47 protein-coding genes, 1 pseudogene, 1 CRISPR repeat array and 1 other annotated feature (1 of these 50 running past the window's edge) are annotated in these 55216 nt (G+C 30.9%); of the genes and pseudogenes, 37 read left to right on the forward strand and 11 right to left on the reverse strand.

Going from position 1 to position 55216, the window contains the following annotated elements:
- The 4 genes from HNR33_RS06425 to HNR33_RS06440 form a co-directional block, all read right to left on the reverse strand.
- On the reverse strand, positions 1 to 1323 hold the 5' portion of the coding sequence (locus HNR33_RS06425) for a PucR family transcriptional regulator (protein ID WP_429081385.1). It extends 297 nt beyond the left edge of the window; only the first 1323 of its 1620 coding nucleotides appear in the window; it begins with the start codon at positions 1321 to 1323; the stop codon falls past the left edge of the window.
- 97 nt (positions 1324 to 1420) lie between these two features.
- Positions 1421 to 2800, reverse strand: coding sequence for an amidohydrolase (locus HNR33_RS06430; protein ID WP_429081388.1), 1380 nt, complete (start codon positions 2798 to 2800; stop codon positions 1421 to 1423).
- 11 nt (positions 2801 to 2811) lie between these two features.
- On the reverse strand, positions 2812 to 3507 hold the full coding sequence (locus HNR33_RS06435; protein ID WP_429081391.1) for a hypothetical protein: 696 nt from the start codon (positions 3505 to 3507) through the stop codon (positions 2812 to 2814).
- A gap of 26 nt (positions 3508 to 3533) precedes the next feature.
- A complete protein-coding gene (locus tag HNR33_RS06440; protein ID WP_429081394.1) occupies positions 3534 to 4229 on the reverse strand; it encodes a DUF5058 family protein in 696 nt (231 codons plus the stop codon).
- A 223-nt stretch (positions 4230 to 4452) separates the two neighbouring features.
- Between HNR33_RS06440 and HNR33_RS06445 the strand changes: the two genes are divergently transcribed.
- The 3 genes from HNR33_RS06445 (at position 4453) to HNR33_RS06455 (ending at position 8230) form a co-directional block, all read left to right on the forward strand.
- The gene (locus HNR33_RS06445; RefSeq protein ID WP_429081396.1) at positions 4453 to 5733 is read left to right on the forward strand and encodes a sensor histidine kinase; all 1281 of its coding nucleotides are present in this window, start codon (positions 4453 to 4455) and stop codon (positions 5731 to 5733) included.
- A gap of 1 nt (position 5734) precedes the next feature.
- Positions 5735 to 6574, forward strand: coding sequence for a response regulator (locus tag HNR33_RS06450; RefSeq protein WP_429081398.1), 840 nt, complete (start codon positions 5735 to 5737; stop codon positions 6572 to 6574).
- Between the two features lie 240 nt (positions 6575 to 6814).
- Complete coding sequence (locus HNR33_RS06455; protein ID WP_429081400.1) at positions 6815 to 8230, forward strand: alanine/glycine:cation symporter family protein; 1416 nt, start codon at positions 6815 to 6817, stop codon at positions 8228 to 8230.
- 60 nt (positions 8231 to 8290) lie between these two features.
- Here HNR33_RS06455 and HNR33_RS06460 read toward each other — a convergent pair whose 3' ends face one another.
- Complete coding sequence (locus HNR33_RS06460; RefSeq protein ID WP_429081401.1) at positions 8291 to 9358, reverse strand: XdhC family protein; 1068 nt, start codon at positions 9356 to 9358, stop codon at positions 8291 to 8293.
- Positions 9359 to 9576: 218 nt separating this feature from the next.
- Between HNR33_RS06460 and HNR33_RS06465 the strand changes: the two genes are divergently transcribed.
- Entirely contained in the window at positions 9577 to 10476 is a 900-nt protein-coding gene (locus tag HNR33_RS06465; protein WP_429081404.1) for a DUF4846 domain-containing protein, read from the forward strand.
- Positions 10477 to 10497: 21 nt separating this feature from the next.
- A complete protein-coding gene (locus HNR33_RS06470) occupies positions 10498 to 10947 on the forward strand; it encodes a GNAT family N-acetyltransferase (protein ID WP_429081406.1) in 450 nt (149 codons plus the stop codon).
- Between the two features lie 162 nt (positions 10948 to 11109).
- Here the strand turns inward: HNR33_RS06470 and HNR33_RS06475 are convergent, their stop codons facing one another.
- Together HNR33_RS06475 and HNR33_RS06480 are read right to left on the reverse strand one after the other, a co-directional pair.
- Positions 11110 to 12111 carry a M42 family metallopeptidase gene (locus tag HNR33_RS06475; protein WP_429081409.1) on the reverse strand — a complete coding sequence of 334 codons (1002 nt, stop codon included), beginning with the start codon at positions 12109 to 12111 and terminating at the stop codon, positions 11110 to 11112.
- A 193-nt stretch (positions 12112 to 12304) separates the two neighbouring features.
- Positions 12305 to 12436 carry a hypothetical protein gene (locus tag HNR33_RS06480; RefSeq protein WP_429081412.1) on the reverse strand — a complete coding sequence of 44 codons (132 nt, stop codon included), beginning with the start codon at positions 12434 to 12436 and terminating at the stop codon, positions 12305 to 12307.
- 154 nt (positions 12437 to 12590) lie between these two features.
- On the opposite strand from HNR33_RS06480, the gene HNR33_RS06485 reads away from it, so the two are divergent.
- Positions 12591 to 13256, forward strand: a complete 666-nt coding sequence (locus HNR33_RS06485; RefSeq protein WP_429081414.1) for a GntR family transcriptional regulator — start codon at positions 12591 to 12593, stop codon at positions 13254 to 13256.
- 83 nt (positions 13257 to 13339) lie between these two features.
- Here the strand turns inward: HNR33_RS06485 and HNR33_RS06490 are convergent, their stop codons facing one another.
- Entirely contained in the window at positions 13340 to 14422 is a 1083-nt protein-coding gene (locus tag HNR33_RS06490) for a DNA polymerase IV (protein ID WP_429081499.1), read from the reverse strand.
- Between the two features lie 235 nt (positions 14423 to 14657).
- On the opposite strand from HNR33_RS06490, the gene yhfZ reads away from it, so the two are divergent.
- The 10 genes from yhfZ to HNR33_RS06540 all read left to right on the forward strand — a co-directional run bounded on the left by yhfZ (position 14658) and on the right by HNR33_RS06540 (position 25078).
- Positions 14658 to 15596, forward strand: coding sequence for a GntR family transcriptional regulator YhfZ (yhfZ, locus tag HNR33_RS06495; RefSeq protein ID WP_429081416.1), 939 nt, complete (start codon positions 14658 to 14660; stop codon positions 15594 to 15596).
- A gap of 76 nt (positions 15597 to 15672) precedes the next feature.
- Positions 15673 to 16050, forward strand: coding sequence for a PRD domain-containing protein (locus tag HNR33_RS06500; protein WP_429081418.1), 378 nt, complete (start codon positions 15673 to 15675; stop codon positions 16048 to 16050).
- Position 16051: 1 nt separating this feature from the next.
- The gene (locus HNR33_RS06505) at positions 16052 to 16420 is read left to right on the forward strand and encodes a DUF2620 domain-containing protein (protein ID WP_429081419.1); all 369 of its coding nucleotides are present in this window, start codon (positions 16052 to 16054) and stop codon (positions 16418 to 16420) included.
- 14 nt (positions 16421 to 16434) lie between these two features.
- Positions 16435 to 17718 carry a YhfT family protein gene (locus tag HNR33_RS06510; protein WP_429081421.1) on the forward strand — a complete coding sequence of 428 codons (1284 nt, stop codon included), beginning with the start codon at positions 16435 to 16437 and terminating at the stop codon, positions 17716 to 17718.
- Between the two features lie 75 nt (positions 17719 to 17793).
- Positions 17794 to 18915 carry a hypothetical protein gene (locus HNR33_RS06515; protein WP_429081424.1) on the forward strand — a complete coding sequence of 374 codons (1122 nt, stop codon included), beginning with the start codon at positions 17794 to 17796 and terminating at the stop codon, positions 18913 to 18915.
- Between the two features lie 41 nt (positions 18916 to 18956).
- On the forward strand, positions 18957 to 19865 hold the full coding sequence (locus tag HNR33_RS06520; protein ID WP_429081425.1) for a phosphotriesterase family protein: 909 nt from the start codon (positions 18957 to 18959) through the stop codon (positions 19863 to 19865).
- Positions 19866 to 19875: 10 nt separating this feature from the next.
- Positions 19876 to 20982, forward strand: coding sequence for an aminotransferase class V-fold PLP-dependent enzyme (locus tag HNR33_RS06525; RefSeq protein WP_429081428.1), 1107 nt, complete (start codon positions 19876 to 19878; stop codon positions 20980 to 20982).
- On the forward strand, positions 20983 to 22158 hold the full coding sequence (locus HNR33_RS06530; RefSeq protein WP_429081430.1) for a YhfX family PLP-dependent enzyme: 1176 nt from the start codon (positions 20983 to 20985) through the stop codon (positions 22156 to 22158). It abuts the gene before it with no gap.
- A 14-nt stretch (positions 22159 to 22172) separates the two neighbouring features.
- Entirely contained in the window at positions 22173 to 23396 is a 1224-nt protein-coding gene (locus HNR33_RS06535; protein WP_429081432.1) for a phosphopentomutase, read from the forward strand.
- Between the two features lie 584 nt (positions 23397 to 23980).
- The gene (locus HNR33_RS06540; protein ID WP_429081434.1) at positions 23981 to 25078 is read left to right on the forward strand and encodes a GerAB/ArcD/ProY family transporter; all 1098 of its coding nucleotides are present in this window, start codon (positions 23981 to 23983) and stop codon (positions 25076 to 25078) included.
- Here the strand turns inward: HNR33_RS06540 and HNR33_RS06545 are convergent.
- Together HNR33_RS06545 and HNR33_RS06550 are read right to left on the reverse strand one after the other, a co-directional pair.
- Complete coding sequence (locus HNR33_RS06545) at positions 25043 to 25252, reverse strand: hypothetical protein (RefSeq protein WP_429081436.1); 210 nt, start codon at positions 25250 to 25252, stop codon at positions 25043 to 25045. The two genes, HNR33_RS06540 and HNR33_RS06545, sit on opposite strands and share 36 nt — an antisense overlap.
- A 147-nt stretch (positions 25253 to 25399) precedes the next feature.
- Positions 25400 to 25528 (reverse strand): annotated as a pseudogene (locus HNR33_RS06550) (hypothetical protein); the annotation flags it as partial.
- A 348-nt stretch (positions 25529 to 25876) separates the two neighbouring features.
- Between HNR33_RS06550 and HNR33_RS06555 the strand changes: the two are divergent.
- The 10 genes from HNR33_RS06555 to HNR33_RS06600 all read left to right on the forward strand — a co-directional run bounded on the left by HNR33_RS06555 (position 25877) and on the right by HNR33_RS06600 (position 40074).
- The gene (locus HNR33_RS06555; protein WP_429081437.1) at positions 25877 to 27847 is read left to right on the forward strand and encodes a transporter substrate-binding domain-containing protein; all 1971 of its coding nucleotides are present in this window, start codon (positions 25877 to 25879) and stop codon (positions 27845 to 27847) included.
- 16 nt (positions 27848 to 27863) lie between these two features.
- A complete protein-coding gene (locus HNR33_RS06560) occupies positions 27864 to 29213 on the forward strand; it encodes a sigma-54-dependent transcriptional regulator (protein WP_429081439.1) in 1350 nt (449 codons plus the stop codon).
- 201 nt (positions 29214 to 29414) lie between these two features.
- Positions 29415 to 30446: a TRAP transporter substrate-binding protein gene (locus HNR33_RS06565; RefSeq protein WP_429081442.1), complete on the forward strand. Its 1032-nt coding sequence runs from the start codon at positions 29415 to 29417 to the stop codon at positions 30444 to 30446.
- An 84-nt stretch (positions 30447 to 30530) separates the two neighbouring features.
- The gene (locus tag HNR33_RS06570) at positions 30531 to 31013 is read left to right on the forward strand and encodes a TRAP transporter small permease (RefSeq protein WP_429081445.1); all 483 of its coding nucleotides are present in this window, start codon (positions 30531 to 30533) and stop codon (positions 31011 to 31013) included.
- Positions 31013 to 32287 (forward strand): TRAP transporter large permease, encoded by a 1275-nt coding sequence (locus HNR33_RS06575; protein ID WP_429081447.1) that lies wholly within the window; start codon positions 31013 to 31015, stop codon positions 32285 to 32287. The genes HNR33_RS06570 and HNR33_RS06575 overlap by 1 nt, the downstream gene beginning before the upstream one ends.
- A 125-nt stretch (positions 32288 to 32412) precedes the next feature.
- On the forward strand, positions 32413 to 32565 hold the full coding sequence (locus HNR33_RS06580) for a hypothetical protein (RefSeq protein ID WP_429081450.1): 153 nt from the start codon (positions 32413 to 32415) through the stop codon (positions 32563 to 32565).
- A gap of 695 nt (positions 32566 to 33260) precedes the next feature.
- Positions 33261 to 34001, forward strand: a complete 741-nt coding sequence (locus HNR33_RS06585) for an HAD family hydrolase (RefSeq protein WP_429081452.1) — start codon at positions 33261 to 33263, stop codon at positions 33999 to 34001.
- A gap of 82 nt (positions 34002 to 34083) precedes the next feature.
- Positions 34084 to 34298 (forward strand) — a binding site (T-box leader).
- A gap of 80 nt (positions 34299 to 34378) precedes the next feature.
- Positions 34379 to 37483, forward strand: a complete 3105-nt coding sequence (ileS, locus tag HNR33_RS06590; RefSeq protein WP_429081455.1) for an isoleucine--tRNA ligase — start codon at positions 34379 to 34381, stop codon at positions 37481 to 37483.
- A gap of 444 nt (positions 37484 to 37927) precedes the next feature.
- Positions 37928 to 39271, forward strand: coding sequence for an amidohydrolase family protein (locus HNR33_RS06595; protein WP_429081458.1), 1344 nt, complete (start codon positions 37928 to 37930; stop codon positions 39269 to 39271).
- Positions 39272 to 39288: 17 nt separating this feature from the next.
- Entirely contained in the window at positions 39289 to 40074 is a 786-nt protein-coding gene (locus HNR33_RS06600; RefSeq protein WP_429081461.1) for a sulfite exporter TauE/SafE family protein, read from the forward strand.
- A gap of 38 nt (positions 40075 to 40112) precedes the next feature.
- Here HNR33_RS06600 and HNR33_RS06605 read toward each other — a convergent pair whose 3' ends face one another.
- Positions 40113 to 40808, reverse strand: a complete 696-nt coding sequence (locus HNR33_RS06605) for a Crp/Fnr family transcriptional regulator (RefSeq protein ID WP_429081462.1) — start codon at positions 40806 to 40808, stop codon at positions 40113 to 40115.
- A gap of 363 nt (positions 40809 to 41171) precedes the next feature.
- On the opposite strand from HNR33_RS06605, the gene HNR33_RS06610 reads away from it, so the two are divergent.
- The 11 genes from HNR33_RS06610 to cas2 all read left to right on the forward strand — a co-directional run bounded on the left by HNR33_RS06610 (position 41172) and on the right by cas2 (position 51958).
- Positions 41172 to 41993 carry a DUF3100 domain-containing protein gene (locus HNR33_RS06610; RefSeq protein WP_429081465.1) on the forward strand — a complete coding sequence of 274 codons (822 nt, stop codon included), beginning with the start codon at positions 41172 to 41174 and terminating at the stop codon, positions 41991 to 41993.
- Entirely contained in the window at positions 41994 to 42455 is a 462-nt protein-coding gene (locus HNR33_RS06615) for a DUF340 domain-containing protein (protein WP_429081467.1), read from the forward strand.
- Between the two features lie 398 nt (positions 42456 to 42853).
- The gene (locus HNR33_RS06620; RefSeq protein ID WP_429081470.1) at positions 42854 to 43801 is read left to right on the forward strand and encodes a helix-turn-helix transcriptional regulator; all 948 of its coding nucleotides are present in this window, start codon (positions 42854 to 42856) and stop codon (positions 43799 to 43801) included.
- A 77-nt stretch (positions 43802 to 43878) separates the two neighbouring features.
- Positions 43879 to 44607, forward strand: coding sequence for a CRISPR-associated endoribonuclease Cas6 (gene cas6, locus HNR33_RS06625; RefSeq protein WP_429081473.1), 729 nt, complete (start codon positions 43879 to 43881; stop codon positions 44605 to 44607).
- Between the two features lie 10 nt (positions 44608 to 44617).
- Entirely contained in the window at positions 44618 to 46297 is a 1680-nt protein-coding gene (cas8a1, locus tag HNR33_RS06630; RefSeq protein WP_429081475.1) for a type I-B CRISPR-associated protein Cas8b1/Cst1, read from the forward strand.
- Positions 46287 to 47171, forward strand: coding sequence for a type I-B CRISPR-associated protein Cas7/Cst2/DevR (gene cas7i / locus HNR33_RS06635; RefSeq protein ID WP_429081478.1), 885 nt, complete (start codon positions 46287 to 46289; stop codon positions 47169 to 47171). The genes cas8a1 and cas7i overlap by 11 nt, the downstream gene beginning before the upstream one ends.
- Positions 47158 to 47937, forward strand: a complete 780-nt coding sequence (cas5b, locus tag HNR33_RS06640; protein WP_429081481.1) for a type I-B CRISPR-associated protein Cas5b — start codon at positions 47158 to 47160, stop codon at positions 47935 to 47937. The genes cas7i and cas5b overlap by 14 nt, the downstream gene beginning before the upstream one ends.
- On the forward strand, positions 47930 to 50167 hold the full coding sequence (gene cas3, locus HNR33_RS06645; protein WP_429081483.1) for a CRISPR-associated helicase Cas3': 2238 nt from the start codon (positions 47930 to 47932) through the stop codon (positions 50165 to 50167). The genes cas5b and cas3 overlap by 8 nt, the downstream gene beginning before the upstream one ends.
- A 14-nt stretch (positions 50168 to 50181) precedes the next feature.
- Positions 50182 to 50673 carry a CRISPR-associated protein Cas4 gene (gene cas4, locus HNR33_RS06650; RefSeq protein WP_429081486.1) on the forward strand — a complete coding sequence of 164 codons (492 nt, stop codon included), beginning with the start codon at positions 50182 to 50184 and terminating at the stop codon, positions 50671 to 50673.
- A gap of 9 nt (positions 50674 to 50682) precedes the next feature.
- Positions 50683 to 51675: a type I-B CRISPR-associated endonuclease Cas1b gene (cas1b, locus tag HNR33_RS06655; protein ID WP_429081488.1), complete on the forward strand. Its 993-nt coding sequence runs from the start codon at positions 50683 to 50685 to the stop codon at positions 51673 to 51675.
- Positions 51676 to 51679: 4 nt separating this feature from the next.
- Entirely contained in the window at positions 51680 to 51958 is a 279-nt protein-coding gene (gene cas2, locus HNR33_RS06660) for a CRISPR-associated endonuclease Cas2 (RefSeq protein ID WP_429081489.1), read from the forward strand.
- 185 nt (positions 51959 to 52143) lie between these two features.
- A CRISPR array of direct repeats spans positions 52144 to 55216; the repeat unit is 30 nt; unit sequence CTTTTAATAGAACTACAGTAGAATGTAAAG.

The raw sequence follows: 55216 nt of genomic DNA on the forward strand, positions 1-55216 counted from the left end.
AAAATTTTTCTCCTTAAACAAAAGTCTTCCGATGTTTATAGCTTGCGTACATCGCTGATAGTTCCTCTCGATTTCATATATAGACTCAGCTATGTCTGAGAAACCAAATATCAGTTTAATACCTTTAATCTTTTTTTGTAATCGCTTAATTAGATTATCTGCATATTCTTTGATTAGCTCTAATGTCTGTTTTTCTTGAACTCTGTCATCGTTAACAAATACTATTAAGCAATCATTTTCATCCAAAAGAGACATTCTTGCTTCAATTTGATTAGTATTCTTGACCGCAGATCTTAATATTTCCTTATAACTTCCTAGCTTGATAGTTGGATTTATTTGCTTTAATAATAGGAAATAATAGTTGCAATTAACATCTATGCTTAGTTCGTATGCTCTTTTAGTCATGACATCTACACTAGGCATATTTCTGTTTATGGAATCTAAAACAAATTTCTCAAAACCTATGTCACCAATATTTTGAGCTACAAGCATTTGTTCGTAAAGAGATTGAAGCAGCAAAAAACCAATCCTAATCGAAAATTGGTCAAAGTAGTCAATTAGCCCTGTTGCTTCAACTACTACGAAATAAGCATTAACTCTACCTTCGACTGTAATAGGTATAGTAATCCAGCTATAAGGTCTTTCGTACTTATCATCATAGAATCTATATCTGATCATCTTCAAATTATCACAAAGTATTTCTTGTGTATTATGGAAAGATGGGTTCCAGAAGTCTTCTAATTCCAAACCATCTGATAACCTTATAAATTCTGGTGAACTATAATAGGCTTTTTCGCTAGAAAGATCATATAGCATAGCAGGGAAATTCATTTCATTTTCTATTTGAGTAAGTATTTTATTTATTTTTCTTACTCTATATGATAAATCAGAAAAGCTTCTTGGATTAATGCTGCCTATTTTAAATCTATTAATGTTTTTGTTCATCACAATGACATTTAGCTGATTTATAACATCCATCCATGAGGGTTTTGACGAAATATTTATTAGAGGAATATTTAGTTCATCGCATGCCTTTATAATATGATCTGGTACTGTTTTTAGATACCTATCTATCTTTATAACCATACCAGATATTTTCTTAAATAAATCTGATTGTATATATGTTTCAAATAATTCAGGGTTTTGATGAAATACATATCCAGAGGAAACAACTAGCTCTTTACCCTCTGTCCACTTAAACCCATCTGGTGCATCAAGAATTGCTACACCCTGTATTTGGTTGTCTAATCCACTATGACCTGCTATTATTTTGCAGTCTTTGAAGAACTCTGAATCCAATATTTCTCTAATACTTAGACCCATAAATTCACCTACTTTGATTTATTATACTTAGTATATTATAACATTTAATAATGTATTAGAAAAAGCATTAAGCCAATTAGACTTAATGCTTACTGTTTTATCTTAATGGACTAACATATTTTCTTTTTTCTGTTTTTTTGCTGAATTCTTTTTTCGCATCTTCTACTAAGCTAGGATTGTTTAGTAAGTCATACATTATACCTGAAAATATTTCTGATGCGTAAGTCATACCCTTCAAGCCTATTGTTGAACCTGATAATGCTGTTGCTTGCCACGAGTGATTTGGCACCCCAAGCGGCCAACAAGCAGTAAGAAATAGATTCATTGGCATTATCCATGATACATCTCCACTATCTGATGATCCTGATACTTCGATACTGTTTACTTTTTCTTTTTCTAGTACTTCTTGGTGCATATATAACTCTTTGTTATCATCTACTGTCATGAACTTATTTATTTCACATTCAACCATCTTTGGCTCTAAGCTTTCCTGGATAGTTTTAGCGAATAGCAATTCCCCTTCAGTATATTTAGGGGTCGCTATTTCGACCATATTTTTGTGAGTTAAGTCAAATAACACTTTATTTGGGAGTAACTCGTAGCATCCACTTATTACTTCATAATCGACAGTTGTTTCGGTCATCATTGCTGCTCCATTTGCAATCTTGAACAATCTTTCAGTTATTTCTTCTACATCCTTTCTATGAGGTGCTCTAACATAATACCAAGATTCTGCTTCTTTTGGAACAATATTTGGAGCACCACCTGCATTTGTTATAGTGTAATGAACACGTGCTCTGTCAATTATGTGTTCTCTTAGATAATTCGCACCCACATTCATTAGCTCTACTGCATCTAAAGCGGATCTTCCTGATTCTGGAGATGCAGCTGCATGAGACGATATTCCATTGAATCTAAATTTTATGGAGTTGTTTGCTAAAAAAGCTTTTTCTATAGCTGTATTAGCACTCATTGGATGCCAGCTAAGAGCTAGATCACATCCTTCAAAGGCTCCCTTCTTTACCATTTTCACCTTACCTGCTAGAGTTTCTTCTTCAGGGCAACCATAAAATCTTATTGTTCCATTTTTTTTAGTTTTTTCTAAATATTTTTTTATTACAAGGGCAGCTCCAAGTGCTGCACCCCCTAGTAAATTGTGTCCACATCCATGTCCTGGGCCATTTGCCACTATAGGGTTGAATTTAGTATCTAAAGACTGAGATAAACCTGGTAGAGCATCATATTCTCCTAATACAGCTATAACTGGTGAACCATTACCATATTCTCCCATAAATGCATGTGGCATATTATCTATTTCTTTTATTTTAAAGTCGTAAGATTTAAGCATTTCTCTAAATAATTTGGATGATTTTTCCTCACTTTCTGATATTTCTGGATTGCTCCAGACTTTGAGTGATAGCTCTTTTACAGCTTCATTTATATCTTTAAGATGATTTAGTACATCAATTTTATTCACAATATGACCTCCTATTTCAGTAGTTTCTTTTTATATAAAACTGTAGATATAGCTATAGTGCCAAAAACTGCCCCTAAAGTAACTATATATGTTGGTCTTCCTGGCAAGAAACTAAATATTCCTGCATTTAGTGCAAATGTTAATATCAAAGCTATGCTTAATGCAATTGGAGCTATTTTAAATTTCATTAAAGCAAATTGTACAAATATAGCTCCAAACAATGAAGGCAATAGATAGTTGAATGCAGCTATCACATTTTCTGGTAATGCTGATAGAATTGCAGATCCTGCAAATACCCCTAATGCTAATATGACAATATTAACTATAACTGATGTTGCCATTCCTAAGGTTGATATTATAGCGCCTTCTCTAGTTCCTGGTTCAACCCCCGCAACTTTCTGTGAAACTGCTGCACTTGGTACTCTTAAATTAGATATGTTGCCAGTAATAAATGCCATGTATGTCCCGGCTACTCCCACTATTGGGAAATATGATATAGGCTCTAAGAACCAATTGATTCCTACTGCAGATGCCATAGCTATAAAAGCTGTGATAATTGCATTTATCGGCGGAACAATTTTAAATATGACTGCAAGAACCAACGCTGGTCCAAAAGATAGCAGTACTCCTAGCCAGTTTGTTATTTTTCCCCATTTGATTATATAAGGCAAATAAATGCCATCAAATACTTCGTTAGTTTTTTCCATTTTGATATCCTCCTTACTCATAAATTCTATAGTATGACTGCTACAATCATTCCTCCGAATAAAGCTATTGCCATTCCCCACTCTTTGAGCCATTTAATATTTTTTTTATCCGCTAATGGGGATAATATGGCCATTATAAGACCACCAGCTAATGCTGCTATTGTGTTTTTATTTATAGCTAGTAGATGTCCTGATACTAATGAACCAAAAGAACCTAACATAGCAGATATTGATATAATAGTTATAAACCCTTTATCTCCCTTAGAGAACTTAGTCTGTACTTTGTCCATTTTATCAGCTGTTAACGTTGCAAAGACTATCCAGCCTATTGAACCTAGAATCATCGTCCATACAGCATTTGCAAAGGCTACCTGTGTCATTGGATCAATGCCCATCTTAACTCCGACTGCTTCTGTTCCAAAACCTACTGCCATCAACTCAAACATCACTGATCCAATAAAAGATAGCCTCATCCATGCCATCGGACCGCCTACTGTAACTAATAGAGATAACAGACCTGTAAGAATTATAAGAGATGGTCCTAAAGATGTTATAAAACTACTTTTCATTGCACTTTTCATCTGTTTTTCTGTTAGTCCAATTTCTTTACCTGTACTATAAGATTTTTTAGCAAAGATAATTGCTTGAAACAACACTAGTAGTATCGCTAAGGCTGCTGCTATCCACATTGGTGTACTGTTGGCAATTTGTATATAATCCACATTAATTCCTCCTTTGATGATGTTTTGAAAAAATATTAACATAATCACATCTTCAAAAACAATGTAAAAACTTTTCTTATTTAATCGAAAAGAGGAAAACATTTTCACGAAATCATTAAAGTATTTTTTAAAAGCAAAAAGTTTGGATAGATACCTTTGTATATGCATCATTTTATGCTAAACTATAAAATAAACTGTTAAAATACAATGTCTCTGACTAGAGGTGAATAACTTGAAACAATTAAAGAGGATGCTAGCCGCTTCAGCTATAATTGCATTGGCTTCGCAAGTAAATATTGGATTGTTGGTTACTGATTTTAGAGTATCGGCAGGCATAATTTTTTTTGTTATATTTCTTTATCTAAATAGAGAGCTTGAACCAGTTTCAACAGCAGTGATGTCAGGAATAGCAGTATATCTTCTTAGAATAATAGTGTATTTTTTTGGAAAAGGAAATGTTTATGGCGTTGTATGGTCATATCAATTAGAGATATTATTTTATACTTTTTATGGAATAATATATTCACTATTAATTAAAAAAACCAACAGAGATAATATCAATCAACTACTTTTTATTATGGTTATCAGTGATTTAGGTGCGAATCTTGTGGAGGTATATGTCAGAACTAGGATAGGAGTATATCATTTCCACTTAGGGATTATTATTACCTTATTTGTTGCAGCTTTAGTACGCTCTAGCATAGTATGGTTTTTACTAAATGGGCTTAAATATTATAGGATGCTCCTCATGAAAGAAGAACATGAGAAAAGATATAAAAGGCTTTTATGGTTAACTGCTCAGCTTAAGACTGAAATGTATTGGATGGAAAAAAACATGGATAACATAGAAAGAGTTATGACTAATTCTTATGGACTATTTGAGAAAATAAATATGAATGAAGACAAGAGTAACTGGGCAGATAGGGCTGTAACTATAGCTAGAGATGTTCATGAGATAAAAAAAGACTACGAACTTGCTATTCGAGGGATGATAGAGATCACAGAAAACAAGCTTCAAGATGAAGGAATGAACTTTAAAGACATTATTACTATATTAGATGAAACTATGAAGAGAGAGATAGAGCATAAAGGTAAAAATATTGAACTAATATTTGAAATAGGAGAAAGCTTTTATACTTCTAAGCACTATTATCTTATGTCTATATTTCGAAATTTGATAATGAATGCAATAGATGCAATACCTGACTCAGATGAAGAAGCTAAAATTTGTTTTACTCATAAAATCGAAAAAGAACAGCATGTCTTTATAGTTTCTGATACTGGCTGTGGAATAGATAAAGAAAATTTACGATATATATTCTCACCTGGTTTTTCAACTAAAATAAATTATACTACAGGCCAGATTAATAGAGGTTTAGGATTAAGTGTAGTTCGAGATATAATTGAAAAACGATTTAATGGAAGAATTACTGCAACATCATTAGAAGATAAGGGAGCAACATTTTGGATTTATATACCAAAAAATTCTCTGGAGGTGTCTTGATATGAATATATTCATTGTTGAAGATGATAGCAATATTACTAGATTGCTAGAAAAGATAATAAAAGATAGAGAATTGGGCACTTTACTAGGTCATGCAAATGATGGTATAAATGGTTTGATGGAAATACAGAGCCTAAAACCTGATATTGTGTTGGTGGATTTACTAATGCCAGGTAAGGATGGTATAAGTCTAGTGAGGGAGGCAAAGAATACATATCCAAATATCCAATTTATCATGATATCACAAGTATCTTCTAAGGATATGATCGGCAAAGCATATCAAAGTGGAATAGAATATTTTATTTCAAAGCCTATTAATGCTATAGAGGTGGAGAGTGTTATTCATAAGGTACAAGATAAGATAAACATGAATCGGAAATTAGACCAAATTCAAAGTTTGTTTATCAAGGATAATAATAAACAGGTAGAAGAGAAAAGTAGTGCCAGAGTTGAAGGTGTCAGGAGTGTAATGCAGAGAATTGGAATTGCTGGTGAGGCTGGAAGTCAAGATATCATTGATATAACAAAGTATCTGATCGATACTAAACAGAGCATGTCTGACTTTACTGTAAAGGAGCTTTGTAGTAAGTTCACTAATAAAGTCAAGTCTATGGAGCAAAGGATTAGAAGAACAGCCACTGTTGGAATGATTAATCTTGCAAATTTAGGCATAGAGGATTACATGAATGAAATATTCACTGAATATTCTAATGGACTATATAATTTTGAGCAAATAAAAACAGAGATGGACTATATTAGAGGGAAAAGCAAAAAGAGGGGGAAGGTAAATCTTAAAAAATTTATAGATGGAATTGTTTTTTATAGTAATAGAAAGCAGTAAAGAAGAGATTGAGAAAGATAATATTATCTTTCTCAATCTCTTTTTTACATACTATAGAAAAATTTTATAATTATTGAGTAGTGTTTTGAAACTTTCTGAGGTTTTTTGAAGGTCATCAAATACAATCAAAATAATAAAATTTTCATGAAAATTGGTGAAGATACAAGGAAAACGTTATCCAAATTAATTATGGACTTTATAAAACCTATGTAAGACTACTAAATAATAGGAGGTATTATTATGGATACTGCGAAAATATTGGAGTTAGTTGAAACGGTCAATAGTTTTCTTTGGGGACCAGCTATGCTTTTTTTTCTACTTGGGACAGGGATATTATTTACCTTTAAGCTTAGGTTTTTGCAAGTAAGAAAGCTTAAAACTGCTTATAAGCAAATTTTTGATAAGCCTAAAAATGAATCCGATGAAGTAGGAATGTCGCCTTTTCAATCTTTAGCTACCGCTATAGCGGCTCAAGTTGGAACAGGTAATTTAGCTGGGGTTGCTACTGCTATAGCAGCTGGTGGACCTGGAGCTATATTCTGGATGTGGATTAGTGGTTTTTTTGGAATGGGAACTATATTTGCAGAAGCAGTATTGGCTCAAAAGTTTAATAAGAGTGAAGATGGAGAGTTAACAGGAGGTCCTGCGTACTATATTAAGAATGGTTTAAAGAGTCCGATATTAGCAGGTTTTTTTGCAATATCAATAGTACTGGCTCTTGGTTTTATGGGAAATATTGTTCAGTCAAATTCAATAGCTATGGCTGTAAACAATGCATTCCATATTCCAAAATTAGCAGTAGGAATTGTAGTTGCAGTTTTAGCAGGCTTAATTTTGATTGGTGGAGTAAGTCGTATAGGATCATTTACTGAAAAAGTAGTTCCTTTTATGGCTGCACTATATATTTTAGGAGCTCTTGCGATAGTGTTACTTAATATAGAACAGTTACTACCAGCATTAAAAATGATTGTTTATGGTGCATTTAATCCTAGAGCTGCAACTGGAGGATTTATAGGTGCAACAGTTAAAGAGACATTAAGATATGGTATAGCTAGAGGATTGTTTTCAAACGAGGCAGGGATGGGTTCTACACCTCATGCCCATGCTGTAGCGAAAGTAGATCATCCAGTACAACAAGGACTTGTATCTATTTTAGGAGTAATAGTTGATACAGGAGTTGTATGTACACTTACAGCCCTAGTAATATTAACTACAGGGGCATTTGAAACAGGACTAACAGGGGCAGAATTGACTCAGCAAGGATTTTTCTTAGGATTTAGCAAATTAGGTAACTTTGGTAACTATTTTGTGGCTGTATCTTTATTCTTTTTTGCTTTTTCTACTATAATCGGATGGTATTTCTTCGGCGAATTAAACATCAAATTTCTTTTTGGCAAGAAGGGGATTAAATATTATAGAGTAATTGTATTATTAGGAGTAGTTGTAGGGACTCTTCTTGATGTAGAACTTGTATGGGGGTTAGCAGATACCTTTAATGCACTTATGGTAATCCCTAACTTAATCGCTTTAGTAGGATTATCAGGGTTAGTTGTCAAAATTGTCAATGATTTTGAAGATAAATATGAGAATAAAGGAAATGGAAAAAAAGGTAACAGCGGAAGAAATAATAAAAACTATGAATACAAGGCAAGCTAGTAAAAATAGGCAGTGGGCATGACTAACAAAATGCCCACTGTCTTGTTATTTTTTAAATCATTAAAAACATTCTATTAGTACATCCATAACTCCACCACAAACCATGCCTTCATCTTCTGCCACATTGCCCCTCATATCAACATGTTCAATCAAAAATCCTTTATTTAGCATTATATCCCTTGCTTTTGTCAGTACTCCTGCTTCGCTACATCCTCCACCTATGCTTCCATGAGTTCTTCCATCAAGGTATGCCACCATCTTTGCACCAGATTTTCTAGGAACAGAGCCTTTAGAAGAGATTATGGTAATTAGAGCTTTAGGTACTTCTGACTCTTTGCACATATGGTCTATTACATCTCTATCGAAGTCTGGCCAATTAAAGTCTTTAGTGTATTTATTATTAATGGCATTTCTTCTACAGCGAATAACTTCTGCTATTATAGAGACTGCTATCTCTTCAGGAGTAATAGCACCGATGTCTATACCTATAGGTGTATTAATTTTATCTAATTTATCCTTAGAAAAGCCTTCGCTAATGAGTTCTTCCTTTAAACCTTTTACTCTACGCTTAGAACCTATCATACCAACATATTTAAGAGAATAATTTAATATCTCTCGCAAGACAATGCCGTCATGCCTGTGACCTCTTGTTACAATAACCGCAAAATCAGATCTCCTAAATTTAATAGAGTCAAAAGATTTTAAAAAATTTTCACAAATAACTTCATCTGCTTCAGGGAACCGATTTGTATTAGCAAAAAAAGGTCTATCATCTACAACTGTAACAGAAAAGCCAACTTTTGTTGCAAGCTCGACTAAAGGCTTAGCAATATGACCTCCACCAAAAATAACTAGACGTGGTTTAGGGAAAAAAGGTTCAATTAAAATAGTTTCATTTTCCTTAGATTTTATGAACTGTAGCTTACCTGTTTCTAGAGAATTGCTTGCTTTTTCAAGTACATCATTATCTAGATTTGAAGATTCTATTTCGAAGTCATCTTCAGATAAAAGAAGTTTATCTGTAATGTGGCTATTTTCTTTACTAGAAGAATTTAAAAAAGTTAAAAGAACTGATTTTTTTCCATCTTTAATAGATTCTAATAAGTTTTCATAGATATTTTCAAACAATTTATTCACCATCCATTTTAACATTTGTATAAAAGTATTATATCAGCTTAAAAAAATAAAAATAGCATTTAAGCTAAAAAATATTAATATGCAATTAGTTATCAATGTAAAATTACTTTATAAATGGTAGAATTAAATAAAAATATGAATTACAAGAATTTCGTATAGTCTTAAGTATATAATAGTAATATGAGTATACTTATCAAGGAGAAAATATTATGAAAAAGCTAATACTTTGCTTACTAAGTTTAGTAATTTTAACAGCATGCTCATCTAGTGATAAGAAATTAATACGTGGCCAAGAGAATAGAATAGTTGAAGATAGTATGGAAGTTCAAAGCCAATTAATGAAAGATATTATCAACAAAGAAGGAATGAGTATTGGAGAAAGAATAAATACTCCAATAGGATATAGTAGAGTGGAAGTAAATAAGGATTCATTTGCTTATTATTTAAGAAAGCTAGAGCTTAAGCCACATGATTCAAAAGTATTATACTATAATGGAGAAATTAAAGAAAATTACGGGACATATGTAGCAGTAGTCAATCAAGATATAGGAACAAAAAACTTACAGCAATGTGCGGATGCTGTTATGAGATTAAGAGGCGAATACCTTTTTCAGAGAGGAAATTATGAAGAAATTCATTTTAATTTAACGAATGGTTTTAGAGTTGACTATAGTAAATGGATAGAGGGGTATAGGGTAGATGTAAATGGAAATGAGACATATTGGGTAAAAAAGAAGCAGCCTTCAAACTTGTATAAAGATTTTAGAAACTACATGGAATTTATATTTACTTATGCAGGAACATTATCTCTTTCTAAAGAACTAGATTCTGTAAACCTACGAGAAATGCAAATAGGAGATGTTTTAATTCAAGGTGGCAGCCCTGGACATGCTGTAATCATTGTAGACATGGCAGTGAATGAGGAAACTGAAGATAAAATCTATATGCTGGCGCAAAGCTACATGCCTGCTCAGGATATACATATTCTTTCAAATCCAAATAATAAAAATCTAAGTCCATGGTATGTTTTAAATGAAATGGATGGAATAATTACGCCTGAATGGTCTTTTACAGAAAATGATTTAAAAAGATTTCCTGCCTTACAATAAATATTGAGGAGATGCTTAATAATGATCAAATACACTACTATAGATATGAATGATATCGGTTTGATAAAAGAATTATGGGAAAAACTAAATTTGCTTCACAGCAGACGCTCTAAATATTTTGAACAAAAATTCAAGTCTTTTTCATTTGAGAACAGAATAAAATTCTTATTTAAAAAATCAGAAGAAGGAAAAGTTAGAATTGATATAGTAAAAGATGATGATAAATATATAGGATACTGTATTAGTAGTATAGATGAGAATCTTATTGGTGGAGTAGAGTCAATTTTTCTTGAAGAAGAGTATAGAGGAAGTGGAATAGGAGAACAATTGATGGAAAGATCCATGAATTGGATGGATGATAATCAAATAAGCAAGTGCATATTAGGGGTTGCATATGGTAATGAAAATGTACTTAGTTTTTATCAGAAATTTGGATTTTATCCAAGAACAACTATTTTAGAGAAGAAATAAAACCAGGGAATATAGTTAGCTGACAATAATGAGAATAATAAAGTGCTTAAGGAATTTGAAACTATTTTATAAAAATATATAAACTGTCTGGAGCATTTAAGAAGGTTATTTTAATCTAGTAAAAGCCTGTCCAACAAGAATATAGTGGGCAGGCATAATAATTTAATATTCAAAGTCAAAAGTTCTATCAACATATTTAGCTAAAAGATTTATAGAAGTTTCAATGTCCTTCATATTAGCAATAGCATTAGGACTGTGAGGATATCTTAAAACTGTTGATACTCCTGCAGCTTTTACTCCATAATATGACCTATTTATACTACTTGCATCAGTGCCGCCCTTATCTATAACGTCAAGTTGATATTTTAAATTATGTTCTTCACAGCATTTAATTATTTCACTTACTAGGTATTCATCACAAATTACAGACGGGTCAGATATTTTTATTGCAGTGCCTTCACCAACTGCATTGCTACCTTCTAAATCACATGGATAATCATGCGCTGGAGTTATATCAACGGCAATACCTATATCCGGCTTAATTCTTTCTGCAGTTACGATAGAACCTCTACAGCCTAACTCCTCTTGTACAGTAAATACAAAATAGCAGTCATTATAAGGAGTCTCTATTTCTTTTAATGTCTCAATAAGTATGTAACATCCTATTCTATCATCTAGAGCTTTGGCTGTTATATTATCATTCTTCAACTCAATATATTCTCCTATATAACTGGCAACATCACCAACTTTTACATGTTTTAAGGTTTCTTCCTTTGACTTTGTACCAATATCTACATAGAGTTTAGTAAAATCATTTTTTACATTTTCTATCATAATTGTGCTTGAAACAATACCTATAGTTCCGTTTCTAAACTTAACTCTATTCATGTAGGTAATAGGTATCCATAAAAATCCTAAAGATTTTAGTTTTATCATACCATTTTCTTCGATTTTAGTTACCTGCATTCCGATTTCGTCCATATGAGCCGCGAGCATTATTTTCTTTTTATTACCTCCTATTCCTTTTTTATAAGCTATTAGATTTCCTAAAGCATCCACAAATATATTATCCACATGGTTTTTAACACAATTCTTTATTATTTCTCTTACTTCTTTTTCATAACCACTGACACCGAATGCTTGTGATAATTCTCTTAAAAGCATAGATTTTGCCTCCTTTTTATTTATATTTTCTATAGATTATAAAATTAACTGATTATTTTAATCAATTGTTTGATTATCAGTGTCCTTTAAACTCTTCTTTGACACCCAATGTACCTGATTCATTAAAGGATGGCGAAGTGTTATTGCGCCTTCTACAGGACATTCTATGACACAACATCCACAATACCAACATTCACCTGGATACATCACTAGCAGATATAGCTGCCATACAGCCTGATACACCACCACCAAGAACTAAAATATCCGCATCAATATTTTCTTCTTTTTTCCATTCTATCGGATAGGGCCATTTGCAATTTTGCATGTTATTCCCCCTAATAAATTTATTTTTAAAATTATAAGCAAATTCTAACATAACATTTTGCAAAATACAATATGCAAAATGCAATATACTATTCACAAATATATAACTTTCGTTTATAATTGATTTAGAAAAATAAATTTGAAGGGGAATAGTAATGAAAAATGTTATAAAAATGACATTAGCAGATCAGATATACACAATATTGAGAGAAGATATTATTAATCAGACAATTAAATGTGGAGAAAAACTGACACTAAATGCTTTGCAGGAAAGATTCGCTATAAGTTCTACTCCAATCAGAGAAGCTATGAAAAGACTCAGTCAAGAAGGATTGATTGAACATGTGACAAATGTAGGGGCAAAGGTTATTGAAATAAATGCAAAAGAAATCCAAGAAATATATGATCTTTGCTCAATATTAGATTCTGGTGCTTTGAAGCTGGCGTTAAGCAGTAATCAAAAGAAAAGTTTTATTTTTGACCTTATTTTATCTATTGAGTTACAGGAAGATTCACTAAAAGCAGGGGATATGGCGAAATTTAAGCTTCATTCAGATGATTTCCATGATATTTTTTATAGATATGCAGATAATTCAAGGCTATATAGTGCCACTCAGAAATTGAGGAGCCAGCTTAGCATTTTAACTACAATATATCAAAGCTTTACAGTTGCATGGTCAGTTGTTTTATCTGAACATAAAAGCATTGTTGAGGCTATTCAAAATGAATGCTATGATGAAGCTGTTTGTCTTTTATCACAGCACTTTGAGCATGCTAAGACATACTTGCTAGATAATATTAAGAATAATAACACTGATTAACATTTGTTATGCGCTAACACTTAAAAATGCTGTAAAGAAACAAGATTTTTGCTTTACAGCATATAAGTATATAAATAGTGCACTTAATCAAACATTGATAGTTGCTCTATTCCTAATGGATACAAATTAGATACAGTTAATCCAATAAGTCTAATACTTTTGTCAAAATGAATTTCACTTAAAAGATCAATGGCAGTCTCATATATTTGATTTGAATAAAGGATATAGTCATTTAAAGTTCTACTTTTTGTGTGAACTTTAAAATCTTTATCCTTTATTTTTATAGTGACAGTTTTAGCCTGCATGTTTTTATGCTTTAAAGAAGTTTCCAGATCAAATGAAAAATCATGTAAATACTTCTTTATCAAATCTATGTCTTTAGTATTACTTGAGAGGGTACGTTCAGCTCCTATGGACTTTCTCTCACGAGTTACGTTTACTTTTCTTGAATCGGTACCACGGATTCTATTATATATTTCACTACCTATTTTCCCTAAAAAATCTATTAAAAAATCTTCGGAAAGCCTCATCAAATCTTCAATAGTATAAATACCTATGTTATTTAGCTTTTTTGCAGACTGCTTACCAATTCCATATACAGACGTGATGGAAAGTGGAAGCAGTATGTCAGGAATCATATCTTTAGTTATTATTTTAATTCCGTTAGGCTTATTCCAATCAGAAGCAAGTTTTGCTAAAAATTTATTATATGAAATACCAACAGATATGGTTAATCCAGTGTTTGTCTTAACATTTTGCTTAATAAGCTTAGCTATATTTAATGGGTGAATTCCTGTATAAGAAATATCTAGATATGCTTCGTCTATTGATAGAGGTTCTATTATATCAGTTATCTCGTACAATATATCAAATACTTCTCTAGACACTTCTTGATATCTTTTCATTCTTACAGGTAAAAAGTATGCATTAGGGCACCTTTTTTTAGCAATAAAAATTGGCATAGCAGAGCGAACACCATATTTTCTAGCAGCATAATTAGCTGTAGTTACAACACCATGATTGCTCGATCCTCCAACGATAACAGGATGACCCTTTAACTTGGGGTTGTCATGCTCTTCAACTGAAGCATAGAATGCATCCATATCTACATGAATAATATTTAAATCTTCTATTTGAGTAAAATTATTATAAGAGATAATTGAAATTCACCCCTTTTTAACAAAGAAATTAATTGATTTTATTTATTATTTATCTCCTTTATAATACCATAAACTACACTAGTCTATTAGCGTTTTTTATACAAATTATAAAGTGGACTATGTTGTAATAATGAAATTATAGTCAGAATAATAAGATGAGATGCTTGAATAATAAAAATATAAGTGCTATAATCAAAGTACAATATACAATAGTTTGTATATTGGGAAAGGAAGAATAAATATGAATGATTTTAAAAAGAAACTTATGTCTAAAAATGGAAAAATAACTATGCTCTTAGCTAAAGATATGTTAACTCTTTCTGAAGGTGATAGAATAAAAACATTCGGACAATATGCAGAAGCATTTAATATTGGGAGAGGAACAGTCCAATCAGCTATAAAGCTTCTACAGGATGAAGAAGCAATAAAGCTAGAATCTAGAGGACATCTTGGTACTTTTATTATATGGATGGATTATAAGAAGCTTTGGAGTATATCTGATCTAGGGGTAATTATGGGCGTAATGCCGCTTCCATATTCTAGGAGGTACGAAGGACTTGCAACGGGGTTATTTAAGGTTTTTGAAAAGGCTGATATACCGTTTAGCTTAGCTTTCATGAGAGGAGCAAGCAAAAGAACACAAGCACTCAATTTAGATAAGTATGATTTTGCTATTGTTTCAAAATTAGCAGCATCATTAGAAATAAGAAAGTCTTCAGATATTGAGATTATTCATGAATTTAGTGAAGGAAGTTATGTTAAAAAACATGTTGTTATTTTTAGAGAGAAAAATGAAGATGAGATTAGGGACGGAATGAGAGTTGCGATAGATCCTATGTCTATAGACCAAGTTATCTTAACTTCTTGCGAATGCGAAGGCAAAAATGTTGATTATATAGAAACATCTTATTCACAAATCATACAGAAGATGAAAAACAATGAAATCGATGCAGCAGTATGGAGTGGGGACGAAATAGAAGAGAAATCACTTGACTTCAAGGTTTGTCCGTTAAACAAGCCTAAATCTATAGAGTTGGGTAGAGATGATACAATTGCAACGATTGTAGTGAGTAAGAATAATAAAGAATTTGCTCACATATTAAAAAGGTTTATAAAAATGGAGGAAGTAGAGCACATACAAAAATTAGTAATTGATGAAAAAATTATTCCAGCGTATTAAAAATTTTGCGTGGAATATACAAAATACTGTACTTTGTTTTAACTTAATAAATCACACTATTCTAGGAGGTATTTTTATGGATCAAAATTTATATCTAAGATTAGATATACTCAAAGAAGCTGGCGAAATCAGTGAAGAAATAAAGGAAGCTGTTTTAGAGTTTATTAATTCTCTCGAAAGTAAATATCGTATAGATATAACTGAAGAAAATGGTTCTATGCTGGTTACACATTTATCAATGGCTTTATCAAGAATTATGAGAGGAGAACAAGTTAATCCTATAGATGATCTAATATTTTCTGAAGTTAAGCAGAGTCAGATATATAGCGAGTTACCTGAGTTTTATAAGAAAATTGAAAACAAGCTTGAAATAGAAATACCTGAATCAGAAAAAGGGTTCATTGCATTACATGCATGTACTTTAATTAATAAAGAGAGAAAGGAGGAGATGTAGGATGATTAAAATTGCAATTGGAGGACAAGTAGAAAAACAAAACATTGCAAATTTAGTAAAAGAACTTGGGGGTGATAGAGTAGAAGTACAAGTGAAAACAGACCTTCAGGCTGCAAGCGACGTGAAAGTGGGTAAAGCAGACTATTATTTAGGTGCATGCCATACAGGAGGTGGAGGAGCACTAAGCATGGCAATGGCCTTACTTACAAGAGATAAGTGTGCAACTGTTTCAATGCCTGGAAAGCCACCAAAAGAAGAAGAGATTATCAAAGCAGTCCAAGAAGGAAAGATAGCTTTTGGTTTTACTGGAGATCATTTTGAAAATGCTGTACCGGTAATTGTAAGGGAAATCCTTAAAAAACATGATTAAAAGGGAGGAGAAACATGAAAATTTTACTTATTGCAATGATTGGTGCTTTAGCATCTATTATGGCAAATAAAGGGATTGCAGTATTTAATGATGGACTAAGACCCATAATACCAGAGCATATTGAAGGTAGAATGAGTAGAAAAGAACTAGCAGCTACTGCATTTGCTATGAGTTTTGGTCTTGTAATTGGTTTTGGAATTCCATTTTCACTGACAGCAAGTATTTTATTAATTCATTGTATTTTGTTAGGTACAGATATTATAGGAACTTCTTCGCCAGATGGAACAAAAGGTTTGGCAATATCGGGAATTGTAGGTGCACTTTATGGTGTAGGACTTATGTTAGGGTTAGAAAGCATTGTAAATGTATTTAAGCTTCTTCCTGTTGATTTCCTTGGAAATCTAGGTCAAGTTGGTGCTCCAGTAGTTGTGGCATTTGCTGCTTTCCCAGCACTTGCGACAGGATACCAATTTGGAGCAAAAAAAGGTTTGTTAAACCTGGTAGTATCGCTATTAGCAAGACAATTGGCTGTTTTGGTTAGCCCAATAACACTAGGCACTGCTTCGGTTGTTATCAACCCAGAAGGAGCTGCGCTCATAGTAGGTATGGCTATTTTATTAATATTTGCAATGAGAGAAAAGTCTGAAGAGGAAACGATAGATTTAACATCAGTATTTAGCGATAGAGTAAAGAAAATCAAGAAAAACATATTGTTTATTATGGCAATGGGTGCTTTGGTTTCAGGAGCTACAGCTTATAGTTTAATAGCTGGAGATCCAATATCTCTTAATTTATTGAGTGAAGGTAAATATATTGATGCTGGATTTGCAGCTTTAGCAAGAGGAATAGGGTTTATTCCTTTAATAGCGTCAACTGCTATTGCTACAGGTGTTTATGGTCCTGTAGGTATGACGTTTGTATTCGTAATAGGTTTATTTGTAAGAAATCCAATTATAGCTGCTGTATTAGGTGCTCTAGTGATTGGTTTAGAGGTATTATTCTTAGATAGTATAGCAAGATTTTTAGATAAGTTTCCTGGCATTAGAAGTTCAGGAGACAATATTAGAAATGCAATGTCTAGATTACTAGAAATAGCTTTATTGGTTGGTGGTATGAATGCTGCTAATGCCATTGCTCCGGGAATAGGTTTCTTCGCAGTGGTAGGATTATATATATTAAATGAAATTGCGGGCAGACCAGTCGTTCGTATGGCGGTAGGACCAATCGCGGCTATTTTAGTAGGTATATTTGTAAACATACTAGCAGTATTTGGATTATTTATTCCTCCTGCAGTGTAGTCATAAAAAACTATTTCACAAAGCCAAGGGATTCCTTGGCTTTGTGAAAAAACAAAGTAAAGAAGGTGAGGTAAAATGAACTTGAATGAAAACTTGCTTTTTCAAATGCAAAAGGTTAGTAAAATGACTTTTAAGGCTAAAGAAATGGAAGGAAAAAGTGTAGTATATTCAAGGAAAGAAGTAGTAGATGAGGCTGTTATTACTTTGAGAAAAGAACCTGAAGCAAATATAGTATTATTTGGAGTTAAGAATACTAATCAGATAAATGTAGAGATAGTAAAAAAGTTGCAGAGCATAGAGGGTTTTCTTTTTCATACAATAGACAAAATGTCAGAAAGAGGAAGGGCAGTTGACATAGATATTATCAATCCATTAACAGGCAGAGTAATGACAGGTTCATCTAGTGGAGGATGTGTAAATATTTTAAGAGGAGCAAATGACCTTGCTGTTGGAACTGATGGAGGCGGCTCTGTTATTGCTCCAGCAATAAGTACAGGATTATATTCTATAATGGCAAAAGGAATGGGCGTTAAGGGCAATAGTCAAAGAAAATCTACAGACCATATTGTTTTTACACCAGGGATTGGAGTAATTAGTCATGATTATAATTTATGCATAAAAGCAGTAGAAATGCTTACTAATCATGCAATCAGTACAGATGAAATAGATGTTAGGAACAATCATATAAGAGTTGCTATACCCAAAAGAGGAGCTGCTATATTACCTGATGGTCAAGATATGAGAGACATTATCAATAAAGTAGTCAATAAAGCTATAGATATTGTAGAATTTGTTGAGGTAGATTTTGGGGAGCTAGATGACAGAAGTAGCATGATTGATGCATACCAAAAAATTATTAATAATGACATTGATATTATAATGACTGCAGAAGGGCCAGTAGATGTATTTGGAATAGGCGACTCAGTTCTAGGTCAATGGGGTAAGACTGGATCAAGCATTCAAAATAAATCAGGCAAATATCTTTTGAAAATAGCCAATATGGTAGATGCTACAGCTGTAAGTATTCCAACACAAGAATTAGGAATAGGTATTTTACTAGTTGGTAAGTCAGGCATAGAAACAGGTAAGAAAGTTATTGCATTGGGAAACATCATAAAAGATGTTTTTCAAATACCAGAATTATTTAATAGATATTTCATTGATAGCTATAAAAATGATGGGTTAGGATTTATATAGTACTTAAGCTACAATGTATAAAAGCTTAAAGGAGGTTTAAAATGCAAATTCAGACAATAAACGGTGTTATTCCTGTGGAACACCTTGGAAAAACATTTATTCATGAGCATTTAAGAATTGATTTATCAAGCCATAAAAAAGACAATGACACGAATTTTGATGATATAGATTCTGTGATTGATGAAATGAAGATGCTGAAAAATAGAGGGATAGATGCCATAGTTGAGGTTACGAATAGAGGAATGGGCAGAGACATCGAAGCAATGAGTAGAATCGGTAAAGAATCAGGAATAAAAATAATTTTAAGTACTGGATTTTATAAAGAGCCGTTTTTACCACAATATGTTTATGAGAAGGAAGAGAAAGATCTTGTTAAGCTTTTACTTGAGGATATTTTAGTAGGTATTGATGGAACTCAAGCTAAGGCTCATGTAATTGGAGAGATTGGTACGAGTAAGGATACTATAACACCTATGGAACATAAAATTTTCAGAGTTGCTGCATTGACTCACTTAGAAACAGGGAAACCAATTTCAACTCATACGACACTTGGAACTATGGCTTTAGAACAACTTGAACTACTAAAAGAATATTCTATAGATTTATCTAAAATTGTAATTGGACACCTAGATTTAAAATGTGATTTAGATTATCATTTGAGGGTTGCAGATACAGGCTGTTTTATGGCCTTTGATACAATTGGTAAAGCAAATTATCAACCTGATGAAAAACGTATAGAGAATATCGTGAAGCTTGTAAACAGAGGGCATGTTGACCAAATTGTTCTGTCTCAAGACATTACTAGAAAGTCACATTTAAAGATAAATAAGGGAATAGGATATAGCTATATGATAGATAAATTTTTACCTAAACTCATAGAAGCGGGAGTTAGTGAATTAGACATTAATAAGATGCTTATTGACAACCCTAGAAGATTACTTGGAATATAGGAGGTTTAGTATGAAAGCATATCCTTTAAAAACTATAGATTTAGAAAAAGCAAAAAAACTTCAATTCAAACTTGTAGATATTATACATCAACATTTTGATGGGTATGAGTTTTTGCAGGGTGGAGATTATGGAGTTGTACCAGGATTGGGACGTCCAAGATATACAGAAAAGGTAGAAAAGGCTTTAGCACAATTTTTTGAAGCTGAAGATGTAGTATTAGTTCGTGGGGCAGGAACAGGGGCTATAAGAAACGTAATGAATACTATGCTTAAAAGTGGAGACAAGATACTTGTCCATAAAGCACCTATATATCCTACTACTAATGTAATTGTAGAATCAATGGGATTAGACCCTGTTTATATAGATTTTAACTATATCAAAGAAACAGATAGCACAATAGTTTCTAAGTGTAGTTTTGCTTTAATTCAGCATTCAAGACAAAAACTAGATGATAGTTATGATCTAGAAGAGGTGATAACAGAGCTTAAAAAGATGAATAGTAACTTAAAAATTTTAGTTGATGATAATTACGTTGTCATGAAATCAGAGAAAATAGGAGTTCAACTAGGAGCAGATGTCAGTGCTTTTTCATTGTTTAAATTATTGGGACCTGAAGGCATTGGATGTGTTGCAGGCAGCAAAACGATAATTGACGACATAAGAAAAATTAATTATTCAGGTGGAAGTCAAGTGCAAGGCTATGAAGCTATGGACGCATTAAGATCTTTAGTTTATGCTCCTGTATCCTTAGCAATACAAGCTGAGGTGGGGAATGAAGTTGTTAGTAGGATAAATAATGGAGAAATAAATGGAGTTAAATCTGCTTTTATAGCAAATGCTCAATCTAGGGTTATCTTAGTTGAGTTTGAAGAAGCAATTGCAAAAAAAGTCTTAAAATACAGTACTGAACTTGGGGCAGCGCCTTACCCTATAGGTGCAGAGTCTAGATATGAAATAGCTGCAATGTTTTACAGAGTATCTGGAACATTTTTAAAGTCAGATCCTAAACTGATAGATTATATGATTAGAATTAATCCAATGCGATCAGGTGCTGACACAGTGATTCGTGTTTTAAAGGATGCAGTTGATAAGGTCATGAGAGAAGGGAGCAAATAAATGTTTCTAGATATGACATTGAAAAGAAATCCCCAATTAATCGAAGTTGCTGCTAATCTTCATAGCGAGGGGAAAATATATCCAAATACTTATGTATTAGATGTTGATGCAATAAAAAGTAATGTTGAAAAACTTGTCAAAGAAGCTGACAAGCATAATATTAAGCTTTATATGATGACTAAGCAGATAGGAAGAAACCCTGATATTGCTAAAATAATTCAAGAGTGCGGAATAGATAAGGCAGTAGCTGTAGATGCATGGGAAGCAATTACTCTTGGCAGAGCAGGAATTAAACTAGGAAATGTTGGTCATCTAGTACAGATACCTACATCAATGATAAATGAAATACTCTCATATAAGCCAGAGGTTATTACAGTTTTTACTGTAGAAAAGGCTGCTCAGATTTCTTACAGAGCTCAAAAAATGAGGATGACACAGGACATTCTTCTTAAAGTTGTTGGCAAGAATGATATGATATACGAAGGGCAGACTGGTGGCTTCAAAGAGAGCGAGCTAATAGAGGCTGCGAAAGAGATAAATAAATTGTCTGGAGTACGTATCGTAGGTGTAACAGCTTTTCCTTGTTTTTTATATGACCAAGATAAAGGTACAATAATAAAAACAGAAAATGCTAATACATTAGTCAGATCTGCAGAAAGACTTGTTGATGAATTAGGTCTTTCAATCAATCAAATCAATGCTCCTAGTGCTACTACTATTGCATCTCTTCCGTTGCTTGAGGATATAGGAGCTACACATGGAGAGCCAGGCCATGGACTTACAGGCACTACTCCTCTACATGCTTTTAAAAATCTTGATGAGAAACCTGCAATGGTATATGTTAGTGAGGTGTCTCATTATTTCGATGGAAAGGCGTACACATATGGTGGAGGGTTTTATAGAAGATCTAAGATGCGAAAGGCTTTAATAGGAAAAAGCTTTACAGATATGAAAGATAATATCGTTGAAGCAGAGGAACCGTCATTAGAAGCTATAGATTATTATGGAGCACTAAATATAAATGACAAAAAAGTAGATGTTGGGGATACAGTAATATATGCATTTAGGACTCAAATATTTGTTACTAGAAGTGAAGTTGCTTTAGTAAAGGGGATACAGACAGGAAATCCTGAAATTTTAGGCATCTATGATAGCTTAGGAAAAAAACTCAGATAAAGGTAGTGTTATAAATGAAAAAGAGAGCTATAGTTTTAGTTGTTGACAGTTTAGGAATAGGATATATGGAAGACGTAATAGAAAACAGACCTCAAGATAAAGGTGCGAATACTTTTTATCACATTTTAGATACTGCTGATTATATTGAAATTCCCTATCTCGAAAAATTAGGCATAAATAAGCTCCTAAATCATCCTAGACTTAAAGAATTACCTGCACTTGCAAGCTATGGAGCTTTAAATCTTCAACATTATGGAGCTGATAGTTATGCAGGTCATCAGGAAATAATGGGGACTAAGCCTATGAAGCCACTTATGGTTCCATTTAAGAATTATATTGAAAAAGTAAAAAATGCCTTGGAACAGAAAGGATTTAGAGTAGAAATACCTTGCACTAATATGCCATATTTATTAATAAACGGTCTTGTAGTTGTAGCAGATAACATAGAAACCGATTATGGGCAGATTTACAATATTACTGCTCCACTAGACAGAATATCCTTTGAAGAAGTATTGGAGATTGGGCGTATAGTTAGGGAAAATGTTAAGGTGAATCGGGTAATCGCTTTAGGAGGACAAGATGTAACTCCACAGCAAATACTAGATAGTATTGAAGTTCGAAGTGATGGCTTAATAGGTGTTAATTCTCCAAAATCAGGAGTATACAGAAAAGGATATCAAGCAAGACATATGGGATATGGAGTAAACTCCGATACACAAATAAGTAATATATTAGCTCGATCAGGAAAAGATGTAACTCTTATTGGAAAAATGCAGGATGTAATTGATTGTGATAAGGCAAAAAAAATATTTGCTGTAGATACAGAATTAGTAATGAAGGAAATTGTTAAAAGTATGGATGCTATGACTAACGACTTAATATCAGCTACAGTACAAGAAACAGATTTAGCGGGTCATGCCCAAGACATTAAAAAATATGCTGATAAGATTATGATTGTTGATAGATACCTAAAAATTATACTGGATAAAATGAATGAAGAGGATATATTATTAATAACTGCAGACCATGGAAACGATCCAACTATTGGGCATAGTCAGCATACAAGAGAAAAGACATTTCTACTCGTGTATGGTAAGCATCTAAATAACACTAGTTTAGGAGAGAGAGAAACTCTATCTGATGTAGCAGCTACTATTGCAGAATACTTTGGAGTCGAAAAACCTGAGAATGGTAATAGCTTTTACGATTTGTTAATGAAGATAGATAATAATATATAGTAATCGAAATCAGTTTGAAAGGCAGAAATTATTCTGCCTTTTTATTTTAATAATATGTACTATTGAGACTCAAATTTTTCTAATATTATTTATTATAAATCGCAAAGGACTTCTGGTATCCAGAAGTCCAATATATAAATGGAGGAGTGTGGGTTAGGGGGTGTTTTCTCTCCTTGTATTAAATATAACAGAGAAATGTGTATAAAATGTGAACAAATTGTAAACTTATATTATCTTATATGATTATTCTAGAAAGTTATCTAAAATTGAAATATTCAAAAATTGATTCAGTTATTAATAACATAAGTGGTAATATAATTAAAAAGGCGCTGCTATTTGTTTGTGACATGACAGTTAACATTCCAGATAAAGCTACTAATAAAAGACTAAAATTGTGTTTTTCCATCTGTGCTTACCTCCATTACCTTTCTAATTTGATAATAATGGCTGTAAGTAAACGCAGTATTAAGGCATTGTTAAGAATATGTTATTTAGAAAGGAATACAGGAAAAAGTAATATTCATAGAAAAAATACAAATACTAAGGAAATACAAATACTAAAAATCTATCTGGAGGACATCAGAATGGGTAAAGAAGTTATTTCTGACAGACAAGGCATAGCTCTTATAAGTCTATTTATATTAGGATCAACTTCAATATTTGCACCAGGCTTAGATGCAAAGAAAGATATATGGTTAGCCTTCATTATTGCAATGGCTATGGTGTTACCAATGATACTAATCTTTGCAAGACTTCATTTTCTTTTTCCAGGTAAGGATTTATTTGATATATTTCAAATATGCTATGGAAAAATTATAGGAAAAATAATTATAATATTGTACATATGGTTTTTATTTTTCTTTGCAAGTGATATATTAGTGAACTATGGGCAATTCGTATGGGTGGCTAGTTTAAGTGACACACCTATTAGTGTAATTATTATATCCTTTGCGATATTATGCTTTTTTGGGCTAAAGGGCAGGATAGAGGTTTTAGGCAGATATAGTGAGTTATTCATTTTTATACCTATTATTGCCCTATTCATTGTATCGGTACTTCTAATTTCTAAATCAGATATAAATAATATACTTCCTGTATTAGCTGAAGGAATGAAGCCTGTTTTTAAGGGAGCATTTAGCATATTTACATTTCCATTAGCACAGATTGTAATCTTTACAATGTTTTTTACCGATTTTAATCATATAAAATCACCTTACAAAGTTTATATTTCCGGATTATTAATAGGAGCAATATATCTATTCATAAATTCCTTAAATAATGTTCTAGTTTTAGGAGTAGATAATGTAGTTACATCATATTACCCAACATATATTGCTGTCTCGGCAGTAGACATAGGGGATTTATTGCAAAGAATAGAGGTGGTTTCAGCAATCATATTTGTTGTAGGTGGATTTATAAAAGTATGTTCTCTATCAATATGTACATGCAAGGAAGTTGCTAAACTTTTTAATCTTAAAGATTATAGTATCATTGGAACACCTGTTTATTTGATGATAATGAACCTTTCTATCTTTCAGTATGAAAATATAATGCATTATTTTGAATTCAATAGACAAATATGGCCATATTATCATTTTCCATTTTATGTAATTATTCCAATTACTACATGGATAATTGCAGAAATTTCACATAAAACACTTTCGTCCACTACTATTGTATAAGTTTTCAGGATATGGATTAGCATTTTCCATCACAGTTTTATAAAATGAATCAAGGAACATTTCTAGATATTCATTTAAATCTTCATCATTTGTTGCTTTTTTTAGAGCTTTTAGAACGACCTCTTTAGGGTATTTTTTTAATAGTTCTTCTTTTTTTCTTTTATCGATTTTCATGAAATCACCCCTTTGAAATATTCAGAATATTGTTACTATTATTTTATACCTTGTAAAACAAAAAGTAGATTAAGAAGAAGTTAAAAAGTGTTAAATAATGTTAATAAAATAGTAAGTATAGATAAATTGATTTATCTCACCAATAATTTACAAAATACTTGGTATATTAGGCTCTTGGTTTTTCTTATAAACTGATAATTTTCCAGATGAATCTAGCTGTGCTACAAAGACATCTTTAACATCAGTAATACTAAATGCTAATAGCTGCTTGGTTAGCCAATCAACATTTTTTTTGCATGTATCAGATTTTCATGAATTATTTTTCCATCAATAATTAGAAGATGACTTAAGCTTTGTGGACAGGCAGGAATTGAAAGGTACTTTGGCTGGACAGGCCTTGCTTGAAAATTTGGTATTGCTGACATCTATTATCTTATTTTTCATGACTATTCTCCTTTCAGGAGTCTTTAACATTTAGTATTAGCTAAATTATCAAAAATATAAAAGAGGTTAGTTATAAATTAACTACAATCTTACAAAATAAATCAAAAATCGACAGGGAAAATAATTGTTTTGTTGAATAAATAGAGTATATATAAAATGTACGTGACAGGGGAGATACTATTGAGAACTAAATTTATAGTATGTGTAGTTTTAATTACGCTATTATTCATATCACCTAGCTACGCAGTTCTTGATGAGGAAGAGAGCATGCTTATCATAGCTGGAGATAAAAACTTTCCTCCTTACGAGTATATTGATTATGATAGAGAATACAGAGGTTTTAATGTTGACTTAATGAGGGCTTTAGCAATAGAGATGGGAATCGAGATTAAACTTGTTCCTATGGATTGGATGGAGGCTCACGCATTGTTGCATGCAGGAAAAATTGATGCAATACAAGGAATGAATTTTAATGAAAAAAGAGCAGAAATATATGACTTTTCTGATGAATATCTAGTTAATTCACAGGTTTGTTTTGTTAAAAAAGAAAATACGAATATTTTTGATTTAGAGAATCTGAAAGGCAAAAGAGTTGCAGTGCAAAGAAGTGATCTTGCCGCATATATTTTAGCTGAGATGGGGGAGATAGAAGTAGTTTTTTTCTCTGATTTAGATGGGGCATTTGAGCAGCTTATAAACGATGAGGTAGATGCAGTTGTGGGGAATCGTTTATCAGGTTTATATAACATTCAAAAAAACAGAACAGTAAATAAAATAAAGATAGTTGGGGATGAGTTGAATCTTACACCTTATGGAATAGCAGTTCAAAAAGGGAACACTGAACTTTTAGATAAATTTAATAAAGGATTACAGAAACTAAAAAGAAAAGGAACGTATCAGAAAATATATGAAAAATGGTTCGGTAAAGAAATAAAGCCAGCGTGGCGAGATCTAAAATATGCTCTTTACACGCTTATATTTATAGTAATCTCAACATTAGCTATAATTCTAGTCATATTTAGGCTGAACAAGGTTCTAAAGAAGGAAGTCGAGAAAAGAACTTATGAGTTAGAAAATATAAATAAAGAATTAGCGGCTAAGCAAAAAATTATAGAAGAAAGTGATAGATTTAAAGAACAAGTTTTAGATTGCCTTGGTAATGGACTGATCACATTTGATACAGATGGAAAAATAACAACTATTAATAAAAACTGTGAGATACTTTTAGGATTAGAAAGAGGAAATACAATAGGAAAACAATATGACATGATTGGAATTGAAAAGTATTTTGATATAAGTATTATGGAGAGAAGCATAAAATATGGAGAAATTTTTAATTTAGAAGAAAAACGATTTACACTTGGGAATAGAGAGTTGACTTTTTCATACACTTTATCACCTCTTCATGGAAAGAATAATAAGCATATTGGAGCAGTTTTAACATTTAGAAATATAACTGAGATAAAGACATTGAGGAATAAGCTAGCTGAAAAGGATAAAATGCAGTCATTAGGACGTCTTATATCAGGTATAGCTCATGAAATAAGGAATCCACTTACATCAATCAAGACTTATATAGAGCTCTTACCGATAAAATATGATAATGTGAAATTTAGAGAAAAGATTACTCAACAAGTTCCTGCTGAGATTCATAGATTGAACCTGCTTTTAACTGAGCTATTAGATTACTCAAAACCAAAAAAACTGAAGAAAGAAAAATTTGACTTAGAGGAGCTTATAATACAGACAACTGCACTTTTTTCAGCTGAACTTTCTAGTAAGAATATAGATGTCGAATATGTTTTCAAAGGTGTTCCTAGTATTTATGCAGATAGACAGCAAATAAAGCAGATTATAATTAACCTATTGATTAATAGTATAGAAGCAGTAGATAGTCATGGAAAAGTTCAGTTTCTTGTGAATGAGGATGAAGATAACTTAGTTATGAGTATAGTTGATAATGGAAAAGGGATTTCTGAAGAAAATATTGACAATGTATTCGATCCATTTTACACTACCAAGGCTGATGGAACTGGATTAGGGTTATCCATATGCTATCAATGTGCTAAAGACAATAATGCTCAAATTATTATAAATAGCAAAAAACATCAAGGAACGAGAATTGACTTGGTTTTTTCGAAAGCATTTTAACATAGGGGGAAGTTTAGTGAACAAGATATTAATAATTGATGATGAAAAAGCCATTTGTGACTCACTAAAATTTGCACTTGAAGATGATTATGAAGTTTACAGTGTCCAAAAGTCTAGTCAAGCTTTAGAAGTATTATCTTCAGCTGATGTAGATGTTGTTTTACTTGATTTAAAGCTTGGAAATGAGGATGGCTTAAATATTTTGAAGCAAATAAAGAAAATGAGTAAAGATACACAAGTAATAATTATGACAGCCTTTGGTAGTATTAAATCATCGGTAAAAGCTATTAAAGAAGGAGCTTTTCATTATATAACTAAGCCGCTAGATATGGAAGAATTGTTTGTTTACATTAAAAAAGCGCTTGAATATAAAAAATTAAATGGCTCATTAAACAATTTAAAAGAAGTAGTAACAAAAGAGTTTGGTGCTGAAGGGATAATAGGAAAATCTCAAGCTTTACAAGCTATATTGAAAAAAGTATATAAAATAAAGGACATTGATTCAACCGTTTTGATAACTGGAGAAAGCGGGACAGGTAAAGATTTGATATCTAAGTCATTACACTTCGAAGGAAAACGAAAAGAAGAAAATTTTCAGATAGTTAATTGTGCTGCAATTCCCAGCAATTTGCTCGAAAGCGAGCTTTTTGGGTTTGAAAAGGGAGCATTTACAGGGGCTGATAAAAAAAGAATAGGAAAAATACAATTGGCAGACAAAGGAACTCTTTTTTTAGATGAAATTGGAGAAATGGACTTACAACTCCAAGCAAAAATACTTAGGGTCGTAGAAGATATGCAGGTAATACCATTAGGAAGTGAAAAAGGAGTTAAAGTAGATGTTAGGATAATTGCGGCTACTAATAAGGATTTAGAAAATGAGGTTAAAGAAGGAAGGTTTAGAGAAGATTTATATTATAGGCTGAATGTTATTACTTTAAAGATTCCGCCTTTAAGAGAAAGAAATGGGGATATTCCTATATTAATAAATCACTTTTTAAAGAAGTACAATAAAAAGCTTGATAAACGTGTAAAAGGTTTTGAAAGAGAAGTGATCCAACTACTTGAAGCATATAATTACCCAGGAAATGTGAGAGAACTTGAGAACTTAATAGAAAGACTTGTTGCATTATCTGATGGAGACACGATTACTGTAGAGGACTTACCAGAGAAGCTTAAGCATAAATCTATAATAGTTGAAAGTAAGGATGCAGTAGTAATAACGGTTGGAACAACACTTAAAGAGACAGAAAAAAAGATTATATTAAAAACACTTGAATATTTTGATGGAAGCCGAAGAAAAACAGCACAATGTTTACAGATTAGTGAAAGAAATCTTCAATACAAAATAAAAGAGTATGAAGAATAGCATAAGACTTGTCTGCAAAAAATGCATAACTGCAAATTTTGCAGATGAAAATATTGCTTATAATAAATAAATATATCAAAAAACACGATTTACAAGGCAGAATATTGCTTACCCTTATTGGCATCATCTTTGCATTATTAATGTGCAGGAGGTGTAATAAGGCTTTTTTATTTAAAAATACAATTACGAGGAGGAGTCATAATGAAAAAAACAAGAAAAATTGCTATTTTATTATCTGTTGTTATGCTGTTAAATATTTATTTAGTTGGATGTGGTAGCAGAGGAGGTAGTAGCGATAGTGCAGAGGAAGTAATTGAAATCAACTATGGTCATGGTTTTATGCCAGAAACGCCTCATCATAAAGCTGCACTAAAGTTTAAAGAAGAAGTTGAATCAAAGACTAATGGCAAAGTTAAAGTAAACGTATTCCCATCTGGACAACTAGGAAGCGCAAGAGAGATGTTTGAAGGGTTGCAAATGGGTACACAAGAAATTGCATTAGTACCTACGGCAAGAATAAGTGGATTTGCCCCAGAGCTTCAATTATTTGATCTTCCTTACTTATTTCCTACAAGAGAAATAGCTTATGAAATAATGGATGGAGAAGTTGGAACAGAGCTATTAAATGTCCTTGATGATCAGAAAATAAAAGGAATAGCATTTTACGAAGATGGATTTAAACATTTTACTGCAAATAAAGAAATAAGAGCAGTTGACGATTTTAAAGGTGTTAAATTTAGAACTATGGAAAGTCCAATAATAATGAGTCAGTTTAAAGCTTTAGGTGCTAATCCTGTTCCAATAGATTTTAGTGAGTTATACAACTCATTACAGTTAGGGGTTGTTGAAGGACAGGAAAATCCGTTAGTAACTATTGAGAACATGAAGTTCTATGAAGTTCAAGATTACCTTATGCTAAGCGAGCATGCTTATTTAGGACATGTTTTAATATATAGCAGCGATTGGTTTAATAAACTTCCAGAAGATATTCAAAAGGTGCTTTATGACACAGGAAGAGAAGTAGCAAAATGGCAAAGAAATGCTGTTCAAGAAGAAGAAGTAAAGTATCTTGAAACTATAAAAGCTTCTGGAACAAATATTGTTGAGCTAAGTGAATCTGAAAAGGAAGCTTTAAAAGAGATTACACGTCCTGTTCATAATGAATATGTAAAGATGTTCGGAAACGACATTATAGATAAAGTATATGCTGAAATTGAAAAATTAAGTAAATAAAGTTATTAAGGATGATTAGATTAGTATTGCTGATCATCCTTAAAAATTATATCTATACTAGTCTATCTATGAAGGAGGTATAACGTGAAAAAACTAGACAATATTTTGAGCAAAATAGAGCAATATTTTATCGGAATTCTGATATTGATAATAACAATAATATTGTTTATTAACGTAGTGTTAAGGTATTTTAACATGTCATTTGATTGGGCAGAAGAGTTTGCTAGATATGGGATTGTATGGGTTACGTTTATAGGAGCGAGTGTATGTATATATAAAGGTGCTCATATTGGAGTGGATGCATTATTATCATTTTTATCAAATAGAGGTAAGAAAGTATTAACTTTAATTACTATAATTTTAGCTGTTATTTTTACTGCATTTTTCACTTTACAGTCTTTAAATTTAACCTTAAAAGTATTAGAAACTGGACAAGTTAGTTCAACGATTGAAGTATCCATGGCTTACATATATGGTGCAATGCCTGTAGGTGGAGCCTTAATGCTAATAAGATACATTCAACAACTTATAAAAACTATAAATTGTTTGAAGGAGGATATGGCATAATGACAATAGCTCTATTTGGTATATTGATTGTATTGTTAATCAGTAGTACACCAGTATATATAGCCTTAGCATTTTCAACAGTTATAGCTTTGTTTTTCTTTACAGGTATTCCTCTTGAAGTTGTACCTCAACGTATGTTTGCAGGAATAGACAAATTCTCGCTAATGGCAGTTCCATTTTTTATACTAGCAGCAAATGTAATGAAGGGTGGCGGTTTGTCACTTAGGATATTAAAGCTAGCCAAAGCTTTAGTAGGACATTTAAAGGGCGGACTAGCTATGACTGTTGTTCTTGCATGCATGTTTTTTGGTGCAGTATCAGGGTCAAGTCCAGCTACAGTAATAGCCATAGGGGCTTTAATGATACCAGCACTGTCAGAAGCACATTATGAGGAAAAATTTTCTGTCGGGTTAATTACAGCCAGTGCAGCCGTAGCAGTAATTATTCCACCTAGTATTGGTATGATAGTGTATGGCTCAGTAACAGGAGTATCTGTAGGAGATTTGTTTATGGCTGGATTAGGACCAGGAATATTATATGGTACAATTTTCATGGGATATAGCTATTACTATGCAAAGAAAAACAAATTACAGACTGAAAAAAGAACTACAAAAAGAGAGTTGTGGGATGCTTTTAAGGAATCAGGATGGGCTTTAGGAATACCAGTTGTAATAATCGGCGGGATATATGGCGGAATATTTACACCTACTGAGGCAGCAGCAGTTGCAGCAGTATATGCAATTATTGTTTCTATGTTCATCTATAAGGATTTAGATTTTAAAGGACTTATAAATGAAGCAATCGAAGCGGCTGTAGGTACTGCACAAGTAATGGTGTTACTAGCTGCTGCATCAGTCTTTGCTTGGGTATTAACAAGACAGCAAGTTCCACAGGCATTAGCAGAAACTTTAATCAGTATTAGTAATTCTAAGATTGCTATATTACTTATGATGAATGTTATACTTCTTATAGTAGGTATGTTTGTTGATCCAGCATCTTCAACTATGATATTGGCACCTCTATTCTTACCTTTAGCTATTAATTTTGGAATAGATCCAATACATCTAGGAATCATAATGGTAGTAAACGGTGCAATAGGAATGTTTACTCCACCATTTGGTTTAAATCTGTTTGTTGCAACAGGAGTTTCTAACCTATCAATTAGTAGAATTATTTCTGGTGTAATTCCTTTTATGATTTTAAGTTTAATTACACTTATGCTAGTAACATTCATACCTCAAATATCACTTTGGCTTCCAAGCATATTAAAATAACCAAGAAGGCTCACTTGTTTTTAAAAGTGAGCCTTTTTGACATGCCCTTAACATGTTTACACTTTCCTAATATACATATATAATAAAAGCATAAAAAGTTTTTATAGGAATAGGAGGCGTTTAAAATGACTGATAAAGAAAACAATCAACTTGAGCATTGTACTGCATTTTGTCCAATATGTGGTTCTGATCTATATTATTTAGATGGTGAATGTTATTGCAAAAACAAAGAATGTAGTTGGTCGTGCGGAGGATGTGAAAAATATAAAAAATTATAAGTAGATGTAAAAACAGTAGAACTATCTACTGTTTTCATTTTTTTATAAAATTAAAGAGGTCAAATTAATGACCTCTTTAATTAATGGCTACATATAATGTAAGTGTTTTGAAGCTTTAGTATTTTCCGAATCCGCCACCGCCGCATCCGCAGAAACAGAAGAATATAACTAGCAATAAGAAGAAGAATAATAATTCGCTACCGCCACCAAAGCATCCTGATTTAGCATCTACCATGAGATAACCTCCTTTAAAATTATCATTAACCTTTTTAACGGTTAATATATTATATGAAGAACTTAAAAATTGGTGAAAAAATTAGTTGAAAAAATATTGTTTATTAGTATCTAAAACACTGGCAGAATAGAACTACTAATAATAGGAAGAAAAATAGTAAACTATCATCTATTCCATAATATTCGCTATTAGCCATATCTACACCCCCCTAAATGTAAACTGACTTTTATTGTCAATATATTATATGAAAGAGATAGATAATGTGTGAAAAATAGTGAGTATGTTAAATGTATCAATAATATAGACTATGGGAAAATAAATGTTTTGGCTTAATATAAATTGGTAAATAAGAATTAAGAGAAAAATATGTAGTTGAATAAATAGTTACAATATAATATATTAGTATAAACTTAATTAAAACTAGCGTTTATAAACAATAATATATAGGAAGGTGATTAATATGGGGAATATAGCGGCTTTTTTTGATATTGATGGAACAATATACAGAAATTCACTAATGATACAGCACTTTAAGAAGCTTATTAAATATGAAGTCATAGACCCATATATATGGCATAGCCGTGTAAAACACACGTATCATGAATGGGAGAAAAGGTTCGGAGATTTTGAAGATTATCTTGAAGAGCTTGCAAATGTATACGTAAGCGAGTTAAAAGGAGTAAACAAAGCATATATTGAATTTATAGCAAGCCAAGTAATAAACTTAAATGGTGATAAAGTTTACAAATATGCTCGCTCAAGAATAGAATGGCACAAGGAAAACAATCATAAAGTATTCTTTATATCTGGAAGCCCTGATTTTCTTGTATCTAAAATGGCTGAAAAATATGGAGCAACAGAATTTAGAGGCAGTGTGTATACAGTAGATGAAAACAACAACTTTACTGGAGAAATCATAAGAATGTGGGATTCTGAAAATAAGCAAAAGGCCATTGATGAATTTGTTAATAAATACGATGTTGATTTAGAGAACAGCTATGCTTATGGGGATACAAATGGAGACTTATCAATGCTTAATCTTGTAGGAAATCCAATAGCTATTAATCCGAATAGAGAGCTATTTTTTAACATAAAAAATGATCCAAAATTGTCAGAAAAAGCCTCAATTATCATAGAAAGAAAAGATTTGATTTTTAAGATTAATTCAGATGTGGAAATCATAAAAGGTTTATATGATTGATATGCTTTATAGCTTAAAATATGTCAAAATACACTTGACAAATAAGTATAATTTGGTATAGTATTAATCAAACCCAATATTGAATAAAGCTATGACGAGGACAGTAGTAAAGGAAGTTAGTATACAGAGAAATAATCATATGGTGAGAGATTATTACAAGAGCCTTTATGAAGATCACCTTCGAGTTTGATGTTTGAAATAAAAGTAAAACATCACGTAGAGATACGTTAAAATGTAATGAGTGATAAGATATTCTTCTTATAACTTGGGTGGTAACGCGGTATATTCGTCCCTAGGTCATTGACCTAGGGACTTTTTTATGTATATTATTATAATTTTTATACAAGCTATATATTCAAGAGGAAAGGGTGAAGTGTATGCAAAAGTTTAAAGAACTATCTAACTTGCCAGTCAGTGAAAATGAAAAATCATTATCAAACTATTGGGAAGAAATCAACGTTTTAGAAAAAAGTGTAGAAACTCGTGAAGGTAAGGAACCATTTATATTTTTTGAAGGACCTCCTACAGCAAATGGAAGACCTGGTATACATCATGTTATTGCAAGAACATTAAAAGATTCTGTATGTAGATACAAAACTATGAAGGGCTATCAGGTAAAAAGAAAAGCAGGATGGGATACTCATGGCTTACCTGTTGAGATTGAGGTAGAAAAGCAATTAAGCTTAAAAAACAAGCAAGATATTGAAAACTATGGAATAGATAAATTTAATGAAAAATGTAGAGAGTCAGTATTCACATATGAAGGTCAATGGAGAGATATGACGAAGCGTATGGCATATGAGATTGACCTAGATAATCCATATATCACGCTAGATAATAACTATATAGAGTCAGTATGGTGGATACTTGATAAATTCTTCAAAGAAGGATACATCTATGAAGGCCACAAGATACTTCCTTATTGCTCAAGATGTGGAACAGGTCTTGCTTCACATGAGGTTGCTCAAGGATATGAAGAGATAAAAACAAATACAGTTATAGTTAAGTTTAAGCGAAAAGATGTAGATGAATATTTCCTAGTATGGACAACAACTCCTTGGACACTAGCTTCAAACGTAGCTCTTACAGTTAACCCTGACGCAATTTACTTAAAAGTAAAATCTGAAGGGACTGTATACTATGTAGAAAAGACATTATCAAAGAAAGTATTTGGTGATCAGGAGTTTGAAGTATTAGAAGAGCTAAAAGGAAAAGATATGGAGTACATGGAATACGAGCAACTTATGCCGTTTGTTAAGCCAGACAAAAAGGCATTTATCGTAACTGTAGCTGATTATGTTACTACTGAAGATGGTACTGGTATAGTTCACTCTGCACCTGCATTTGGTGAAGATGACTATAACACAGGAAGAAGATATAACCTACCAGTATTACAGCCAGTAAATGAAGAAGGTAAATACACAGCTACTCCTTGGGAAGGCATGTTCGTAATGGATGCAGACCTAGATATCATAAAATGGTTATATGCTGAAGGTAAGATGTTCAAGAAAGAAAAAATAGCTCACAACTATCCTCACTGTTGGAGATGTAAGACTCCATTACTATACTATGCTAAGCCTAGCTGGTATATTGAGATGACTAAGTTAAAAGATAAATTAATAGAAAACAACAATGGAGTAGAATGGTACCCAGACTATGTAGGTGAAAAGAGATTTGGAAATTGGTTAGAGAACTTAAATGACTGGGCAATCTCAAGAAGTAGGTATTGGGGAACTCCACTTAATATCTGGAGATGTGAGTGTGGGCATACTCAAAGTATAGGCTCAAGAAAAGAGCTTGTAGAAAAAGCCATAGAAAATATAGGCGATAATGTTGAGCTACACAGACCATATGTTGATGATATCCACATCAAATGTGATAAATGTGGTAGTACAATGACTAGAGTTACAGATGTTATAGACTGTTGGTTCGATAGTGGTTCAATGCCATTTGCACAGCATCACTATCCATTTGAAAACAAAGAGAATTTTGATGAGTTATTTCCAGCAGATTTCATCTGTGAAGGTATAGACCAAACTAGAGGATGGTTCTACTCATTATTAGCTATATCAACATTTGTTACTGGCAAAGCACCATACAAGAGAGTATTAGTAAATGACCTTATCCTAGACAAAGAAGGAAAGAAAATGTCTAAGTCTAAAGGAAATACAGTAGATCCATTCGAAATGTTTGACAAATACGGTGCGGATGCACTTAGATGGTATCTGTTATATGTATCACCAGCATGGACACCTACAAAATTTGATGAAGATGGACTTAAAGAAGTGCTAAGTAAGTTTTTTGGTACAATCAAGAACGTATATAACTTCTTTACACTATATGCAAATACAGATGGAATAAATCCAAAAGATTTCTATGTAGAAGTTAAAGACAGACCAGAGCTTGATAGATGGGTAATATCTAAGTTCAATAGCTTATTAAAAGAAGTAGAAGCAGACTTAGCGGTATTTGATCTTACTAAAGCAGTAAGAAAGATACAGGAGTTTGTAAATGAAGACTTATCTAACTGGTATATCAGACGTTCACGTAGACGTTTCTGGGAAACAGAATTAACAGAGGATAAGAAAGCAGTTTATAACACTACATTTGAAATATTAGTAGGAATATCTCAAATGGTAGCTCCATTTGCACCATATTTATCTGAAGAGATATATAAAAACTTAACCGGTGAACTTTCTGTTCATTTAAGCTATTATCCAAAATGTAAGGAAGAATATATAGACTTGAAAACAGAGCAGAAGATGGACCTTGTAAGAGATTTAGTTGGACTAGGAAGAGCTTCTAGAGAATCAGTTAAAATAAAGGTTCGTCAACCAATTCAAAAGGTTCTTATAGATGGTAAGTATGAAGATACTATATCAGATTTAGTACCACTAATCCAAGAAGAGCTAAATGTTAAAGATGTTGTATTTGCAAAAGACTTAGCCGAATACATGAACTTTAACCTAAAGCCTAACTTTAAAGTAGCTGGACCTGTATTAGGACCAAAAATCAAAGTATTTGGCAAAGTATTAGCAGAGCTAGATGGTTCAGTAGCAGCTCCAAAGATTGAAAGTGGAGAGAGTGTAACTGTAAATTTAGATGGTGAAGATTTTGAAGTAACAAAAGACCTGGTCATGGTTACAATCACAGCTAAAGAAGGATTTACAGTAGCTATGGAAAACAATCTATTCGTAATCCTAGATACTACTCTTACAGAAGAGCTAGTAAACGAAGGATATGCAAGAGAGTTCATATCTAAGGTTCAACAAATGAGAAAGAGCAATGGATATGAAATGATGGATAATATCAAAATCTATTTTGATGGTGATGATGAAATATCAAAAGCAGTAGATGTTTATAAAGAATATATTATGAAAGAAACATTAGCAGTAAGTGTAGAAAAAGTAACAGATGAAAGCTTTGAAAGACATAACCTAAATGATCATGAAACAGGTATAAAGTTGGAAAGAGTGGAGTAAGAAAATAAGAGAATAACATTATAACTAATTTATTAAAAGCCTTTTAAAGAAGTGATTCTTTAAAAGGCTTTTTGCGGCTATATTGTTGAATATAAGATATGAAACGAACATACTTTAGTAGGATATAATTTGTTTACACAAAATTTTAACAGGAAGACTTAATGGAAAAATCATCTTTAATAAAAAATATTAGTTATTTAGTGACACGTGATGATGAAGATAGAGTCTTAGATAATGTAAACATCTGTATTCAAAATAGAAAATAGAGTATAAAAGTTACCCCAGATGTAGTTTCTCTGGGGATTATATATTATGTTCTTAAAAAATATTTATAAAAGGGACATGTGACCTTTTTATATATTATTTACTGAAGTAAAATGTAAACCAAGTACTTAATGTTTTAAAACATTAAAAAACAGATTCAGTTATTGGAGGATAAATTTCATGAATAAAATAAAAAGTGACATAATAATCAGAAACTGTTCGATGTTGACTGAGGACTATAAAGTTATCGAAGACAAGTCAATTGTCATAAATGACTCAAAAATATTAGATATCGATGAGGTAGCATCAATAGATGAAAAATACGATGCGAAAGAAGTCGTGGAAGGAAAAGGAAAATTGTTTATGCCTGGAATGGTAGATGCTCATGCTCATACTTGTCAACAGCTGTTACGTGGTAGAATTATGGACGAGTATCCAATGATATGGAAGCGCATAATGGTTCCATATGAAAGTAATCTTAAAGAAGAAGATATTTCAATAAGTGCTCAATTAAGTTGTCTAGAAATGATAAAATCAGGGACTACATCTTTTGCAGATGCTGGTGGTACGTATATGCACAAAGTAGGTGAAGCTGTTATTGAATCCGGACTAAGAGCTGCAATCACATGCTCAACTATGGACAATGATGTTTCTCTTCCTAAAAATATGATATCTACAGAAAAAGAAGCAATAGAAAGAAATGTTAAAATCTTTAAGGATTTTCATGACACTGCGAATGGTAGATTAGAAGTATGGTTTTCTCTTCGTACATTAATAAGTTGTTCTCCTAGTTTGATTGTAAAAGCTTTTGAAACTGCAAAGGAGTTTAATACTGGAATTCATGTTCATATGAATGAATATCCAAATGAAATTAATTTCTGCCTTGAAAATTATCAAAAAAGGCCAATAGAATACTTAGAATCACTAGGTGTTTTAGGGCCTAATTTTCTGAGTGCACATACTATTTTGGTTTCTGAAAATGAAATTGATATTTTAAAGAATTATGATGTTAAAGTTGTTCATTGTCCAATTAGTAACCTGGGAAAAGGAGTTCACAAAACTCCAAGGTTATTACAATCAAGAGTATCTGTGGGCTTTGGGACAGATGGAACTGCACATGCAGGTATGAGCTTATTTAATGAAATCAAAGTATTTAGATCAGCTATGCATGCAAACCTAGGAGTACCTATATGCGATCCAGTTATAATGCCAGCGAAAAAATTATTAGAAATTTCCACTTTAGGAGGAGCTAAGGCTATGCTTCATGGGGATTGCTTGGGTGTCTTGAAGGTAGGCAAGCAAGCAGATTTAATTTCTATTGACATAGATCAACCTCATATAATGCCTACTCATAACATGGTTAATACTTTAGTTGAAGTTGTCAATAGTAATGATGTTAGAGACATGATTGTTGATGGAAAATTAATTATGAAGAATAGAGAGGTTTTAACCTTAGATGAAGAAAAAATTATGTTTATGAGTAAATCTGCATTAAAGAATATAACAAATAGAGCAGGAATTTAACAGGATGGTGATGTAAGATGACTTCAATAGCATATATAATTTTAATTATTGTATTATCAAATTTAGTAGTAGGAACTTTGATTGGGATTTCAGGAATTGCAGGCTTTTTACTTCCCTTAATATATGTAGGTGTATTAAATATTCCTTTAAGAAATTCACTTGCGTTAAGTTTTATATCTTTTTTAGTAGGAGGTATATTTGGAACATATTCCTATTGGAAATTAGGCAATATTAATATGAAATTTGCAAAACTTATTAGTATAGGAAGTATCATTGGAGCAATTGTGGGTGTTCGTTTAAATATGCTGATACCAGCAGATACTGCTAAGCTAGTTCTATATATTGTTGTATTATTGTCTGGTATTTCCATATTACTAAGGAAAAATAGTGATGATCAGAAACATAAAGAACCAGAGATATCTAAAATTTTACAGAAACCGTTGCCTGTAATTATTATTGGTTTTATCACTGCTGCGATATGCTCTTTAACTGGTGCAGGTGGACCTATATTAGTTGTCCCTCTGCTAACAATCTTAGGAATGAACATTAAGGTTGCTGTTGGTGTAGGTATATTCAATCAAATATTTATAGCTTTACCATCATCTTTAGGGTATCTGATAAATTCGAACTATGAAGAGATGACTATTTTAATAATTAGCAGTTTGATTGCTCATATTATGGGTGTTATATTCGGGGCAAGAATCTCAGATAAGATAAATTTAAGCCTATTACGAAAGATAGTTTCGGTTATATCAATAACTTCAGCACTCTACATGTTAATTTCATCACTAGCTTTAAAGTAGAAGGTATAAAAACCCTGAGAAGCAACTGCTTCTCAGGGTTATAAATATTTCCTATTTTCTAAAGCTTTAACTAATTCAATATATTGATAACTATCAACTTGAATTTTACCTTTATTAATAGAAATTAGATTTTCATCTTTAAGTTGCTTAATTGTTCTATTAACGGTTCTTACGGTAGCACCAAGCTTTTCAGAAATTTGTTGACGGGTCATATCAATAAGAATAGTACTTTTACCTTTTATATCTTTGTTTATATAATTAATTAGAAAATTAAGCATTAAATGAATCGCAGGATAAAATAATTCTACACCTTTAGTATAAGATGAATTGTATAATTTGCTTGCAACTCTCCTTGAAAGCATCAATAGGAAATCATTGTCTGATTTTATCCATGTAAAAAAGTCAAATAACGATAATTGAATAGTTATGCAATCAGTTATTGCTTCGATTGTAACAGATGTTTTTTCTTCACCTGCTAGAGCTGTAACTTCTCCAATAAAGTCAATAGCTTTATTCTTTTCTATTGTATATAGATTTCCATTATCAAACTCATTTATAATTCTTACTTCACCCACACAAATTATAGAGAAAGAAGTCAAAGTATCATCTTTTCTCTGTATTATACTATTTGATGGATATTTTTTTATAACACATCTATTTTTAACTGTCTCAGGCATATTTTTTAAAATCTCTTCCAAATCAGGATTTTCACTTAAAAGTTCATGAATTAACATAAGAACACTCCTCAATAAATCTATATTAGAATATAGTTATAAGTCTTACAATATACAGAACATACTATTGCTTGAAGAAATTTAAAATATTTAGATTATAAATTAATTATATAAGAAAAAAATAATTATAAAAGGGACATGTGTCCTTTTTTCATGTAATTTATTAAAGTAATATAAGTGTATAGTACAAAATTCACAATATTTCTACAAATTTTGACTTAATTAATTTAAGCAAAAGATATTATAGGTTTAAATTATATTAATTTTAATGGAGGTGAGTTTGAAAAAAGTTTTATTGTTTAGAAAAACGATTTCATAAAAGAAGGCACTTATTCTAAAATTCAATCTAAGGGGGAAGACAATTTGCCAAATGTAGAAAACGCTATCAAAAAATATTTAAAAGTATACGTAATTGCATTGATACTTGCAGTTATATTTGATTCTTTAGGAACATTAAAGTTTAATATAGGTGTTGGAACAATAGTGATTCTTCCAATGGTATTTGCCACTATTATTGGAGGTTTATTAGGTCCTGATTCATTCAAAGTGTTTAATATGGAAGAATCGAAACTTGGAGGTAGTCTTGTTTTAGTTACATTAGCACCTTTTATGGCTAAAATGGGTGTTTCAGCTGGAGCAAATTTGGCAAAGCTAGTAGAAGTGGGACCAGCCTTACTTCTTCAGGAATTTGGGAATCTAGGAACTATACTTATTTCTTTACCTTTGGCACTTTTATTAGGACTTAAAAAAGAATCAATTGGAGCCTGCTATTCTATTAATAGAGATTCTAATCTTGGCTTAACAACAGATATTTTTGGACCAGATGCTCCTGAAACAAAGGGGACTTTTGGTGTATATATTGTTGGTTCGGTACTTGGAACGGTCTTCATGAGCTTTTTTATAAGTGTTGTTGCCTCATGGAATATTTTCCATCCATTAGCACTTGGAATGGCTTCTGGTGTAGGTAGTGGTACTATGATGTCAACAGCTGCAGGTACACTGGGAACAATTTATCCAGAATTTGCTGAAGAAATACTAGTTATGGGCGGTGCCAGCGATATGCTGACAGGTATCACTGGTATCTATATAGGCACCTTTGTTGCATTACCTTTTACCCAAAAGTTATACAAAATTTTGGAACCTAAATTAAGACGCTTTGGAAAGAAAAAAGAGGGGGCGATATAATTGGTAAAAAAATATTTTGTTCAACAGCTTGGGCTATTATTGTTAATATCAATAATCATTATTCTTACGAATGTTTTAGGATATAGTATGTCAATAGGTAACTCAATTATTGGTATCGGAGTTTTAAGTGGCATTGCTTTAATGGGCTTAACTTTAAGTAAACTTATGAGTCGTTTTGTTAAATTACCTTCTATGATGTATGTTTCACTATTAGGATTAATATTAGCTTCTCCTATTTCACCTATAAAAGATACAATTATCAACTTAACATCTCAAGTTGCATTTTTAGCACCGACTACTGCATTAGGTGCATTTGCAGGTGTATCACTAGGAAAAGATTTGAAAAACTTTGCTAAAATAGGATGGAAACTAGTGATTTTGACAATCTTTGTTATTGCAGGAACTTTCCTTGGATCAGCGTTAATAGCTCATGTGGTGCTGAAACTAACTGGAGCTATATAGATTTTAAAACCGATGTGATAGTTTATGAAATGTAATATTTTAATCAAAAACTGTTAAGTTTTAGCACAGACTTTACTATTTCTACTCATATCAAGGTGCAGGAGAATTCATATCCCATGTTTAATAGATGAGAAAGAGCAATGGGATACGAAATGTTTGAGGTAAGTAAAGAAAAAGTAACAGATGAAAGCTTCAAAAAACATGATCTAAATGATCATGAAACGGGGATAAAGTTGGAAAAGGTAGAGTAAGAATAAAAATCCGAGGGACGATAGTTTCTCGGATTTTTTATGCGAAAATCAAGAAAAAAATAGAAATCATGATACAATGTAAATATATAGAATAATATGAAGAACTATAATAGAAATGTAAGATTTTTGATGAAAAGGAGGATTTTTATGTCAAGGGTGTCAAATGCACTTAATATGTATTTTTTACTTCAAGTAAGAGATATTATGAGAATTGAAGAAATTGCAGAACAATTAGAAGTAACACCAAGAATGGTGAAAAAATATAAAAACGATTTAGAAATGGCAGGTATTTATATAGGTTCAAAATTAGGTAGATATGGTGGCTATTATTTGGAAAATAAAAGAAGCTTAGATGCAATAGATTTTACCAAAGATGAATTAAGTGCTTTAAAGATGGCTAAGGAAACGATAAAAAGCGGTAAATATCACTATAGTTCAAAATTTGAGATACTTACAAGCAAAATACTTAGCTCAAAAACTCATATTGATGACATATATTACCACAATAAATCAATAAGTGAATCAGATGAAATAGTAAAAAAAGAAAAACGAATCTGGATTGATATTAATCTAGCAATAAACCAAAATAAAAAAGTTAAGATGAAATATAAGTCTTTAAAAGCACATGGCTTAGAAATAAAGGAGAGAATAGTAAATCCATACGGCATTTTTGATTATAAGGGAGCTACATATTTCTATGGGTACTGTGAGAATGCAAAAGATATTAGATTCTTTAAATTATCTAGAATTGTAGAATATGAGGTATTAAAAAATAAATTTGATGTAAAGCTTGATTTTGATTTTGATGAAGTATTAGAAAAATCATTTGGAATATATAATGATGAGACAATATATTTGAAATTAAAGATACATTATCCAATGAGTGAAATAGTAAAGGAAAAACAAATTACAAAAGAACAGAAAATTACAGAAATAGATAGTAAGACTATATTCTTTGAAGCAAAAATGAAAGGTTATACTGAAATAAAATCTTGGGTAATGAGTATGGGAAGCTATGTAGAGGTGATAGAACCAGTGAAATTAAAAGAAGACATAGTTGAAGAAGTAGATAAATTAATAGCTTTATATAGATGAACTTGAAATAAATATTTTTAATGAAACATTTTAATTCACCATTATATGATAGATTCTAAATGAAGGGAGGTGAAAATATGAGATTTTCAGTAGAGTTGTTATTAGAAAATGAAATAATACCAAAAGATAAGAATAGAATAATATTGTCGCTTTTGAAGAATTGCTTTAGTTCGTATAGTGAAGAGTACTATGAAAATCTATATCAGAATACTAATAATAAGATTAAAGACTTTACATTTTCATTATATTTAGGTGGATGTAAGTTTTTAAGAGAAGAAATACTTATTCCGGGTAAAAAAATAATTCTAAACTTTTCGGCGTATAGCTTTGAGGATGGGATTATGTTTTATAACTCTTTTTTAAGTAATAAAGGAAAGCGATACCCTTTAAAGAACAATACTATTATGATTGGAAAGATAAATCTAGTAAAAGAAAAAACAATATATAGTAATGAAATAATATTTAAAACTATGAGTCCTATTGTAGTTAGAGAACACAACGGAAATAATGGCAAAACGTGGTACCATTCACTAAGCAGTGAAGAAGGACGAGCTATTTTTATAGAGAACCTTAGATATCAGCTAAAAGATGTATTTGGAGAAAGAGTAACATATGATTTTAAAGATATAGAAATAAACATTTCAAATGACAATAAAGAAGTCAAAGTAAAGAACTATGGAATAGAGGTACTTTCTAACATAGCAAAGATCAAAATAAAATCTCAGCCATATATTTTAGACTATTTATATAAGGCTGGTATAGGAAGTAAAAGGGGCAGTGGATTCGGGATGGTAGATATAGTGTAGGGGAGGTGAAATGGTGGATAATCAAATAAAAATTGAAATGGGAGACTGGATGATTAATGCTGGAATAGTAGGGCTTTACAACATATTAGAAAATGCAGGAGATGATGTACAGTTCTATGAACAAGGAATACAAATTGAACATTCTATGTTAAATAATTTTGAAGAAAAATATTTCAATTATTTTATAGAAAAATATAAAGAAAGTACGGCATGGTTTAAAATAGTATCTTATAAAGAGATAATTAAAAATTATGAGAACAATGATTTTAAAAACTTTAATGATCAATCTTTAGAATCACTAAACAAATATATTGAAATGGTCAAGGATTATTTAAATAGAAACAATTATAAAAAGGTATATCCTTTTATAAAACATGATAAAAATATATTAGGTTTGCATAAAGAGTTATCAAAAATCAAATTAAGTAAAAAAGATAAAATAGAAGACAAGATAGATGATGTAAAAGATCGTTTCAAAATAATAAATGAAATTATTGATTATTGTGGTAGTGAAGATGGGAAAAAGTATATAGCAGCAAAAGGAGTAATATATAGTGTTATAAACAATGCTTGGAATGGGATTTGTTTTTTAAATCCACAAACTAAAGAGCATGATGTATATATAGATTATAGAAATTATTTTATAGAACCAGTTCTAAAATATATAGGGTCGGAAAAATCGAAGTTTAAATATAGTTGTTTTTCATGTGACAGAGCAATTAAAGATTTAAAAAATGATTTAAGTTTTTTAACTATGACAGGATTTGATGTAAGTAGAAAATCTTCACATGTTTGGAATTTTGATAATGATGTAGCAGTTTGTCCTATTTGCAAACTAATATATTCGTGTATACCTGCTGGAATTACTTATGTTTATGATAAAGGAATTTATATAAATGATAATTCCAATATAGAAAATGCTATTCACATTAATAATAAAATAAAAGCAGAAATTCTAAAAGAAAGTGAAATCAAAAATTCTAGAACATATAGAGCCCTAGTCAATGCTATATACGAACAATTTAATGACAAAGTAAAATATGAATTATCAGATATTCAGATTGTTAAATATGAAGATAATAAATACAAGTTTAATATATTATCTAAAAAATCTTTAAAAATTATATCAGAGTCACAGAAAAATCTAAATGGTTTAATTAAATGTGGATTTAAAGAAGTCAATACTTATTTTAATATTTATGAGCTTATTATTGACAGACTACTAAACAATCAAAATTTATTTACACTTATTCATAAATTGTTAATCTATAAATTATCTACTCCAAAAGATTCACATTTTAGTATTTCACAAGTACTGAAAATATTAAATATTAATCAAATATTCTTGGAGGGAATGGGTTATATGGAAAATCAAGAAAAGGATATCATAAAGATTGCTAATGCTTCAGGTTATTATTTAAGGAAAAAATATAAAGAGAAACGTGCTCAAGATAAATTAAGTGGTATAGCATATAGGTTACTTAATGCATTAAAAACAAATAATGAAGGTATGTTTATGGATACGATATTAAACTGTTATTTGTATGCAAATACTACTGTACCAAATGTATTTATAGATGCCCTTAGAAACAATGAAAATTTGAAAACCATTGGATATGCATTTGTATCTGGACTTATTGAAGGAAAAGAACAAAATGATAAAAATGGAGGAGATAATAATGAAAAATAATATATCAGAAAAAGGTTTAGCTATATCTATAATTTTTGAAGCAGAAAGTGCTAATTATGGGGAATCAGTTGGAAATGTTGCTTCATTAAAAAAAGTTGCTAGAGGTAAAGGTGAGCAATATACATATATTTCAAGACAAGCTATTAGATATAATATTGTTGAACAATTAAGAGAAGAGTTAGCTCCTGTAAAGGCAGAAGGAAGTGGAGATAAAAAGGTGATTCAATTTCATGCTGATGCAACCATAGATAAATATCCTGAGATAGATTTTTTTGGATATTTGAAGACAGAAAAAGGAACAGGAGGGAAAAAAAGATCTGCAAAAGTAAGGTTATCTAATGCTATATCTTTAGAAACTTTCAAGGGAGATTTAGATTTTTTAACTAACAAAGGATTGGCAGATAGATTAAATGAAAATATGAATATAGCTCAAGCTGAAATTCATAGATCATATTATAGATATACAATAGTGATTGATTTAGATCAGATAGGAATAGATGAGGAATATGATATAGAAATATCTAATGATGAAAAAGCAAGAAGAGTCAATAAGTTATTAGATACAGTTTCGTTATTATATAGAGATATTAGAGGTAGAAGAGAAGACCTAAAACCATTATTTGTAATTGGTGGAGTATATGATGTGAAAAATCCTGTATTTCAAAATGTTTTAGATGTAAAAGATAATAAAGTAGTTGTTGAACAAATAGAGAGTGGCTTATTTGATTATATAAAAAAAGATACAATTTGTGGACTTATTGAAGGAAAATTTGATAATGACAAAGAGATCAAAGAGAAATTAAATGCTACACTTATGCCTGAATTTTTTACAAATTTAAAAGAAAAGGTAAAAGGTTATTATGAAGGCAATTAGATTAAAATTAAAGCAGGATATGGTGAATTATAAAAAGCCTACAAGTTTTCAATTAAAAGAAACTTATCCGCTACCTCCATATTCTACAGTTATTGGAATGGTTCATAATCTTTGTGGTTATACAGAATATAAAGAAATGGAAATAAGTGTACAAGGAAAATATCATTCAAAAGTTAACGATCTTTATACTAGATATGAATTTAAAAATGCTATGAAATTTGAAGCAACAAGACATCAGCTAGAAGTAGGTAATTTTGGTGTAAGTAGAGGGGTTGCTACATCGGAATTACTAGTAGATGTAGAGCTTTTAATTCATATAATTCCTAAAGATCAAGAATTAGTTTATGAGATAGAAGAAGCTTTTTTATATCCTAGAGAGTATCCTTCTTTAGGAAGAAGAGAAGATTTAGTAGTTATAGAAGAAGTAAAGGTAGTAGAATTATTATTTAAAGAAGGATTTAAAAAATCAATAAGAGGAATAAGTGATTATAGTGCATATATTCCAATAAATTTGATTGATAATATCGGAATAAAAAGTAAGGTTCAAGGTATTACTGTGTCGGGAACTAAATACAAACTAAACAAAAATTATGAACTTATAAATTATGGTAATAAGAAATCTCCTAAGATTTTTAGAAAATGGAAAAAGGAAGAAGTAATATATGCAACCAATCTATTTGCATTAAGAAAAAAAGATATTATTTTAGATCAAGATTATAATATTGTATTTGCTATATTAGATACTGGAGAGGTTTATAATGAATAATTATTTAGCTAAATCACATCCCATAGAGACTATTCAACAACATACAGATAAATTATTAAAAAATTATGAAAAGCTAAAGTATATATATCCTAATCTAGATATAGATTGGGATATATTATACCGTGCATGTGTTTATCATGATCTTGGCAAGATGAATTTAAAGTTTCAAGATAAAATTGAAAAGAGGAAAATATGGAAAAATGAAATACCCCATGGAATTTTAAGTCTTGCGTTTATAGATTATGAAGAATTAGAAGAGTTAGGGTATACAGATGAAAAAATAAAAATTCTTTTTCATTCTATTGGATATCATCATGAGAGGGAACTAAATTATACTGATGAAGGATTAGAAGAGGAAATTGAATTATTAAAAAATGAGTTTGAAAACTTCAAATATGACAAACTGGATAGTCAAGTAATTTTAGATGAAATAGAAGAATCATTTTTTATTAAAAATGATAGAATATATCAACAAAACAATGAAAAAATATTTTTTGAATATATTTTAATTAAAGGTTTACTAAATAGACTTGATTATGCTGCTAGCGGATATATTGATGTTGAAAAAGAAAACAACTTTTTAATCAATTCACTTGAAAATTTATTACAAGAATGGAAAGAGTATGATCCAAAATCTAATTGGAATAAGTTACAAATGCACATGATAGAAAATAGAGATAATAATGTAATTGCTATAGCTGAGACTGGTATGGGAAAAACAGAAGCAGGGTTATTATGGATAGGAGATCATAAAGGCTTTTTCACTCTTCCTCTAAAAACTGCTATTAATGCTATGTATGATAGAGTGGCAAATAAAATTATAAAAAAGGATTTTGATAATAAAGTAGGGTTACTACACTCTGATACATATAGCGAATATTTTAACAGAAATTTAGAAGAAATAGAGATTGATGAATACTATAATAAAACAAAACAATTATCATTACCTCTTACAATTTGTACATTAGATCAAATATTTGACTTTGTATATAGATATAGAGGATTTGAACCTAAACTTGCAACTTTAGCATATTCAAAAATAGTAATTGATGAGGTACAAATGTATGCCCCTGATTTACTAGCATACTTAATAGTAGGGTTATCTTATGTTAATAAAGTAGGAGGTAAGTTTGCAATATTGACAGCTACACTTCCACCTATAGTAGAAGATTTATTAAAAAGAGAAGGAATAGATTTTGTTCCATCAAAAACATTTACAAAGGAAAATAGAATAAGACATAGCATGAGGGTTATAGAGAAAAAGTTAGATACAAAATATGTAGTGGATTTATATAATAAAAATAAAGTGTTAGTTATATGTAATACGGTAAAAGAAGCACAACGAATTTATCAAGAGCTAAAAGAAAATTACAGTATAGAAAATGTGAATTTATTTCATAGTAATTTTATTAAAAGGGATCGTAAAGAAAAAGAAAAACAAATACTTAAGATTGGAGATAAAGATTTAAAGGGAGATGGAATATGGGTAACTACTCAGGTGGTAGAGGCATCCTTAGATATTGATTTTGACATACTTATTACAGAGTTATCTGATTTAAATGGGTTATTTCAAAGAATGGGTAGATGTTATAGGAGTAGACCATTTAATCAAGAAGGCTACAATTGTTATGTATTTAATGGAGGAGAAAAAGATTGTAATGGTGTAGGATATTTTATAGACAAAGATATTTTTAAATTATCTAAAAAAGCATTAAAAAATATAGATGGGAAACTAGAAGAAAAACAGAAAATGGAATTAGTTAAAAGCTTATATACAATAGAACAACTAAAAGATACAAAGTATTATAAAGATATAGTAGATAACATAAAGTATGTAAAAAGTATAACGGATTATGAATTGTCCAAAAGTGAAACTAAAAAAAGATTTAGAAATATTAAATCCACAACAATTATACCCAAAAATATATATGATGAAAATATTGAAGAAATAAAAAGATATGTTCAGGTTTTATCTATACAATATGATCAGGTATTGACACAAGAAGAAAGAAAAGAGTTAAGAAACAAAAAAATTAGAGCTAGAAGTGATTTGATGAATTTTACAGCAAGTGTTCCTGATAGAGAAGTGAAAAATAATATAGTAGATCAAGTTGAAATAAGCAAATATGAGAGCATACCAATATTAAATTGTAATTACTCAAGTAAAATAGGAATTCAGTATATAAAACCAAATATTACGCCAAGAGATTTCTCAGATAAATTTATATAAGGTAGAGTGATAATATGAAAAAAATAACAGGTGTAATGGTTTACTACTACTTTGTTTGCAAAAGAAAGCTATGGCTTTTTAACAATGATCTTACTATGGAACAAAATAGTGACTTAGTAGGTATGGGGAAACTGCTGGATGAGACATCTTACAAAAGAGAAAAGAAAAATATATTGATAGATGAAAATATTAATATTGACTTTTTAAAAGACTGGAAAGTGATACATGAAGTAAAGAAATCACGAAAAATAGAAGAAGCTTCAAAATGGCAATTAAAATATTACATATGGTTGCTAAAAGAAAAAGGCGTAGATATTGAAAAGGGTATATTAGATTATCCACTTTTGAAGAAAAGAGAAGATGTGTTTCTAGGCATAGAAGATGAACAGCAGCTACAGATAATTCTAGGTGAAATAGAGGATATATTATTATTACAATTACCACCAAAGACTAATAAAAAAAACATATGTAAAAAATGTGCCTATTATGAACTTTGTTTTATATAGGAGGTCACCATGGGAGAAACTTTTTATATTTTTAAAGATGGAGATTTGAGAAGAAAAGATAACAATATAATTGCTAAAACCAAAGAAGGAGATAAGAAAAATTTAAAAGCTGAGGTTACAGATGAAATATATTTGTTTGGAGAGATAGGAATGAATACAAAGCTGCTTAACTTTCTATCTCAACAAAAAATAGTTATGCATATATTTAATTATTATGGATTTTACAGTGGGAGCTTTTATCCGAGAGAAACGAATATAAGTGGATATCTACTAGTTAAACAAGTAAAAAGCTATGATGATGTTAAAAAAAGAGTTAGTATTGCTAAAGAAATATTAAAGTCAGCTGCGTATAACATATATAGAAATTTAAGATATTATAACGGTAGGGGTGTTGAATTAGATACCTCTATGAAAGAAATACAGAGCTTGATAAACAGACTAGATTTTGGTGAAAGTATAAATGAACTAATGGGTATAGAAGGCAATATAAGGAAAATATATTATTCAACATGGAACAGTATTGTAAAACAAGATATAAACTTTGAAAAACGGGTTAAAAGACCACCAGATAATATGATTAATTCATTGCTTTCATTTGTAAATAGCCTTATATACACAACTGTACTGTCTGAAATATATAAAACTCAGCTAAATCCAACAGTAAGTTTTTTACACGAGCCTGGAACAAAAAGATTCTCATTATGCTTGGATATTGCAGAAATATTTAAGCCATTGATTGGAGAACGAATGATATTTTCATTATTAAATAAAAATCAGATTACAGAGGAAGATTTTGATAAAGAATCAAACTTTATATATTTAAAAGAGACTGGTAAAAAGAAGATACTAATGGAATATGATAGACGGCTTGAGCAAACTATAGCTCACAGAGACTTAGGACGAGATGTTTCTTATAGATATCTAATTAGATTAGAATGCTATAAGCTTATAAAAGATATTATAGGAGAAAAAGCTTATAGTGGATTTAAAATTTGGTGGTGATTAAATGTACGTTGTTTTAATGTATGATATAATGATGGATGAAGGTGGAGCCAAGGTACAGAGAAATACATTTAAAATATGCAAAAGATATTTAACACATATTCAAATGTCTGTGTTTGAAGGTAATTTGACAGAGCTTAATCTAATGAAGTTGAAAAAAGAGCTAAATCAATTTATAAGAAATAACAAAGATTCTCTTATTATATTTAAGAGTAGAGATGAAAAATGGTTGACTAAAGAGTTTTTAGGAATTATAGATGATAAAACATCTAATTTTTTTTAGAAATCAGTATGTCGACCTATAATAGTGTAAAAACCATTGGAGATAGACAATATTAGTATATATCATCAATATAAAGCTTTTATCTTAAATAATAATTAAAAGTATAGCTTGTAATGACAAATGAAATCTAGATAGACAGAAAGATCAAGTATAAGCTAGTTTTATCAATGGTTTAAATGGAACGCCTTTTAATAGAACTACAGTAGAATGTAAAGATCTGCGGGAACAGAAAGGTCCAAATAAAGAGTTTTCTTTTAATAGAACTACAGTAGAATGTAAAGACAGATAACTCTGATTCTCTTGCAAGTTTTCTTATTCTTTTAATAGAACTACAGTAGAATGTAAAGTCTTGTAAGTCAGAGATGAGTATAGGTTTTGTTTGTCTTTTAATAGAACTACAGTAGAATGTAAAGATTGTAGCATCACCTATCTTTAATACATCAGCTGCACTTTTAATAGAACTACAGTAGAATGTAAAGTATTCAGCCCCCCTTATCTGCATTCAAACAATTCACACTTTTAATAGAACTACAGTAGAATGTAAAGTCCAGTCAATTTCAACAAAATTTTTATATAGACGACTTTTAATAGAACTACAGTAGAATGTAAAGTGATGTTGCGTTCAAGTGACACTTTGTATATTTATACTTTTAATAGAACTACAGTAGAATGTAAAGACAATCATATATACTAATAGTATAGATACTTATGTCCCTTTTAATAGAACTACAGTAGAATGTAAAGAGCGACAGGCAGTAGAATAATAGAAATGTCTAAGGCTTTTAATAGAACTACAGTAGAATGTAAAGTCCAACTACTCCTACGGCGTGTTGAGTTGCAAAAACTTTTAATAGAACTACAGTAGAATGTAAAGTCCTAGCACCTTTCATCACCTACCTCTCATTTACAACCTTTTAATAGAACTACAGTAGAATGTAAAGTCTAATATCGGTTTCGAACCTTCGATTTCTTGGTCCTTTTAATAGAACTACAGTAGAATGTAAAGCATATTCCCGCCACAGTTAATTAGCCATTTCGATGGCCTTTTAATAGAACTACAGTAGAATGTAAAGAAAATAAAACTCTAATACTATTACACTACACACTACTTTTAATAGAACTACAGTAGAATGTAAAGTATCTCAAACAAATTGAAGACATCACAAAAGATGAGCTTTTAATAGAACTACAGTAGAATGTAAAGACTTTTCTTTAATACCTTTATTTTTTCAATAGCTTCTTTTAATAGAACTACAGTAGAATGTAAAGATAGGAACTGCAAAATTAGGCTTCGTTAGTGATATACTTTTAATAGAACTACAGTAGAATGTAAAGAATTTACTTGCTTGTAAGACAGATAGATTAGATATTTCTTTTAATAGAACTACAGTAGAATGTAAAGTACTGATGTTGTGCCTATTACTGATGATATAGACCTCTTTTAATAGAACTACAGTAGAATGTAAAGAAACTCTACAGAGCGCTCTAGAATTGTAAGAAATTCACTTTTAATAGAACTACAGTAGAATGTAAAGTCCAACGCAAAATATTTAAGAATAACAGTCTCTATCTTTTAATAGAACTACAGTAGAATGTAAAGTTACTAAACAGATGATACATGATGTTGCTAGTTCTTCTTTTAATAGAACTACAGTAGAATGTAAAGGCTTATACAATCTATGACGAAGATGTACCTCAAAACTTTTAATAGAACTACAGTAGAATGTAAAGGAAATTATGTTTTCAACAGAGCAAGAAAAAGACATATATCTTTTAATAGAACTACAGTAGAATGTAAAGATAGAAGCCAAAAAAGCTATACAAGGTGGAAGGCTACTTTTAATAGAACTACAGTAGAATGTAAAGCCTAGAAGACAATTTGCAAACATTTTGCTAACATACTTTTAATAGAACTACAGTAGAATGTAAAGGCTCTATTTATAAGCAGACAAGGAAATAGACTTTCTACTTTTAATAGAACTACAGTAGAATGTAAAGGTAATTACTCCAAGAGGTAAAGTTATCGAAGTGATTCTTTTAATAGAACTACAGTAGAATGTAAAGTCTGTAACATGTTTGCAAAATCTACTTTAATATATTCTTTTAATAGAACTACAGTAGAATGTAAAGTTTATTATATCAAGTGAATACAGAATTAATGATTTACTTTTAATAGAACTACAGTAGAATGTAAAGAGATTTGATGGATAAAGTTTATGTAGAAACAAAAAAACTTTTAATAGAACTACAGTAGAATGTAAAGAGGTGTGGGGCAGAAGTAAAAGAAAGAGTTGAATAGGCTTTTAATAGAACTACAGTAGAATGTAAAGTATGTAATGATATATGACAAGCAAAATGCAGATAGGCTTTTAATAGAACTACAGTAGAATGTAAAGTAATGTTTCAAAATTATCAAATATAAATTCTAATTCTCTTTTAATAGAACTACAGTAGAATGTAAAGAAGCAGGAATATGTAAACAGAGGTTATTTTGAAGTGCTTTTAATAGAACTACAGTAGAATGTAAAGATTGCTGAAGAAGTTAAGAGCGTATTATCTAATGCACTTTTAATAGAACTACAGTAGAATGTAAAGTTTTCTACGGAGAAGTAGACAGTAGAAAGGGGAATTGCTTTTAATAGAACTACAGTAGAATGTAAAGATCAATACTTTTTATTTTTCTAAGAAAGTGTTTCCACTTTTAATAGAACTACAGTAGAATGTAAAGGAGGACTTTAGGCAAGAGATGCTAGAAGCAAGAGAACTTTTAATAGAACTACAGTAGAATGTAAAGGAAGATTTACTAGACAACTTGGTTCTTACTGGCGAACTTTTAATAGAACTACAGTAGAATGTAAAGCATAATTTCATTTAACTTATCAATTAATTTTTTAACCCTTTTAATAGAACTACAGTAGAATGTAAAGGGAGGTTGAGTGATGAATGTTTTAAGGGATGGCATAGCTTTTAATAGAACTACAGTAGAATGTAAAGGCTCTTACAGCCTTAACATTTAGCTTTAAATCTTCACTTTTAATAGAACTACAGTAGAATGTAAAGGTATGATAGGTAATTTTGAATACAATGATATAGAAACTTTTAATAGAACTACAGTAGAATGTAAAGCTGAGTAAATAGTCAGAACTTCTTAACTTTCTTTTGCTTTTAATAGAACTACAGTAGAATGTAAAGCTGAGTAAATAGTCAGAACTTCTTAACTTTCTTTTGCTTTTAATAGAACTACAGTAGAATGTAAAG

Source organism: Brassicibacter mesophilus (genome assembly GCF_050433385.1).
Classification (GTDB): domain Bacteria; phylum Bacillota; class Clostridia; order Tissierellales; family Proteiniboraceae; genus Brassicibacter; species Brassicibacter mesophilus.

What these genes read in the sequence shown, in the direction of transcription:
- HNR33_RS06435 (WP_429081391.1), bottom strand. Translation starts at nt 3,507, where the DNA reads ATGGAAAAAACTAACGAAGTATTTGATGGCATTTATTTGCCTTATATA.
- HNR33_RS06450 (WP_429081398.1), top strand. Translation starts at nt 5,735, where the DNA reads ATGAATATATTCATTGTTGAAGATGATAGCAATATTACTAGATTGCTA.
- HNR33_RS06455 (WP_429081400.1), top strand. Translation starts at nt 6,815, where the DNA reads ATGGATACTGCGAAAATATTGGAGTTAGTTGAAACGGTCAATAGTTTT.
- HNR33_RS06465 (WP_429081404.1), top strand. Translation starts at nt 9,577, where the DNA reads ATGAAAAAGCTAATACTTTGCTTACTAAGTTTAGTAATTTTAACAGCA.
- HNR33_RS06470 (WP_429081406.1), top strand. Translation starts at nt 10,498, where the DNA reads ATGATCAAATACACTACTATAGATATGAATGATATCGGTTTGATAAAA.
- HNR33_RS06475 (WP_429081409.1), bottom strand. Translation starts at nt 12,111, where the DNA reads ATGCTTTTAAGAGAATTATCACAAGCATTCGGTGTCAGTGGTTATGAA.
- HNR33_RS06480 (WP_429081412.1), bottom strand. Translation starts at nt 12,436, where the DNA reads ATGCAAAATTGCAAATGGCCCTATCCGATAGAATGGAAAAAAGAAGAA.
- HNR33_RS06485 (WP_429081414.1), top strand. Translation starts at nt 12,591, where the DNA reads ATGAAAAATGTTATAAAAATGACATTAGCAGATCAGATATACACAATA.
- yhfZ (WP_429081416.1), top strand. Translation starts at nt 14,658, where the DNA reads ATGAATGATTTTAAAAAGAAACTTATGTCTAAAAATGGAAAAATAACT.
- HNR33_RS06500 (WP_429081418.1), top strand. Translation starts at nt 15,673, where the DNA reads ATGGATCAAAATTTATATCTAAGATTAGATATACTCAAAGAAGCTGGC.
- HNR33_RS06505 (WP_429081419.1), top strand. Translation starts at nt 16,052, where the DNA reads ATGATTAAAATTGCAATTGGAGGACAAGTAGAAAAACAAAACATTGCA.
- HNR33_RS06510 (WP_429081421.1), top strand. Translation starts at nt 16,435, where the DNA reads ATGAAAATTTTACTTATTGCAATGATTGGTGCTTTAGCATCTATTATG.
- HNR33_RS06515 (WP_429081424.1), top strand. Translation starts at nt 17,794, where the DNA reads ATGAACTTGAATGAAAACTTGCTTTTTCAAATGCAAAAGGTTAGTAAA.
- HNR33_RS06520 (WP_429081425.1), top strand. Translation starts at nt 18,957, where the DNA reads ATGCAAATTCAGACAATAAACGGTGTTATTCCTGTGGAACACCTTGGA.
- HNR33_RS06525 (WP_429081428.1), top strand. Translation starts at nt 19,876, where the DNA reads ATGAAAGCATATCCTTTAAAAACTATAGATTTAGAAAAAGCAAAAAAA.
- HNR33_RS06530 (WP_429081430.1), top strand. Translation starts at nt 20,983, where the DNA reads ATGTTTCTAGATATGACATTGAAAAGAAATCCCCAATTAATCGAAGTT.
- HNR33_RS06535 (WP_429081432.1), top strand. Translation starts at nt 22,173, where the DNA reads ATGAAAAAGAGAGCTATAGTTTTAGTTGTTGACAGTTTAGGAATAGGA.
- HNR33_RS06540 (WP_429081434.1), top strand. Translation starts at nt 23,981, where the DNA reads ATGGGTAAAGAAGTTATTTCTGACAGACAAGGCATAGCTCTTATAAGT.
- HNR33_RS06545 (WP_429081436.1), bottom strand. Translation starts at nt 25,252, where the DNA reads ATGAAAATCGATAAAAGAAAAAAAGAAGAACTATTAAAAAAATACCCT.
- HNR33_RS06565 (WP_429081442.1), top strand. Translation starts at nt 29,415, where the DNA reads ATGAAAAAAACAAGAAAAATTGCTATTTTATTATCTGTTGTTATGCTG.
- HNR33_RS06575 (WP_429081447.1), top strand. Translation starts at nt 31,013, where the DNA reads ATGACAATAGCTCTATTTGGTATATTGATTGTATTGTTAATCAGTAGT.
- HNR33_RS06580 (WP_429081450.1), top strand. Translation starts at nt 32,413, where the DNA reads ATGACTGATAAAGAAAACAATCAACTTGAGCATTGTACTGCATTTTGT.
- HNR33_RS06585 (WP_429081452.1), top strand. Translation starts at nt 33,261, where the DNA reads ATGGGGAATATAGCGGCTTTTTTTGATATTGATGGAACAATATACAGA.
- ileS (WP_429081455.1), top strand. Translation starts at nt 34,379, where the DNA reads ATGCAAAAGTTTAAAGAACTATCTAACTTGCCAGTCAGTGAAAATGAA.
- HNR33_RS06595 (WP_429081458.1), top strand. Translation starts at nt 37,928, where the DNA reads ATGAATAAAATAAAAAGTGACATAATAATCAGAAACTGTTCGATGTTG.
- HNR33_RS06600 (WP_429081461.1), top strand. Translation starts at nt 39,289, where the DNA reads ATGACTTCAATAGCATATATAATTTTAATTATTGTATTATCAAATTTA.
- HNR33_RS06605 (WP_429081462.1), bottom strand. Translation starts at nt 40,808, where the DNA reads ATGTTAATTCATGAACTTTTAAGTGAAAATCCTGATTTGGAAGAGATT.
- HNR33_RS06620 (WP_429081470.1), top strand. Translation starts at nt 42,854, where the DNA reads ATGTCAAGGGTGTCAAATGCACTTAATATGTATTTTTTACTTCAAGTA.
- cas6 (WP_429081473.1), top strand. Translation starts at nt 43,879, where the DNA reads ATGAGATTTTCAGTAGAGTTGTTATTAGAAAATGAAATAATACCAAAA.
- cas8a1 (WP_429081475.1), top strand. Translation starts at nt 44,618, where the DNA reads ATGGTGGATAATCAAATAAAAATTGAAATGGGAGACTGGATGATTAAT.
- cas7i (WP_429081478.1), top strand. Translation starts at nt 46,287, where the DNA reads ATGAAAAATAATATATCAGAAAAAGGTTTAGCTATATCTATAATTTTT.
- cas5b (WP_429081481.1), top strand. Translation starts at nt 47,158, where the DNA reads ATGAAGGCAATTAGATTAAAATTAAAGCAGGATATGGTGAATTATAAA.
- cas3 (WP_429081483.1), top strand. Translation starts at nt 47,930, where the DNA reads ATGAATAATTATTTAGCTAAATCACATCCCATAGAGACTATTCAACAA.
- cas4 (WP_429081486.1), top strand. Translation starts at nt 50,182, where the DNA reads ATGAAAAAAATAACAGGTGTAATGGTTTACTACTACTTTGTTTGCAAA.
- cas1b (WP_429081488.1), top strand. Translation starts at nt 50,683, where the DNA reads ATGGGAGAAACTTTTTATATTTTTAAAGATGGAGATTTGAGAAGAAAA.
- cas2 (WP_429081489.1), top strand. Translation starts at nt 51,680, where the DNA reads ATGTACGTTGTTTTAATGTATGATATAATGATGGATGAAGGTGGAGCC.